This is a genomic window from Streptomyces sp. bgisy100, from assembly GCF_057709105.1.
On record NZ_JBYITE010000020.1, the window covers coordinates 1 to 56,628 of the forward strand.

Genomic DNA, 56,628 nt, shown 5'->3' on the forward strand with positions numbered 1-56,628 from the left:
CGCTGCTGACGCGTTCCGATCAGCCCAGTTCGAGGCTGCGCAGCACCAGTCCCGTGGCCGGCTTGGGGCCGAACGACGTCGACTTCCGGGGCATCGTGACGCCCTGCTGGGCCAGCTCCCGGACGACGTCCTCCTGCACCGGGTGCATGAGCACGGCCGTGCCCCCGTGCCGTTCCGCCTGCTCGACCGCGGCCGACGCGTCGTGGATGTACCCGATGTGCTCCGGACCGTCCGGTATCTGCCAGATCCGCTCCAGCAGGACGGAGTGCAGAACGGTCGCGTCCAGCGTGCGCCACGCCTGCGGGCGGCCGGTCGGGACGGTGGTGTCCAGCAGCTCCGGATCCGGCCGGTCGACCAGGTGGAAACCCGCCCCGCCCGCGAGGAGAAAGGCGTTGCCGCCCGCTTCCGAGGCGGCTGCCAGCTCGTCGAGGGCCTGGGGGAGGGGGCCCGCCACCGTCCGGACCCGGAACGCGTCCCCGAGGGCCGCGACGGCGTCCTGCACCGGCAGCTTGTGCAGCAGCCGGTGGATGGCCCTCACACGCAGCGGATAGCGGGCGGTGTCCACCAGGAGCACCAGGCCGGAATCCCAGGGGCCGGGCACCGTCCGCTCGTCCCGCAGCCGCAGATACGTCGCCCAGCGGTGGTGGCCGTCGGCGATCAGGGCCTGGTGGCGGGCGAGACCCCGGTCGATCTCGGCGAGCTCCGCGGGATCGGTCACCGACCACAGACGATGGCTGAAACCGTCCTCCGTGGTGGTGGCGAGCAGCGGCTCCCGCCGGACCGTGCGCTCGATGACGGCGGCCGCCCCGTCCACGTCGCCGTTGCTGCGGTAGGAGAGGAGCAGCGGCTCCAGATGGGCCGCCGTCTCGCGCATCAGCGCGGCCCGGTCCTCGACGATGTCCGGCATCACGTCCTCGTGCGGCAGGACGACGCCGTCCTCGGGCGGGCTGAGCCGGAGGGTACCGATCAGGCCGCGCTGCAGCAGTCCGGCGTTGTCGCGCTGCTCGTAGACGTACAGCGCCGGTTCCGGGTCCGCCCGCAGGACGCCCTCCGCCAGCCAGCGGTGCAGGGTGTCCGCGGCCTGCCGGTGCCGGGCGGCCGGGGAGTCGGACTGCGGCAGGATCAGCCGGACGATGTTGTGCGGGTCCGCGGTCTCGAGGTGGCGCAGGCCGTCCGGCCGGACCACGACGTCGTACGGCGGTGAGGTCACCGCTGCGAGGCTGCCGACCCGTTCGGGGACATAGCGCAGACCTCGGAAGGGCGACAGCCGCAAGCCGTCGCGTGCGTGCCCAGGTGTGGTCATTGATGCATGTTATGCGTCCGTGCACGATGCGGGATGATCGGGGGATGGCAGCGAGCGAGGAACGAGACACCATGGCACGGCACGCCCCCGTCCGGACCCGGACCGAGGCCTCCGGACGGCCGCTGAGCGAGGCGTACGACACGGCGCTGCTCGATCTGGACGGTGTGGTCTACGCCGGGGGCGCCGCGATCGGTCACGCGGTCGACTCCCTGGCGGCGGCGCGGTCCGGCGGCATGCACCTGGCCTACGTGACCAACAACGCCTCCCGCACGCCGGAGGCCGTCGCCGAGCATCTGACGCGGCTGGGCGTGCCCGCCGGCACCGGTGACGTGATCACCTCGGCCCAGGCCGTGGCACGGCTGATCGCCGATCAGCTGCCCGCGGGCGCCCGGGTGCTGACCATCGGCGGGGAGGGGCTCCGGGTGGCGCTGCGCGAGCGGGGTCTGGAGCCGGTGGACTCGCTGGAGGACGAGCCGCGGGCCGTGGTCCAGGGCTTCGACCCGTCGCTGGGGTGGCAGCAGATCGCCGAGGCCGCGTACGCGGTGGCGCGCGGCCTGCCCTGGTTCGCTTCGAACACCGACCTCACCATCCCCACCGCCCGCGGCACCGCGCCCGGCAACGGTGCCCTGGTGGAGGCGGTACGGATCGCCACCGGCAAGCGGCCGCAGGTCGCGGGCAAGCCGCTGCCGCCGATGCACCGCGAGACGGTGCTGCGGACGGGCGCCGAGCGTCCGCTGGTGGTCGGCGACCGGCTCGACACCGACATCGAGGGCGCGTACGCGGGTGGGGTGGACTCGCTGCTGGTTCTCACCGGGGTGACGGACGCGGCCCACCTGGTGGCCGCGCCCCCGCGGCACCGGCCGACCTATGTGGCCGCCGACCTGCGGGGGCTGCTGACGCCGCAGCCCGAGGTGGCGGCGGGGGCGGACGGCTTCCGGTGCGGCGGCTGGACCGCGTCCGTACGGGACGGCGCCGCCGAGCTCGACGGGGACGGCGAGGGGGTCGACGGTCTGCGGGCGCTGTGCGCCGCGGTGTGGACCGAGGCCGGGGACGGCGAGACCGCCGTGGACACCGAGAAGGCCCTGGCCCGGCTGGGGCTCTGACCCCGGGCGGGGCGGCCGGTACGGTTCGGCGCTTTCCCGTGCCGTGCCGGGCGCGTCAGGTGGGTGACCTGTCCGGCGCGCGGGGGGTGACGGGCACTCCGGTTGCGGCGTCGCCCGTGACCGCTTCGGACGGGGGCCGGCGCGCCCCGTCCGCCGGCGCGCCCGGACGGACTACAGCAGGGAGCGCAGGCGCAGCAGGTCGCGCAGCCCCGCCTCGAACCTGATCCGGCCGCTGCCCCACGCCTTGGCGAAGTTCAGCCGGCCGTCCACCAGGGCCACCAGATCGTCACTCGCCATGGCGAGCCGGATCTGCGCACGCTCCGGCGGCGGGCCCGGCACCGTGGTCACTTCCTGGATGCGGCTCTGCGCGAGCCGCCCCAGAAAGGTGATGTCCAGGTCGGTGATCCGGCAGCTCAGCGAGCGGTCCAGGGCAGCGGCGCTGCGCAGGTCGCCGTCGGCGCGGCCGAGATTCTCCGACAGCCGGTCGAGTGCGCTGCGGCACTCCTCGAGGGTGCTCATCGTGGACGACGGTACCCCAGGGCCTCGTTCTCCGAAGAAGGACCGGTTCGGGGTAGCGTCGGGGTCATGACTGAGCCGATGCCCGGCACGGAGCCGGGACCGGAGGACGAGCCGCTGCCGCTCGGTGTCAGCCGTACCCCCACGGGCCGTGCCGAGGTCGACGCGCAGCTGGAGCGCCTGGCCGATGTCGACCACCTCCCGGCGGACGGCCACATCGCGGTGTACGAGGATGTGCACCGGGAGCTGCGCTCCGCGCTCACCTCGCTCGACACCGGGCCGGGGGAGCCGCGGCCCGCGCAGCAGCCGGGAGACCGTCCGCCCGGCCGCTGAGCCGTGAACCCGGCCGTCGGCCGGTCCGGCCGGCGACCGGGCCCCTCGCTGTGCGCCGGCCCACCCCGGAGGCACGGCGGCCCGGGTGTCCCCGTGGATCCATCGATGTGAATGCAGCCCGTTCCCTGCGGTTCCCCCGCTCGGAACACCGCTCGGAAGGAGCGAACCGGACGTGGCACGACGCCGACTCGACGCGGAGCTGGTGCGCCGCAAGCTGGCCCGCTCGCGGGAGCACGCGAGCCAGCTGATCGCCGCGGGCCGGGTGACCGTCGGCGGGACCACCGCGACCAAGGCGGCCACACAGGTGGAGACCAGCGCGGCCGTCGTCGTGACCGAGGACGACGGCGACCCGGACTACGTGTCGCGCGGCGGGCACAAGCTCGCCGGGGCGCTGGCCGCCTTCACGCCGAACGGGCTGAAGGTCGACGGCCGCCGGGCCCTCGACGCCGGCGCCTCGACCGGTGGCTTCACCGATGTGCTGCTGCGGAGCGGCGCCCGGCAGGTCGTCGCCGTCGACGTCGGCTACGGCCAGCTCGCCTGGTCGTTGCAGAGTGATGAACGGGTGACGGTCAAGGACCGTACGAACGTACGTGAATTGGAACTGGAACACATCGACGGCGAGCCCGTCGACCTGGTCGTCGGCGACCTCTCCTTTATCCCGCTCGGCCTGGTGCTGCCCGCACTCGTCCGCTGCGCCGCACCCGATGCGGACCTCGTGCTGATGGTCAAGCCGCAGTTCGAGGTGGGGAAGGAGCGACTCGGCAGCGGCGGAGTCGTCCGGAGCCCCGAACTGCGTGCCGAAGCCGTGCGCACCGTGGCCGGTCGCGCCGCTGACCTGGGCCTCGGTGTCCTGGGCGTCACCGCGAGCCCGCTGCCGGGACCGTCCGGCAATGTCGAATACTTTCTTTGGCTGCGCGCCGGGGCTCCCGCACTGGATCCGGCCGACGTCGAACGTGCAGTGGCGGAGGGGCCGCATTGACCACGACAGATCGCACCGTCTTCCTGCTCGCCCACACCGGCCGGCCGGCCGCCGTGCGGAGCGCGGAACTGGTGGTTCAGGGCCTGCTGCGCTGCGGCATCGGTGTGCGGGTCCTCGCGGAGGAGGCGGCGGACCTGCCGCTGCCTTCCCAAGTGGAGCTGGTGGAGGCGTCGGAGGACGTCCTGAGGGGCTGTGAGCTCCTGGTGGTGCTGGGCGGCGACGGAACGCTGCTGCGGGGCGCCGAGTTCGCGCGCGCCTCGGGAGTGCCGCTGCTCGGGGTGAACCTCGGCCGGGTCGGCTTCCTCGCGGAGGCCGAGCGGGACGATCTCGACAAGGTGGTGGACCGGGTCGTCACCCGCCACTACGAGGTCGAGGAGCGCATGACCATCGATGTGCTCGTCCGCAACAACGGGCAGATCGTGCACCGTGACTGGGCGCTGAACGAGGCGTCGGTGGAGAAGGCCGCGCGCGAGCGGGTGATCGAGGTCGTCACCGAGGTCGACAACCGTCCGGTGTCGCGCTTCGGCGGTGACGGCGTCGTCTGCGCCACGCCAACCGGCTCCACCGCCTACGCCTTCTCGGCGGGCGGCCCGGTGGTGTGGCCGGAGGTCGAGGCCCTGCTCATGGTCCCGATCAGCGCCCACGCGCTGTTCGCCAAGCCGCTGCTCACCGCGCCCGACTCGGTGCTCGCGGTCGAGGTGCAGCCGCAGACCCCGCACGGGGTGCTGTGGTGCGACGGGCGGCGCACCGTCGAACTCCCCGCGGGAGCCCGGGTGGAGGTGCGGCGCGGCGCGGTGCCCGTACGGCTCGCCCGGCTGCACCACGCGTCGTTCACGGACCGGCTGGTCGCCAAGTTCGCGCTGCCGGTGGCCGGCTGGCGGGGCGCGCCGCAGTGACGGCCGCGGAGCGGCTCCCCGGGTGACGGCCGGGGGCCGGCTCCGGACGGGACGGCCGCGGGTGTCCGGGGTCGCGGGGACCGGGGAGCCGACCGGTCGGCGTTCGAGCGGCGGTTCTCAGCGGCGCTGGTCCGGAGGGGGATTCTTCGGAGGGGCTTCTTCGACGGGGCGGGTACCGGTGACCTTCGGGGCGCTTCGGGCGCTTCCCGGACATCCGGCCCTCCCGCACCATCACCCGGAAGAGGGGCCGGCCGTGCCGGCCTCGGGCCGGCCGCTTTCCCCGGGAGAGGGCCGGCGGGCGCTCCCGGGCACGTCAGAGGGGTGGTGGAGGCGGGCATCCCCGAGGTGACACGGGGGAGCACGTCGCGCGGCCCCGGCGGAACCTCGTAAGGTCGTGTCCGTGTTGGAGGAGATGCGGATACGGTCGCTCGGGGTCATCGACGACGCCGTCGTCGAGCTGTCACCCGGCTTCACGGCGGTGACCGGTGAGACCGGCGCGGGCAAGACCATGGTCGTCACCAGTCTCGGTCTGCTGCTCGGCGGCCGTGCCGACGCCGCCCTCGTGCGGATCGGTGCCAAGTCGGCGGTGGTCGAGGGACGCATCCAGGTGCCCCCCGACGCCCCGGCAGCGGTGCGCGCCGGGGAAGCGGGCGCCGAGCTGGACGACGGCGCGTTGCTCATCAGCCGGACCGTCTCGGCCGAGGGACGCTCCCGGGCGCATCTGGGCGGGCGGTCCGTACCGGTGGGGCTGCTCGGCGAGCTCGCCGACGACCTCGTCGCGGTGCACGGCCAGACCGACCAGCAGGGGCTGCTGCGCCCCGCGCGGCAGCGGCAGGCCCTCGACCGGTACGCCGGTGCCGCGGTCTCCGCGCCCCTGGACAAGTACACCGCTGCCCACCGGCGGCTGCGCGCGGTGGCGGTCCAGCTCGACGAGCTGACCACCCGCGCCCGCGAGCGCGCCCAGGAGGCCGATCTGCTGCGCTTCGGGCTGGAGGAGATCGCCGCCGCGGAACCCCAGCCCGGTGAGGACACCGACCTGGCGGCCGAGGCCGAGCGGCTCGGCCACGCCGAGGCCCTGGCCTCCGCCGCGACCGCGGGCCACCGCGCACTCGCCGGCGACCCGGAGGACCCGGAGGGCGTGGACGCCGCGACCCTGGTCGCGGGCGCGCACCGGGCCCTGGAGGCCGTACGGGCGCACGACCCGGCGCTGGCCGGACTGTCCGACCGGATCGGCGAGATCGGCATCCTGCTCGGCGATGTGGCGGGCGAGCTGGCCGGATACGCCGACGATCTCGACGCCGATCCGCTGCGGCTGGCCGCGGTGGAGGAGCGGCGCGCCGTTCTCACCCAGCTGACCCGGAAGTACGGGGAGGACATCGGGGCCGTGCTGGCCTGGTCCGAGCAGAGCGCCGCCCGGCTCGCGGAGCTGGACGGCGACGACGACCGGATCGGCGAACTGACGGCCGAGCACGACGCGCTGCGGGCCGAACTCGCCGGACTGGCACAGGGCCTGACCGACGCCCGCACGGAGGCGGCGCAGCGATTCGCCGATGCGGTCACCGCGGAGCTGGCCGAACTCGCCATGCCGCACGCCCGGGTGACCATCGACATCCGGCAGACCGAGGACCCGGAGGGGATCGAGGTCGGCGGCCGGACGGTGGCCTTCGGGCCGGCCGGTGCCGACGACGTCGAGCTGCTGCTCGCGCCGCACCCCGGTGCCCAGCCCCGGCCCATCGCCAAGGGCGCCTCGGGCGGTGAGCTGTCCCGGGTGATGCTCGCGGTGGAGGTCGTCTTCGCGGGCTCCGCCCCGGTGCCGACCTATCTCTTCGACGAGGTCGACGCAGGCGTGGGCGGCAAGGCGGCGGTGGAGGTCGGCCGGCGCCTCGCCCGGCTCGCCAAGTCCGCCCAGGTCGTGGTGGTCACTCACCTGCCGCAGGTCGCGGCCTTCGCCGACCGGCACCTGGTGGTGGAGAAGACCAACGACGGCTCGGTGACGCGCAGCGGCGTGCAGGCCATGGAGGGCGAGGACCGGGTGCGCGAGCTGTCCCGGATGCTCGCCGGCCAGGAGGACTCGCAGCTGGCCCGCGCTCACGCGGAGGAGCTCCTGGAGGCGGCGCGAGCCGGGCTGTGAGCCGGTCCTGAACGTGGCCGGGCCGGGCCCCGAGGTGTCCGTGCGCAACGGCGTGCCCGGCCGCCGGGTTGTTCCGCGCGGTCGGCGTGGACGACGGCGGGCGGGGGCCGTCGGTCCTCGCCCGGCGGTGCCCGCCGTTGCGTCCACGCCGACCTTCGGCCGTCGCCCTGTGCCTCTCCCGGTCGACCCTTGCCTTCGGTCCTCGTCCCGCGCCTCTCCTCGTCGGCCCCTCCTGGTCGGCCTCTGCGCAGGGGACCGCCGCGCCGAACCTCGCAGCCCAACGCGTAGGGTGACGGGCGATTCGGCAGCGAGGGGAGCACACGCGATGGCGCAGCGGGGCAGCGGAGAAGGGCGGGTGGCCGCTCTGTTCGCCGCGGTGGGGGCCGCCCGGGTGGCGCAGGCGGGGCTACGGCGCAAGCCGCCGGGCGAGGCCGCGCTCTGGGAGCGGCGCAACCACTCCGGCCGTGTCGTCGACCTCTACGCCGGCCCGGCCGTGACGGTGGGCACCGTGCTGGCCGCGGTGACCGCGTCGGCGCTGCCGGGCCGCGCCCGGGGCGCCGCCGCGCTCGCCGTCCTCGGGGCGGGGGCCTGCGGCCTGTACGACGACATGGTGGGCCGGGGCGACCGCCGCCGTGGTTTCCGGGCCCATCTCACCGCCCTCAAGGAGGGCGAGATCACCACGGGCAGCGTGAAGCTCTTCGGCATCGGGGCGGCCGGGCTGGCCGCCGGTGCGCTGCTCAAGGAGCGCGCCGCCGACAAGCTGCTCGCCGGTGTCGTCATCGCGGGCACCGCCCATCTGGTCAACCTGCTGGACGTGCGGCCCGGCCGGGCCGCGAAGGCCGTGCTGGCCGCGGGGGCGCCGGGGCTGCTGTGCGGGGGCGCGGCCGGAGTGCTGTCGGCGGCACCGCTGGGCGCCGGGGCCGCCGTCCTCGGGGACGATCTCGGCGAGCGGACCATGCTCGGGGACGCGGGCGCGCACGCCCTCGGCGCCGGGCTCGGACTGGCCGTTGCCGCGGGCGCCGGCCGGACCGGACTGGTGGTGCGCGCTGCCGCCGTGGTCGCCGCGGCCGTGGCCGGTGATGTGGTGGGCAGCGGTTCGGCCTGGCGCGAGCACGCCGTGCTGCGCGCCTGGGACGCTCTCGGCCGCCGTCGGGAGACGGCCGCCGCGTTCTCCCGCGGCGCCACCCCGGTACGGCCGACGGGCGCACCCCGCGGATAGACGCACCCCTCGGATAGAGGCACCCCTCGGATAGGACAGGCGTCCGTCACTCGATCGGGTGAGGGTGGCCGGGTGTGGGCAGCCACGGACACCGAAAGTGCCGAACATCGGTGCCTTGCCGTCCCGTCGGACTGGCATCCTGGGGCGCGCAGTTGTCGCCCCACCGTCCCCCGGCCCCTATCCAGGAGCTCCACCCGCGTGAGCAGCACACCGGCCCCACCGCCCGGGAAGTCGCCGTTGCACGCCGTCCAGGTGCTGGGGCGCGGCAGCTCGGGCAACGGCGCGCATGTGCGCTCGCTGACCGCCGGGTTGGTCGCGCGCGGTGTCCGCGTGACGGTGTGCGCCCCGCGCGCCGCCGAGCGGGCCTACGACTTCACCGGCGCCGGTGCCCAGTTCGGGCCCGTGGCGGCCCGCACCGACCCCGCTACGGTCGCCGTGCTGCGGGCCGTCTGCGGGCAGGCCGACGTCGTGCACGCGCACGGGCTGCGGGCCGCGGTGCGCGCCGCCCTGGCGCTCGGCGGCCGCCGCACCCCGCTCGTCGTCACCTGGCACACCCGGGGATCGGCCGAGGGGGCTCGCGCCCAGGTGGTACGGCTGATGGAACGCCGGGCGGTGCGGGCCGCGGCGGTCGTCCTCGGCACCTCGTCGGGCCTGGTCGACCGGGCCCGACGGCGGGGAGCGCGCGACGCCCGGCTCACCCCTGTCTCCGCGCCTCGGTCCCGCGTGCCCGATGCGGGCGGCGCGGACGCCGAGCTGCGGCGCAACAAGGCGCGTGCCGAACTCGGGGCGGTGGACCGTCCGGTGCTGCTCGCCGTCGGCCGGCTCGAACCCCGGCAGGGTCACTCGCTGTTGCTCGACGCCGCTCGCGGCTGGCGCGATCTCGATCCCCAGCCGCTGGTGGTACTGGCGGGGGAGGGGCCCGAACGCCCCTTGCTCCAGCGGCGGATCGACGCCGAGAGCCTGCCGGTACGGCTGCTGGGCCGCCATGACGACGTACCGGAGCTGCTGGCCGCGGCCGATGTCGCGGTGCTGCCGAGCCGCTGGGAGGCGCGCGCCGTGCTCGCGCAGGAAGCGCTGCGCGCCGGAGTGCCGTTGGTGGCGACGGCGGTCGGTGGCATCCCGGAACTGGTGGGGGACGCCGCGGAACTGGTCCCCTACGGCGACGCGGAGACGCTGTCGGCGACCGTCGCCCGGCTGCTCGCCGACCCCGGGCGCCGCGCCCGGCTCTCGGCGGCCGGCCGGGCCCAGGCCGGCACCTGGCCGACCGAGGACGAGACTGTGGCCCAAGTCCTCAGCGTGTACGACGAACTCGCGGGGCGGTGACCGGGGTGCCGTCTCCGGGACGCGCCGGGAGATGAACGGTCGGCATCGCGAACGCGTGGGGAGAGGAACGGTCGGCCCGTCCCGAAGTCGTCGGAGCAAGACGGGTCGGCCTGTCCTGAAGTCGTCGGAGCAAGACCGGTCGGCCCTCCCCAACCGGTCGGCGCAGGAGCAGTGGTGAGTCCGGACGGGCGGAACGCGGCACTCCGGTGCCCGTCGGTCCGCCCGGCTTGCGCCCCGAGGCAGGCATCAGGCCCGGGGCAGGCCCGGGTCGGGGGCAGAGGCTCGGGCCTGCAGTTCGGGCCTGCAGCTCGGGCCTGCAGTCCGGGCCCACAGCTCGGGGCCGAGGATCGGGGCAGGGGCTCACGTCGTATGGCGGCGGGCCTGGAGCGCCAGGTTCAGTGCGAGCACGGCCTGCGGATCGTCCAGGTTCGTGGCCAGCAGCTGGGAGATCCGGGCCAGCCGGTCGTACAGCGTCTGCCGGTTGAGGTGCAGCTCGCGGGCGGTCTCCGCCTTGCGGCCCGCGTGCGCGAGATAGGCCTCCAGCGTCGGCAGCAGCGGGGGCCGGGCCGTACGGTCGTGGACCAGCAGGGGGCCGATGGCCCGGTCCACGAACGCGGCGAGATCGGGGTGCTCCCGCAGCCGCCACAACAGCAGGTCGATGTCCAGCCGGCGAGCGTCGTACCAGGGGCGGGACGGCAGGCCCTGGGCGGCGGTCGCGGCCTCCGCGGCGTGCCGCAGGCCGGGGCCCGCACCCGTCCAGTCCCCGGCGACGCCCACGACCACCGCGGGCGACTGGACTCCGGCCCGCTCCAGTCCGGCCCGTTCGACCCCGGCCCGCAGCGCCGCCGCGACCCGGTCGGCGGCGGCCGACCGCTCCGACTCCGAGCGCAGCCCCAGCAGCAGCGGAACCCGGCCCTCCACCGGTCGCACGCCCATCAGCACCGGCAGCCCGACCGTCGTCAGCTCCTCCTGCACCGCCCGCACCAGGACCGCCCAGTCACCGGGCGGGATCAGCTCGGCGGGCAGCCGCATCACCACGGGGAGCAGCAGTCCGTCGGCCGGGCGGAAACCCAGGACCCGGGCCCGGGCGTGGGCGTCCTCGGCGGCGATCCGCCCCTCGGCGAGGTCGGTCAGGAAGTCGCCCCGGCCGCGGGCCGCCAGCTCCTCCTCCTGCCGGGCCTGCATCAGCACGACCGCCAGCAGCCCGGCGGTGCGCTCCGCGGCGATCCGGTGCACTGGCGCCAACGGGCCCTCCACCGGCAGGATCACCAGCCGGGCCCGTACGGAACCGGGCCCCGCACCGCCGCCCGGGATGTCCACGGTCACGCCGCCCGCGGGCGGCTCCCCGGCCCGGGAGGCACGCTTGGCGCGCAGCCCGTCCCACACCTCCACCGGTTCCGCGGCCCCGCCCTGCCCGGCGGCGTAGAGCAGTTGGCCCTCCGGGGTCTCCAGGAAGACCGGGTTGCCGGTGAAGCCGGCCAGCAGCCGCAGCACCTCCGGTGCCCCGCCGCCGCGCAACAGCAGGTCGGTGCAGCGCCGGTGGACCTCCTCCGCGCTGCGCAGCAGGGCGTAGTGGCCGTTGACGATCTCGGTGTGGATCTCCTCGGTCACCGTCACGAACGGCACCCGGCGGTGCAGCTGCACCAGCGGCAGATCGCAGGACCGGGCCGCCTCCAGCAGTGCTCCGGGCAGCTCCGTGAAGCTGCCGCCCAGCTCCACGACGAGCGCCGCGATGCCCCGGTCGGCGAGGGTGCGGACGAATCCGCGCTGGTCGGCGGGGCGGGTCCCCAGCCCCAGGCCGGTGGTGAGCAGCAGCTCCCCGCCCTTGAGGAGGGAGGCGATGTCGGGCACCTCGCCCGCGTGCACCCACCGGACCGGCCGGTCCAGCTGCTCCTCGGAGGCGACGACCTCGGGGAGCCCGCGCCGGAGGGCGGGCAGCTCGAGAGCGCGCCGCACGGTGATCCCGGCCTGCGCTTCCATGAGGCGGACGCTACCCGGGGCGGGGATGACGTGCACATCCCGGGCCGACGGGCGCCCGTCGGCCCGAGGCGCCGGTGCTCCGGGGCGGCCGGTTCGCCCCCTTGACGGCGATCGTCCCCAACCTGGCGGCTGTCCCGCTCCCGGACGGCAACGGCCCCTGGCTCCCGGACGGCAACTGCTGCCGGCTCCCGGACGGCAACCCCCCCCCGGCTCCCGGGCGGGAAGCAGCACCCCGCCCCCACGGCATCGGCACCCGCCGCGGGAGGCAGCAGCATGCCGCCCACGACGACGGCGGCTCCCCGCGGCCGATGCCGCGAGGAGCCGCCGTCAGCATGCCCGTCAGCCCGGACATGGGCCGTCGGCCCGTGCATTCCCGGGCCGTCAGCCCCCGTACGCACCCGAAGCGGTCAGCCGCAGCGCGGTGTCGATCAGCGGGACATGGCTGAACGCCTGCGGGAAGTTGCCCACCTGCCGCTGCCGGACCGGGTCCCACTCCTCCGCGAGCAGTCCCAGGTCGTTGCGGAGCGACAGCAGCTTCTCGAACAGCTTCCGGGCCTCGTCCACCCGGCCGATCATCGCCAGGTCGTCCGCCAGCCAGAACGAGCAGGCCAGGAAGGCGCCTTCGTCCCCCTCCAGCCCGTCGACGCCCGGAGTCTCCCCCTGCGTCGGGTAGCGCATCACGAAGCCGTCCTCGGTGCCCAGCTCCCGCTGGATCGCCTCGATCGTGCCGATGACCCGCTTGTCGTCCGGCGGCAGGAAGCCCATCTGCGGAATGAGCAGCAGCGAGGCGTCCAGCTCCTTCGACCCGTAGTACTGGGTGAAGGTGTTGCGCTCCTTGTCGTAGCCCTTTTCGCAGACGGTGCGGTGGATCTCGTCGCGCAGCTCGCGCCACCGCTCCAGCGGACCGTCCACATCGCCGGACTCGATCAGCTTCACCGTGCGGTCCACCGCCACCCAGGCCATGACCTTGGAGTGGACGAAGTGCCGGCGCGGCCCGCGGACCTCCCAGATGCCCTCGTCCGGCTCGTTCCAGTGGTCCTCCAGGTACCGGATGAGCTTCAGCTGGAGCAGCGAGGCGTAGTCGTTGCGCGCCAGACCCGTCATGTGCGCCAGGTGCAGCGCCTCGGTGACCTCGCCGTAGACGTCGAGCTGGAGCTGGCCCGCCGCGCCGTTGCCGACCCGGACCGGCTGCGAGTTCTCGTATCCCGGCAGCCAGGACAGCTCCGTCTCGCCCAGCTCCCGCTCGCCCGCGATCCCGTACATGATCTGGAGGTTCTCCGGGTCGCCAGCGACGGCGCGGAGCAGCCACTCACGCCAGGCGCGGGCCTCCTCGCGGTAGCCGGTGCGCAGCAGCGACGACAGGGTGATCGCCGCGTCCCGCAGCCAGGTGAACCGGTAGTCCCAGTTCCGTGAGCCGCCGATGTCCTCCGGCAGCGAGGTGGTCGGCGCCGCCACGATCCCGCCGGTCGGCCCGTAGGTCAGCGCCTTCAGGGTGATCAGTGAGCGGACCACGGCGTCCCGGTACGGGCCGTGGTACGTGCACTGCGCCACCCACTCCTGCCAGAACTCCTCGGTCGCCTCCAGGGACGCCTCCGGCTCGGGCAGCGGCGGCGGCTCCCTGTGCGAGGCCTGCCAGCTGATCGTGAAGGCCATCCGCTCACCCGGCGAGATGGTGAAGTCCGAGTAGGTGGTGAGCTCCTCGCCGTGCGTCTCGGCGGCCGTGTCGTACCAGACCGAGTCCGGTCCGGCGACGGCGACGGTGCGCCCGTCCACCCGGTGCACCCACGGCACCACCCAGCCGTAGGAGAAGCGCATCCGCAGCGCCGACTGCATCGGCACGCGCCCGCTGACCCCCTCCACGATCCGGATCAGCTGAGGGGCGCCCTCCCGGGGCGGCATGAAATCGATCACTCGCACCGTGCCGCGCGGGGTGTCCCACTCCGATTCGAGCACCAGCGAATCACCGCGGTAGCGCCGGCGGTCCGCGGCCGGCGGCTCGGTGCCGTCCGGATACGCGGGGCCCAGCCGCCAGAACCCGTGCTCATCCGTGCCGAGGAGCCCGGCGAAGATGGAATGGGAGTCGAACCGGGGGAGGCACAGCCAGTCGGCCGTGCCGTCCCGGCATACCAGGGCGGCGGTCTGCGTATCGCCGATGAGTGCGTAATCCTCGATGCGCCCGGCCACGTGCATCTCCAGTCGAACGGCCTCGTTCGCCCCTCAGGGCGTCTTGCGGTCAAGGGAACATGTGACGAGCTCTGTTCCGGGAGGCGGGGCGGGGTCGTGCCGTGCCGGTGCTCGCTGATGTGTCCGAGCAGGATACGACGCACCGCACCGATCCGTGTGGCCGTCCGGGCAAGGCGTCCGGGCCGTACGGGTGACCAGCGGCTCCGTGCCCGCCGACGAGCCCGGTGAGCGGCCCGCACGAAAGAGGTCCACGCATGGCCGGAAGCAGCCTCCTGCTGTCGCTGATACCCTGGTAGCCCGTGGACCGGTGGGCCTCACCAGAGGTGACGGCACCCCCGAACCGCAGCGACGGCACCCCCTCCGAAACTCTTCGTACAGGGTAGGGGCCGGCCCGCACCTCACTACGCGACCACGGGAGCCCCCTCTTGGCACTGCCGCCCAAATCCATGACGACCAAGCACCTCTTCGTCACCGGGGGTGTCGCCTCCTCGCTCGGCAAGGGGCTCACGGCCTCCAGCCTGGGTGCGCTGCTGAAGGCGCGGGGCCTGCGGGTCACGATGCAGAAGCTCGACCCGTACCTCAATGTCGATCCTGGCACGATGAACCCGTTCCAGCACGGCGAGGTCTTCGTCACCAACGACGGTGCCGAGACGGACCTCGACATCGGCCACTACGAGCGCTTCCTCGACGTGGACCTCGACGGATCGGCCAACGTCACCACCGGCCAGGTCTACTCCTCCGTCATCGCCAAGGAGCGGCGCGGCGAGTACCTGGGCGACACCGTGCAGGTCATCCCGCACATCACCAACGAGATCAAGCACCGCATCCGCCGGCTGGCCACCGAGGACGTCGACGTCGTCATCACCGAGGTCGGCGGCACGGTCGGCGACATCGAGTCGCTGCCCTTCCTGGAGGCCGTCCGCCAGGTCCGCCACGAGGTCGGCCGGGACAACGTCTTCTTCGTGCACGTCTCGCTGCTCCCGTACATCGGCCCCTCCGGCGAGCTGAAGACCAAGCCCACCCAGCACTCGGTGGCGGCCCTGCGCAACATCGGTATTCAGCCGGATGCGATCGTGCTCCGCGCCGACCGTGAGGTTCCGCAGTCCATCAAGCGCAAGATCTCGCTGATGTGCGACGTCGACGAGGCCGCCGTGGTCGCCGCGATCGACGCCAAGTCGATCTACGACATTCCCAAGGTGCTGCACGCCGAGGGCCTGGACGCCTACGTCGTGCGCCGGATCGACCTCCCGTTCCGCGACGTCGACTGGACCCAGTGGGACGACCTGCTGCGCCGTGTCCACCAGCCCGACCACGAGGTCACCGTCGCCCTGGTCGGCAAGTACATCGACCTCCCCGACGCCTACCTCTCGGTCACCGAGGCGCTGCGCGCGGGCGGCTTCGCCAACAACGCCCGAGTGAAGATCAAGTGGGTCACCTCCGACGACTGCCGGACCCCGGCGGGCGCCCGGGAGCAGCTCGGTGACGTCGACGCGATCTGCATCCCCGGCGGCTTCGGCGAGCGCGGGGTGGACGGCAAGGTGTCGGCCATCACCTACGCCCGGGAGAACAGGATCCCGCTGCTGGGCCTCTGCCTCGGCCTGCAGTGCGTCGTCGTCGAGGCGGCGCGCAACATCGCCGGCATCGAGGACGCCAACTCCACCGAGTTCGACCCGGCCACCGCCCACCCGGTGATCTCCACCATGGCCGAGCAGCTGGACATCGTCGCCGGTGAGGGCGACCTCGGCGGCACCATGCGGCTCGGCATGTACCCGGCGAAGCTGGCCGAGGGCTCCATCGTCCGCGAGGTCTACGGCGACCAGCCGTACGTGGAGGAGCGCCACCGCCACCGGTACGAGGTCAACAATTCCTACCGCGCCGAGCTGGAGAAGACCGGCCTGCTCTTCTCCGGCACCTCCCCGGACAACAAGCTGGTGGAGTACGTCGAGTACCCGCGCGAGACGCACCCCTACCTGGTCGCCACCCAGGCGCACCCGGAGCTCCGCTCCCGCCCGACCCGCCCGCACCCGCTCTTCGCGGGCCTGGCGAAGGCGGCCGTCGAGCGGCAGCAGGGTGCGCTGAAGAAGAGCTCCAAGGGCTGACCGATACGGTGGTGGCCGGGGTCCGGGCGTCGCAGAGACCCGGGCCCCGGCATCATCGTTGCGGAGGTCGATCCACCCATGGGCGAGCACACCGAGCGCCTGCACGACATCGCCGCGGAGTGGCCGGTCACGGAGACCGCCACCCCCTTCACCGGCAACAAGACCAGCGTCCGGACGGACCGTGTGGTCATGCCGGACGGCAGTACGGTCACCCGTGACTACCAGGTCCACCCCGGCTCCGTGGCGGTCCTCGCGCTCGACGAGGACAACCGGGTGGTCGTCCTCCGTCAGTACCGCCACCCGGTGCGCCACAAGCTGTGGGAGATCCCGGCCGGACTGCTGGACGTGCCCGGCGAGAACCCGCTGCACGGCGCCCAGCGCGAGCTGTACGAAGAGGTCCACATCAAGGCCGAGGACTGGCGGGTCCTCACGGACGTCTACACCACGCCCGGCGGCTGCGACGAGGCCGTCCGGATCTTCCTCGCCCGCGGTCTCACCGACGCCGAGGGCGAGCGCTTCGAGGTCTCCGAGGAGGAGGCCGACATGGAGATCGACCGGGTGCCGCTGCCGGAGCTGGTGCGCGGCGTCCTCGCCGGTGAGCTGCACAACAACTGCCTGGTGGTCGGCGTTCTGTCGCTCACCGCGGCGCTCGCGGGGGACGGCGTCGAGGCGCTGCGCCCGGCGGAGGCCCCGTGGCCGGCCCGGCCCTTCGACGCCTCGGCCGGCGCCTGACGCCTCGCGTTCCGGCCCGGACCGGAGCTCCGCGGGACGGCCGGGCCCCGTCGCGCCCCGGCCCGTCCGCGCGGTGCCCCGCGCATTCCTGAACACCACCTGCTGCCGGCCCCGCATCCCGCGGGGCCGGCCGTCGTCGGGGGAGCCGCAGCCGTTGGGGCAGCGGCCCCGGACGTGAGGTGCACCACATCGTGCGGATGATCCGATGCGGTGATTTTCGGCCAGTGGGCCTGTCGCGCTCCGTGCGGACGTCCGTGCCGGGTGAACTACGCTCGGGGAGTTCCCGCCCGCACCCGGGGCGGGCTGCGCAGGCCGGGGTCTCCCCGCCGACGGCAGGGGAAGGGAGCACGCCCGTGACGGATCAGGCGGTGGACACCGGCGGGCGCGCGAGAACGGCCGCCCCGGCCCGCACCACCACCGCGAACACCACCGGCACCGGCTTCCTCGGACGCGCCCGCGAACTGAAGTCCCTGCGCGACGACATCGCCCGGACCGGGCTGGACACCCTCTCCGGACGCAAGGGCGCGCGGGCCCGGGTGCTGCTCGTCGCGGGCCGCCCCGGTTCCGGACGGACCGCGCTCGCCGAGGAGTTCGCCCGGCGCGCGGCTCCGGAGTACCCCGACGGCGTGCTGCGCGCCCGGTTCACCACGCCGGACGGGCGGCCGGTGCCCCTCGGCCGCGTCGCCCGCGACCTGCTCGGGGCGCTGGACGTGAGCGCCGCCCCCGGAGCGCCGGACGACGAGCTGACCGAGGCGCTGCGCAGCGCCCTCGCCGGCCGCGCGGCGCTGCTCCTCCTCGACGACGTCCGACAGCCGGAGGAACTCCTCGAACTGATCCCGGACGCTCCGGACTGCCTGGTGCTGGCCACCTCGGAGGGGCCGCTCACCGGAGTCCCCGACGTCCGGCCCTGCACCCTGGGCGGACTCGACCCGCACAGCGGGGTCGCACTCCTCGGCCGGTACACCGGCCCGGTGCGGATCACCGTCGATCCGCGCTCCGCCGACGCCCTGGTCGAGGAGTGCGCGGGGCAGCCGGCGGCGCTGATGCTCGTGGGCGGCTGGCTCGCCGCCCGGCCCCGCACCTCGGTCGCCGACGCGATCCAGCGGCTGCGCGACCTCCCGCCGGCATCCGCCGTGCCGGCCGGCCCCGGGACCTGGCCGCTGGCGCGGGCCTTCCAGCTGGTCCACGCCTCCCTGCCGCCGTCCGCCGCCCGGCTGCTGCGCCTGCTGGCGCTCGCCCCCGCCGGCGTCGTCGACGCGCACATCGCCTCGGCCCTGGCCGGGAGTTCACCGTCCGCCGCGCAGGCCGCGCTGGAGGGCTTCGCCGCCCACGGGCTCCTGCGGCCGCCCGAGGACAGCGGCCCCCTGCCGCCGCGGTACCGGGTGCCGGGCGCTCTCGCCCCGCTGCTGCGGGCCGCGCTCGGTACGGAGGAGAAGCCGGCCGAGATCCAGCTGGCGCGGGCCCGGATGCTGGAGCGGACCGTACGCCAGCTGCAGTCCTGCCGGGCGGTGACCGAACCGGCCGGCTCACCCGCCCGGAAGCGGCTGGCGGCGCTGCCGCGGGAGCTGCGCTTCCCGTCGCCCGCCGTGGCCGGGGAATGGCTCGACTCCCGGTTCCCGGCCCTGCTGGCCGCCGCCGAGTCGGCCGCGGCGGACGGCGAATTCCTCACCCAGGCGCGGCGGTTGGTCTCCGCCCTGTCCCGGGCCCTGATCGCCCACCGGGGCGAGCGGGGCGCCGCTCCCGACCTCTATCCCCTGCACCGGCTCGTGCTGGCCGTGGCCGAGCGGCGGGAGTCGCGGCCGGAACAGGCGGCGGCGCTGCTCAACCTGGCCGACCTCGACACGGCCGCGGGCCGGTCCCGGGACGCCCTGGACCGCTACCGCGGCGCTCTGGAGGCGGCCCGCGCGGCGGGTGACCCGCTGCTCACCGTCCGCGCCCTGGAGTCGCTGGCCGGGACGTACGAGGCGCTGGGGGACTGGACGCGGGCCGCGGACTGGTACGGGCGGGCGCTCGCGCTGTGGCTCTCCCGCGGCGACCTGGCCGAGGAGGCGCGGCTCTACGGGCGGCTCGCAGCCGTGCACGGCCACGCCGGCCGCTGGGGCGAGGCGCTGCGCCAGTGGCGGGCCGCCGCGGCGGTGCACCGCAGGCTGCACGACGCGCGGGGCCATGCCCGGGCCCTCGGCGAGATGGCCCGGGTGCAGGAGTGCGCGGGGCGGCCGGAGGAGGCCCTGCGCACCTGCGAGGAGGCGCTGACCTGGGCGCGGCGCGCCGGGGACGAGCGGCTCCAGGCGGCCCTGCTGCTGCGGGCGGCCGGCACCCTCGAAGGGCTCGGTGACCCGGCCGCCGCCCGGCTGCAACGGGACGCGGCCGATCGGTTGCTAAGCGATACCGCCGGTACCGCCTACGAAATCCGTGGCGGTTCCACGCGAGATTGATGCTTTGAAAGGCTAGACAGCGAGACATCCTTCAATAGACTGGTTGCGCCGCCACAGGAGCGGTGCCATCCGGTATGCAGTCGCATGCTGGGGTTTGTACCTGATCCCCTCATTCAAGGACCGTGATCGACGTGAAGGTCGGCATCCCCCGCGAGGTCAAGAACAACGAGTTCCGCGTGGCCATCACCCCGGCCGGCGTGCTCGAGCTCGTCCGTAACGGCCACCAGGTCTTCGTGGAGCAGGGCGCCGGCCTTGGCTCCTCCATCCCGGACGAGGAGTACGTCGCCGCAGGCGCGGGCATCCTGCCCACCGCCGACGAGGTCTGGGCCACGGCCGACCTGCTGCTGAAGGTCAAGGAGCCGATCGCCGAGGAGTACCACCGGCTCCGCAAGGACCAGACGCTCTTCACCTACCTGCACCTCGCCGCCTCCCGCGAGTGCACCGACGCGCTGCTCGAGTCCGGCACCACCGCGATCGCCTACGAGACGGTCGAGACCGCCACCCGCGCGCTGCCGCTGCTCGCCCCGATGTCCGAGGTCGCGGGCCGCATCGCCCCGCAGGTCGGCGCCTACCACCTGATGCGCTTCGCCGGCGGCCGCGGTGTCCTGCCGGGCGGTGTCCCCGGCGTGCACTCCGGCCGTGCCGTCGTCATCGGCGGCGGTGTCTCCGGCTGGAACGCAGCGCAGATCGCCATCGGCATGGGCTTCCACGTCACGCTGCTCGACAAGGACATCAACAAGCTGCGTGAGGCCGACAAGATCTTCGGCACGAAGATCCAGACCATCGTCTCCAACGCCTACGAGCTGGAGCGGGCGGTCGTCGACGCCGACCTCGTCATCGGCGCGGTGCTCATCCCGGGCGCCAAGGCCCCGAAGCTGGTCACCAACGAGCTCGTGTCGCGGATGAAGCCCGGAAGTGTTCTTGTCGACATTGCGATCGACCAGGGCGGCTGCTTCGAGGACTCGCGTCCCACCACGCACGCCGAGCCGACCTTCCAGGTCCACAACTCGGTCTTCTACTGCGTCGCCAACATGCCGGGCGCGGTGCCGAACACCTCCACCCACGCGCTGACCAACGCCACGCTGCCGTACATCGTCGAGCTGGCGAACCGCGGCTGGCAGGAGGCGCTGCGCCGGGACGCCGCGCTGGCCAAGGGCCTCAACACCCATGACGGACAGGTCGTTTACGGCCCCGTCGCCGAGGCGCACGCGCTGCCGTCCGTCGAGCTGAGCACGCTGCTCGGCTGAGTCGCCACCCGGCGGCGTCAAGGGACGCCGTCAACATCGCCAATACCGCGTGTCGGGCCGGACCTTGTCGCTCAAGGTCCGGCCGGACGCGTTCGGCATGCCCGAAAACGTCTGTCAACTCGCCTCGAACGTAACCCTTTAACCGATTCGCACAGTCGGAAAAGTTCGGGGAGAGGTCCATACGCCCTTGACATCGGGGGGTTCGGATGCCGACACATGACGCCGGGTCCGGTGGATTGTGTTGCTGTGAACCATCGACACGCCATAGAGTCGCCAACCGTCGGCATGGTGTCACGCTGACCTATCGATAAATTTTCCTGGTCACATCCAAGGAGGTAAGACGACTTGTGAATGAGTCGACATTTACTCCCGGGGGTGGTCAGCCAGGAATGGCTGCGCGTGGCCAGGGTCCCTCGGGGCTCGAGGCTGTCGGCTCCGTCGCTGTCCACACCTTCGCAGCCCGCCAGAGCACGACAGCCCACCAGAGCATGGACGGCCATCACGTGAACGCCATGGCCGGCGACCAGGGCGGAACAGACCCCGCCACACGTCTCGCCGACTACGACGACCTGCCCGAGGGGCACTTCTACGACCCCGACGCGGAGTACGAGCCCGACCCGGAGTACGCGGCGACGCTCGCCCCGGACGCTGCCCGGCAGCGCCGGGAGCGCATCGGCCCGACGGGCCGCCCCCTGCCGTACTTCCCGATCCCGGGCCCGCTGAACGACCACGGCCCTGCCAAGATCATCGCGATGTGCAACCAGAAGGGCGGGGTCGGCAAGACGACCTCGACCATCAATCTGGGCGCCGCGCTCGCGGAGTACGGCCGCCGGGTGCTGCTCGTCGACTTCGACCCCCAGGGTGCACTCTCCGTGGGGCTCGGAGTCAACCCGATGGAGCTGGACCTGACGGTCTACAACCTGCTCATGGAGCGGGGCATGTCGGCCGACGACGTCCTCCTCAAGACGGCCGTCCCCAACATGGACCTGCTGCCCAGCAATATCGATTTGTCAGCGGCCGAGGTGCAGTTGGTCAGCGAGGTGGCCCGCGAGTCCACCCTCCAGCGGGCGTTGAAGCCGCTGCTGGCCGACTACGACTTCATCGTGATCGACTGTCAGCCCTCGCTGGGTCTGCTCACCGTCAACGCGCTCACCGCGGCGCACAAGGTGATCGTGCCCCTGGAGTGCGAGTTCTTCGCGCTCCGCGGTGTGGCGCTGCTGACCGAGACGATCGAGAAGGTCCAGGAGCGGCTCAACCCCGAGCTGGAGCTCGACGGCATCCTCGCCACCATGTACGACTCCCGTACGGTGCACAGCCGTGAGGTCCTGGCGCGGGTGGTCGAGGCGTTCGACGACCACGTCTACCACACGGTGATCGGCCGGACCGTCCGCTTCCCCGAGACCACGGTCGCGGGCGAGCCCATCACCACGTACGCCTCCAACTCCGTGGGCGCCGCCGCATATCGCCAGCTCGCCAGGGAGGTGCTCGCCCGGTGCCACGCCGAGTGAGTCTTCCGGGGGCCGACGAACTGTTCCGCACCACCGGGGGGATGGCACTGCAGCCTTCCTCCCCCCGCCAGCACAGCCACGGGGAGTCCTCCGGGACCCCCCGTGTACCGGCTCCGGCCGGAGAGCCGGACCCGACGGCGCAGGCGCCGTCGGGCGAGGGGCGAGCGGCATCCGGCGCGGGCGCCGACGCGCCCGGGGGCCCGGACACCGCGGAGCACTCCGGACGCGAGCAGGACGAGGACCCCCGGAAGGCCGACGGGCGGAGTGCGGCGCAGACCGCCCGTCCGGCCGGCCGCCCCGGGCAGGAGGCTCCGGCCCCCGCCCGCCGGGCGGCCTCCGCGGCTCCGGCCGACCGGACCGCCCCCGCTCCGGGAGGCGCCGCCGGCGGCCAGCCCCGGCGGCGCGCCCGTACGGCGAACCGCCGCCCCAGTGGCCGGGAGCGCCACGACGAGAAGATCACCGTCTATGTCTCCGCCGAGGAGCTCATGGATCTGGAACACGCCCGGCTGGTGCTGCGCGGCGAACACGGGCTGGCCGTGGACCGCGGCCGGATCGTCCGCGAGGCGGTGGCGGTCGTCCTCGCCGACCTGGAGTCGCGCGGCGACGCGAGCATCCTGGTCCGCCGGCTGCGCGGGCGCTGAGCAGGTTGCGGTCCACCACCCGGTAGGGCGGGGAGGATAGCCTGCGGTGTCGCGGGCCGAGCCCTGGCACCGGGGACCCGCGCCCGGCTTCCGGCCGGGGACCTCCAGCACCGTGGACCGCAATGCCGACGAACGACGAACCCGCGCCGAAGCCGCGTGCTTCCCGCCGCGCCCTGGGCCGAGGCCCCGGTACGGCACCGTCCGCCACGGAGCCGTCCACCGCGGAGCCGTCCGCCACGGAGCCGTCCACCGCGGAGCCGGCCGCCACCGCTTACGCCGTCGTGCCTGCTCCGGCGCCTGCCCCGGATGCCGAGACCGCTCCCGCGCCGGATGCCGAAGCCGCGCCCGCGCCGGTCCTGTCCCCCGCGGAGCCCGCTTCCCCGGGAGCGGAGGGCGGCTGCGTGCCCGACGGCAGGCCGGGGGACGCGGCCGATACGCCCCGGGGTGCTGCCGACGGGCCCGGTGGCGCAGGCGGCGCTCCGGATGCGGCCGATGTGCCCGACGGCGCAGGCGGCGCTCCGCATGCGCCCGATGTGCTCGACGGTTCCGATGGTGCTCCGGATCCGGCCGATGTGTCCGACGGTGCCGACGGCGCTCCGGATCCGGCCGATGCTCCGGCGGACGCGGCCGGTGAGGGCCCCGGCGCGGCGGCCGGTGGCGCTTCGGAAGGGGAGGCCCGGGGCTCCGAAGGGGAGGACCGGGGCGAGGAGGCCACGGGCCGGTTCACCGTCCGGCTCGCCAACTTCGAGGGGCCCTTCGACCTCCTGCTGCAACTGATCTCCAAGCACAAGCTCGATGTCACCGAGGTCGCGCTCTCCAAGGTCACGGACGAGTTCATGGCCCACATCCGGGCCATGGGACCGGACTGGGACCTCGACCAGACCACCGAGTTCCTGGTCGTCGCCGCCACCCTGCTCGACCTCAAGGCCGCTCGGCTGCTGCCCGCCGCGGAGGTGGAGGACGAAGCGGACCTGGCCCTGCTGGAGGCCCGCGACCTGCTGTTCGCCCGGCTGCTGCAGTACCGCGCGTACAAGGAGATCGCGGAGATCTTCCAGGAGCGCATGACCGCCGAGGCCCGGCGGTACCCGCGGACCGTCGGTCTCGAACCGCACCACGCGGAGCTGCTGCCCGAGGTCGTCATCAGCATCGGCGCCGAGGGCTTCGCGCAGCTCGCGGTGAAGGCGATGCAGCCCAGGGCCAAGCCGCAGGTGTATGTCGACCACATCCACGCGCCCCTGGTCAGCGTCCGGGAGCAGGGCCAGGTGATGATCGCCCGGCTGCGCGAGCTCGGCGAGGCGAGCTTCCGCGCGCTCACCGCGGACGCCCCCGACACCCTCACCGTCGTGGCCCGCTTCCTGGCGCTCCTGGAGCTCTACCGGGAACGGGCGGTCGTCCTGGACCAGGAGGAGGCGCTCGGCTCGCTCATGGTCCGCTGGACCGGCGGCGACGGGGAGCAGCCGATCGTCACCGACGAGTTCGACCAGCCCCCGGTGGACCCGTCCGGCGGGCCGGACAGCCGGCAGAAGGAGCAGGCATGACCGAGGACAGGGCCCGCGAGGTGTCGCTGCCCGAACCGCAGGAGTCCGAATCGCAGAAGCCCGGGGCGCAGGCGTCCGGGGCGCAGGAGTCCATGGCGCAGCAGCCCGTCGCGGAGCAGCCCGCGGGGCAGCAGGCCGGGCCGGCGCGGGACGCGGGCGTGGCGGGTGCGGGGCAGGCGCCGGGGGCGGTGCGGCAGGAGCCGCAGCCTGAGCCTCGTCACCCCGATGTGCCGCACCAGGACGTTCCCCACCAGGACGTTCCCCATCAGGACGTGCGTCACCACGACGTCCCCCACGGGGACGTGCCTCACCAAGAGGCCCCCCACCGGGACGGGCCCCACCAGGACGCCCAGTCCCGCCCCGGGGCGTCGCTGCCCGAGGTGTCCCTGCCCGAACCGCGGCACTCCGGGTCGTCCGGGTCGCCGCGGGCGGTGGAGCGGCCCGCCGGGGCGCGGCAGCCGGGGGAGGAGCGCCCCCGGCCGGCACCGCCGGAAAGGGAGCAGCCGGAGCAGCCGGAGCGGCCTGCGGAAGCGGAGCGGCCGGCGGTATCGGACGGGCCTGCGGAACCGGACGGGCAGGATGAGGGGCCTGCGGAGGCGGAGCAGCCCGCCGGGGCCTCGGCCGTCGCCGGGCTCGACCTCAAGCCCGCGCTGGAGGCCGTCCTCATGGTCGTCGACGAGCCCGCGACCGAGGAGCACCTGGCCAAGGTCCTGGAGCGGCCGCGCCGGGCCGTCGCCGACGCGCTGCGCGAGCTGTCCGACGACTACGCGACCCAGGGCCGGGGCTTCGACCTGCGGCTGGTCGCGGGAGGCTGGCGGTTCTACACCCGGCCCGAGTACGCGGCGGCCGTCGAGAGCTTCGTCCTCGACGGCCAGCAGGCCCGGCTGACCCAGGCCGCGTTGGAGACCCTGGCCGTGGTCGCGTACCGTCAACCGGTCAGCCGGTCCCGGGTCTCCGCGGTGCGGGGAGTGAACTGCGACGGCGTGATGCGCACCCTGCTCCAGCGAGGTCTGGTGGAGGAGGCGGGGACGGAACCCGAAACAGGTGCGATCCTGTACAGGACGACGAACTACTTCATGGAGCGGATGGGTCTGCGCGGCCTGGACGAGTTGCCCGAGCTCGCCCCGTTCCTTCCGGAGGTGGACGCCGTCGAGGCGGACTCCCTCGAGGGGGTTCCGTCGTTCGACCCGGATGCACCGGACGATGCAGACAGTACTCACTCGACAACGGAAACTTGATGCGAAGCAGCGACAGGAACAGCGGCAACCGGAACCCTCGCGGTGCGGGCGGCGGCAAGCGCGGTGACAAGAAGCGCACCGGCACCCCCCGGCCGGAGGAGCGCCGCTACGACGTCGGCAACACCGGCCAGTCCGGTGCGAACAAGCCCGGCGGCGTCCCGCGGTCCAAGCCGAGCAACAAGCCGACCGGCAACCGCGGCCGCAAGCCCGTACCGGCCCGCCCGCGGGAGCTCGACGCCCAGATCGAGGAGCGCAACCGGGCCCGTCACAGCAAGCCGCAGCTCAAGCTGCCCAAGACCTTCGGCGAGCAGGAGGGCGAGCGGCTGCAGAAGGTCCTCGCCCGCGCCGGCATGGGATCGCGCCGCGCCTGCGAGGAGCTGATCGAGCAGCACCGCGTCGAGGTCAACGGGAAGATCGTCACCGAGCAGGGCCTCCGGGTCGACCCGGAGAAGGACGAGGTCAAGGTCGACGGGCTGACCGTGGCCACCCAGTCGTACCTGTTCTTCGCGCTCAACAAGCCGGCCGGCGTCGTCTCCACCATGGAGGACCCGGACGGCCGCCAGTGCCTCGGGGACTACGTCACCAACCGGGAGACCCGGCTCTTCCACGTGGGGCGTCTCGACACCGAGACCGAGGGCATCATCCTGCTCACCAACCACGGTGAGCTGTCCCACCGCCTCACCCACCCCCGGTACGGCGTGAAGAAGACCTATCTCGCCGCGATCCAGGGCCCCCTGCCGCGCGACCTCGGCAAGCAGCTGAAGAACGGCATCGAGCTCGAGGACGGCTACGCCCGCGCCGACCACTTCCGGGTCGTGGAGAACACCGGGAAGAACTACCTCGTCGAGGTCACGCTGCACGAGGGCCGCAAGCACATCGTCCGCCGGATGCTCGCCGAGGCCGGCTTCCCGGTGGACCGGCTCGTCCGCACCAACTTCGGCCCGATCCCGCTGGGCGACCAGAAGTCCGGCTGGCTGCGCCGGCTGACCAACACCGAGGTCGGCATGCTGATGCGCGAGGTCGACCTCTAGAGGGTCCCGACCGCCGCGATGCCCGGCCGGAACGCCCGCCCCTGGAGCAGGGGCGGGCGTTCGGCGTCGGCCGGGCATCGCGGGCGGCCTTCCGGAAACCGGCCGCGGGAGCTGCCGGACGCCCCGGCTTTCCGGAAACCGGCCGTTGGAGCCGCCGGTCACCCCGGATTTCCGGGAACCGGGAGGCAGCGCCGGTGATCAACTCACTACGCTCGTCTTTCCGATGCCACCGGAAGGACTCCCACTCGTGCCACTCACCGCCACCGGCTCCCTGATCGGCCTGGCCCTCGGGGACGCCCTGGGCTTCCCGACCGAATTCAGCAACGTCCCCTCGATCCTCGCCAAGTGCGGCCCCTGGCTGGAGATGCGGCTGCCGACGCCCGCCGTCGTCACCGACGACACCCAGATGACGATCGCCCTCGGCCGGGGCATACGCACCGCCATGGAGCACGGGCCCCTGGCCCCCGGCACCCTCGAACCGCCGGTGCGCGAGGAGTTCATCCGCTGGAACCGCTCGCCCGACAACAACCGAGCCCCGGGCAACACCTGTCTGAGCGCCTGCGCCCTGCTCGAGGACCGTGCCCTGCCGTGGCAGCGGGCCAGCCGGACCGGATCCAAGGGCTGCGGCGCGAACATGCGGGTGGCCCCGGTCGGCCTGGCCCCGGGGCTGAGCGACGAACAGCGCGCCGGCGCCGCCCAGTTGCAGGCCGCCCTCACTCATGGCCACCCCACCGCGCTCGCCGCGAGCGACCTCACCGCGCACGCGGTACGGCTCCTCGCCGAGGGCACCGCGCCCGCCCGGCTGCCGGCCGCGCTGCGCGCATACGCCCGGGACAACCGGGCCGCCTACCACGAGCGCTGGCTCGGCGACCTCTGGCAGCACGCCCAGGCGCCGTCGGCCGTGGCTTTCATCTCTCGGGGCTGGGACGAGTGCCTCGCCGTCCTCGACCGGCTGGACGAGGCGCTGCGGCACCCCGACCCCGAGGCCGACCCCTGCGACGCCACCGGAGCGGGCTGGATCGCCGAGGAGGCCCTCGCCACCGGCCTGCTGTGCTTCCTGCTCTTCCCCGACGAGCCGCTCACCGCGCTGCGCCGGGCCGCCTGCACCGCGGGTGACTCCGACTCGATCGCCTGCCTGGCGGGCGCCTTCGCCGGGGCGCACCTGGGGGCGGACGCCTGGCCCCGGGAGTGGGCCGAGCGCATCGAGTACCGCGGTGACCTGCTGGCCCTCGGCGCGGCCTGGGAGGCGTGACCATGCCCGGCGGAGCGGTGCCCGGCGGCCCGGCGGGCCCGCCGCCGGACGGCACCGCCCGGCTTGCGGCGGCCGGAGTCCCCACCGCGGTGCTCGGCCCGCTCCTCGCCGAGCAGGGCCACCACCTGGTCTTCGCGACGGTCTCGGGCGCCCATCTCTACGGCTTCCCCTCCCGGGACTCCGACATCGACCTGCGCGGCGCGCACCTCCTGCCGGTCCGTGACCTGATCGGGCTGGAGGAGGCCGAGGAGACCCGGTCGCGGATGGCCGTGCGGGACGGCACCGAGCTGGATCTGGTCACCCACGACCTGCGGAAGTTCGCCCGGCTGATGCTGCGCCGCAACGGCTATGTGCTGGAGCAGCTGTTGTCGCCGCTGGTGGTGCGCACCTCCCCGGTGCACACCGAACTCGCCGCCCTCGCGCCCGGGGCCGTGACCCGCCATCACGCCCACCACTACCGGGGGTTCGCGGCCACGCAGTGGCGGCTCTTCGGGAAGACCGGCGAGCTCAAGCCGCTGCTCTACACCTTCCGGGCGCTGCTCACCGGCATCCATCTGATGCGCAGCGGGGAGGTCGTGGCCCATCTGCCGACACTCGCGGACCGGGTGCCGGAGGCGCCCGCCCGGCTCGGTGAGCTCATCGCGGCGAAGGCGGAGGCCGAGCACGGCGCCGCCGGTGACGCGGCCCGCGGCGCCGAGGCGGACGTCGAGGCGCTCCACGCCGTGCTGGACGAGGCGCAGGCCGCCTCCCGGCTAGCCGACGCGCCCACCGTCCACCCGGCCGTCCACGACCTGGTGGTGCGCGCCCGGCTCGACCGGGGCTGACTCGACCAGGGCTGAATCGACCAGGGCTGAGGGGGCCGGAACGGGAGCCGCGGCGGCGCCGGTGACCGCTGCGGACGGGGCGGCCGGAGCGGGCGGAGGGGCCGGGGCGGGGACCGCCGGAAGGGCGGCGGCGGCCGAAGCGCGGCGCACCCGGATCAGGAAGTCCTCCACCCGGCCCCGGTCGGGCTCGGGCGGCAGCGGGGTCCGTACCGCCGCGGCGTCGGCCTCCTCGCTCAGCCGCCGCATCCGCCGCTCGACCTCCGCCCACGGCACCTCGCCCCGCTTGACCGCCAGCAGCCGCTCCCGTTCGTCGCCGACGTCCAGGACCAGCTCCCCCGTGGTGAGCAGATCGCGGCAGCTCGCCAGCAGCCGCAGCAGATGCATGGCGTGCTTCCAGCGGGGCGTCCCGTGCCGCCGGAGGTCCGCCTCCAGCTTCCGGCGCTGGCCGACGGCGTAGCGGACGAACGTCCGGTGGACCTGGGCCGACAGAAAGGCCCCGCGCAGGGCGACGAGCTCGCGCCCGGTGGCGTCGATGTGCTCGACCAGGGGCGAGTGCAGACACTCCAGGATCCCCGGGTTCGCCCGCAGGGCCAGCGTGCAGAACCGCTCCAGCTCCCAGGAGAACTGCTCCTCGGCCGGGCCGTCCACGTGCTCCGGAGGCTTCTCGAACCCCCAGAACAGGGGCGTCGGCGCGACGAACACCCCGCGCCGGTCGGTGTCGCTCCCCTCGGTGGCGAGCCCGAAGGCGCGCGACCCCATCACACAGGAGTAGACGGTGTGGTCGCGGACCAGGGCCTCCGGGGCCGGGGGAGAGTGCGGCATCCCCCGATTGTGGCAGGGCGTGATCATCTGGGTCAGGGCATGGTCATGACCAGAGGGCGAGGCCGGTCGCCCGGCCCTCCGCGTCCCGCCGGACCTCCAGCATCCCGGCCACCGCGGTCCGGTTGATGTGGCCGTACACATGCGGGAAGAGCACGCCCGGCCCGCTGCCGGGCGGCGGCGGGAAGGTGGCGGGCTCCCAGCGGACCGGGGCGTCCAGCAGCTGCTCGTCGATCAGCAGCACCATCAGCGGGCCGACGGCCTCACGGAAGAAGGCGTCCGCGACGGCGAGCGAGGTGGCCTCGTCGGGGGAGCAGTGGATGAACCCCTCATCGCCGAGCGTCGGAGGGGCGTACGGGCGGTCCGGCACGGCGAGCCAGTCGTCCAGCGGCACCACATGGAAGATCATGCGCAACGTTCTACCCGACCGGATGCCGTCTCCCGCTCTCGCCTGCCCGGAATGTCCATCGGGCCGCGCCCCGGAGCAGGAGACCGGCCCGGCGTCTCGCGGGGCGGTCACCGCCGCGGCACCCGGCCCGGCTGGCTAGGCTTGGTCATCCGAGCAACCGGCAGGCGCGAGCGCGGAGGAGCAGGGGACGTGGCGGTACGAGCGGTCCGGGGGGCGGTCCAGCTGGAGCGGGACGAGTCCGCCCACATGCACGAGCAGGTCGGTGAGCTCCTCACAGCCGTCCTGGGGCGCAACGGCCTGACCTCCGAGGACCTGATCAGCATCTGGTTCACCGCCACCCCCGACCTGCACAGCGACTTCCCGGCCGCCGCAGCCCGCGGGATCGGTATCGTCGACGTGCCGCTGATCTGCGCCCGGGAGCTGGACGTCGAGGGCGCCATGCCCCGGGTCGTCCGCCTCCTGGCGCACGTCGAGACCGGCCTCGCCAAAGCGCAGATCTCCCACGTCTACCTCGGCGCCGCAGCCGCCCTCCGCAAGGACATCGCCCAGTGAGAACCGCCGTCGTCATCGGCACCGGCCTGATCGGCACCTCCGCCGCCCTGGCCCTGTCCGGCCGGGGCGTCCACGTCCACCTGGTGGACCACGACCCGTCCCAGGCCCGTACCGCCGCCGCCCTCGGCGCCGGCACCGACACGGAGCCCGACGGCCCCGTCGACCTGGCGATCGTCGCCGTGCCCCCGGCGCACATCGCCGCGACCATCGCCGACGCGCAGCGCCGCGGGGTCGCCCGGGGCTATCTGGACGTCGCCAGTGTCAAGGGCGGGCCGCGCCGCGAGCTGGAGTCCCTCGGTGTCGACCTGCGCCAGTACCTGGGCACCCATCCCATGGCCGGCCGGGAGCGCTCCGGGCCGCTCGCCGCCACCGCCGACCTCTTCGAGGGCCGGCCCTGGGTGCTCACCCCCACCCGGGACACCGACACCGAGGTGCTCAATCTCGCCCTGGAACTGGTCGCCCTCTGCCGGGCCGTTCCCGTGGTCATGGACGCCGACGCGCACGACCGCGCCGTCGCCCTCGTCTCCCACACCCCGCAGCTGCTCTCCAGCCTGGTCGCCGCCCGCCTCCAGGGCGCCGACGAGACCGCGGTGCGGCTGTGCGGCCAGGGCATCCGGGACGTGACCCGGATCGCGGCCTCCGACCCGGCGATGTGGATCGACATCCTGTCCGCCAACCCCGGCCCGGTCGCCGACGTGCTCGCCGCGGTCGCCGCGGACCTGGACGAGACGGTGCAGGCGCTGCGGGCCCTCCAGGCGGCCGACGAGAGCAAGCGGCGCGACGGCGCCGCCGGCATCGAGGACGTGCTGCGCCGCGGCAACGCCGGCCGCGAGCGGGTGCCGGGCAAGCACGGCGCCGCCCCGGCCGTGTACGAGGTCGTCACGGTGCTCATCGGCGACCAGCCGGGCGAGCTGGCCCGGATCTTCGCCGACGCCGGCCGGGCCGGGGTCAACATCGAGGACGTCCGGATCGAGCACGCCACCGGCCAGCAGGCCGGTCTGATCCAGCTGATGGTCGAGCCCTCCGCGGTGCCGGCGCTCGCCGCCGCCCTCCGCGAGCAGGGGTGGTCGCTCCGGCAGTAGGCTCCGCCGCCGGGCCCGCCGTGAGCGGGCCCGGCGCCCGCGGACGCGCCCGGCGGGCTCCCGGCCGCCGGTACCACGCCGGGTACGGGCCGCTGCCGCCAGCCAGTAACCTTGTCCGAAGGCCACCTGCCTCCGGCGACCGCCGGCAGGTGCTTCCCAGCTGATCCAGCCCCGTGCACGAGGAAGGTGTTCGTCACCGTGGAAACCGCCGCCCGGACCGCACCGGCAACAGTGATTGTCGCCATCGACGGCCCCTCCGGCACGGGCAAGTCGAGCACGTCGAAGGCCGTCGCGGCCAAGCTCGGCCTGAGCTACCTCGACACCGGCGCCCAGTACCGGGCGATCACCTGGTGGATGCTGAGCAACGGCGTCGACATCCACGACGCCGCCGCCGTCGCGACCGCGTCCGAGAAGCCCGTGATCGTCTCCGGCACCGACCCGGCCGCCCCCACCATCGCGGTGGACGGCGCGGACGCCGCCGGCCCGATCCGCACCCAGGAGGTCACCGGGGCGGTCAGCGCCGTCAGCGCCGTGCCCGAGGTCCGCGCCCGCCTCACCGAGCTGCAGCGCAGCACCGCGGCCGCCGCGGAGCGGGGCATCGTCGTCGAGGGCCGGGACATCGGTACCACCGTCCTCCCCGACGCCGACCTCAAGATCTTCCTCACCGCCTCGCCCGAGGCCCGTGCCGCGCGCCGCAGCGGCGAGCTCAAGGGCAAGGAGGCCACGGACCTGGCGAGCACCCGTGACGCCCTGGTCAAGCGGGACGCGGCCGACTCCGGCCGGAAGACCTCGCCGCTGGCCAAGGCCGGCGACGCGGTCGAGGTTGACACCACCGAGCTCACGCTCGAGCAGGTCATCGAGTGCGTCGTGACGCTCATCGAGGAGAAGCGGACCGCGTGACCCGCAAGGACACCGTTTCCCCGTCCGCCGGGGCGGGAGCCCCCGGCGCCGGGGGCGCGGCGGTCGGCCGCCGCATCGGCATCGGCCTGATGTACGGGCTGTGGAAGCCGCGGGTTTTCGGCGCCTGGCGGGTCCCCGCCACGGGCCCCGTGATCCTCGCGGTCAACCACGCCCACAACATCGACGGCCCGATGCTGATGGGCACCGCCCCGCGGCCGGTGCACTTCCTGATCAAGAAGGAGGCGTTCACCGGCCCGCTCGATCCGTTCCTGCGCGGCATCGGGCAGATCGAGGTGGACCGGACCACCGCCGACCGCACCGCCATCACCCACGCGCTGGGTGTGCTGGAGCGGGGCGGGGTGCTGGGCATCTTCCCGGAGGGCACCCGGGGCGAGGGCGACTTCGCGTCGCTGCGCGCCGGGCTCGCCTACTTCGCGGTGCGCTCCGGCGCACCCATCGTGCCGGTGGCCGTGCTCGGCAGCACCGACCGGCGCGGCCGGCTCATACCGGGGCTGCCGCCGCTGCGCAGCCGGGTGGACGTGGTCTTCGGCGACGCGTTCCAGGCCGGGGACGGCACCGGCAGGCGGACGCGCAAGGCCCTCGACGAGGCGACCGTGCGCATTCAGGAGCGGCTGACCGCCCACCTGAAAAACGCCAGGCTTTCCACCGGGCGTTAGACGAGACTTGTGGGCGGACCGAACCGGTCCGCCCGGACGATGGACGAGGAAACAGACTTCATGAACGACCAGACCCCCGCCGGCGACGAGCACGGTGAGCTTGGCGACGCCGAGTACGCGGAGTTCATGGAGCTCGCCGCGCAGGAGGGCTTCGACCCGGACGAGGTCGAGAGCGAGCTCGCCGCCGCGGGCCACGGCCCGCTGCCCGTCCTGGCCGTCGTCGGCCGCCCCAATGTCGGCAAGTCGACCCTGGTGAACCGGATCATCGGCCGCCGTGAGGCGGTCGTCGAGGACCGCCCCGGCGTCACCCGCGACCGGGTCACCTACGAGGCCGAGTGGGCGGGCCGCCGCTTCAAGGTCGTCGACACCGGCGGCTGGGAGCAGGACGTGCTCGGCATCGACGCGTCCGTCGCCGCCCAGGCCGAGTTCGCCATCGAGGCCGCCGACGCGGTGGTCTTCGTGGTGGACTCCACGGTCGGCGCCACCGACACCGACGAGGCCGTCGTCAAGCTGCTGCGCCGGGCGGGCAAGCCCGTGGTGCTCTGCGCCAACAAGGTCGACGGCCCCAACGCCGAGGCCGACGCCGCGATGCTCTGGTCGCTCGGACTCGGCGAGCCCTACCCGGTCTCCGCGCTGCACGGCCGCGGCACCGGCGACATGCTCGACGCCGCCCTCGACGCGCTCCCCGAGGCGCCCGCCCAGACCTTCGGCGCGGGCCTCGGTGGCCCCCGCCGGATCGCCCTCATCGGCCGCCCCAACGTCGGCAAGTCCTCGCTGCTCAACAAGGTCGCGCGGGAGGACCGCGTGGTCGTCGACGAGCTGGCCGGCACCACCCGCGACCCGGTCGACGAGCTGATCGAACTCGGCGGCGTGACCTGGAAGTTCGTGGACACCGCCGGTATCCGCCGCCGTGTCCACCTCCAGGAGGGCGCCGACTACTACGCCTCGCTGCGCACCGCCGCCGCGGTCGAGAAGGCCGAGGTCGCGGTCGTCCTCATCGACGCGAGCGAGACCATCAGCGTCCAGGACCAGCGGATCATCACCATGGCCGTCGAGGCGGGCCGTGCGCTGGTCATCGCGTACAACAAGTGGGACACCCTCGACGAGGAGCGCCGCTACTACCTCGAGCGCGAGATCGAGACCGAGTTCGTCCAGATCCAGTGGGCGCCGCGGGTCAACGTCTCGGCGCGCACCGGGCGGCACATGGAGAAGCTCGTCCCGGCGATCGAGACCGCACTGGCCGGCTGGGAGACCCGGATCCCCACCGGCCGGCTCAACGCCTTCCTCGGCGAGATCGTCGCCTCCCACCCGCACCCGATCCGCGGCGGCAAGCAGCCCCGCATCCTCTTCGGCACTCAGGCCGGGACCAAGCCGCCCCGGTTCGTCCTCTTCGCCTCCGGCTTCCTGGAGCACGGCTACCGGCGCTTCATCGAGCGGCGGCTGCGCGAGGAGTTCGGCTTCGAGGGCACCCCGATCCACATCTCGGTGCGGGTCCGCGAGAAGCGCGGCCGGAAGAAGTAGGCCGCGGAGCGCACGCCCCGGGCGTGCCGGCCGCACCCCGTGCCGTCGGGACGGCCGGCACCGCGCGGGGAGCGGTCCGGGCCGTGATGCCCGACGGCCGGGGCCGGGCCCGCTACAGCCCGTGCCTCCGGTTGTCGCGCTGTCCCGGCGGCAGCGCCGGGGGGAACCCCGGGCGGTTCTGCCGCTGCGGATCCCAGGTCCGGACCCGGTCCCACGAACCGCGCTGCTCCGGCGCACGGTGTTCCGGCGCACGGTGCTGGGGCGGGCGCCGGCCCCCGGTGTTGAACGGTGCGAACCCCAGGTCCTCCTCGCCCGTGCGGTCACCGGGCAGTGCGCGGAACTGCCGGCGGTACTCCGCGTACAGCGCGTCGTAGATCGGCGTCGGCGACTGCTGCGCCGGCGTCTCGTGCGGCGGGCGCATACCGGGGATGTGGTGCTGGTACGGGGGTCGTGGGGCGGGGTCGTATGAGTGCACGTAGCTGCCAACGACCTCGGGCCCGGACGGATGCGGGGCAGCGGCGAAACCGCCTGTTCGCGGCACCGGGTGCGCGCCGGTGCCCCAGCCGGTCCGCCGGACGGCGGCCTGCGGAGCGGACTCCGCGTCACTCCCCGGACCGCCCGAGGGGGGCCGGGTCATGTGCCCGCCAGCGGCATGACCGCGGAGACGAGCGCGCCGCCCGCGGCGGCCCGGTCCAGGGCGTCGCGCATCAGGTCCTCGCGCGGCTGCTGGCCGATGGAGCCCACCGGCGCGGCGAAGAGCAGGACCCGCGACAGCCGGTTGACCGCCGTCCGCCAGCCGTCGGTCACGGTCAGCGGCTGGTGGGCCTGCCACCACGCCGTCGGCCGTCCGCCGGTGGCCGACGGCTGCAGGATCGCGTGCAGCTGCCCCATCGCGAACAGCACGGACCAGCCGGGCAGCACCTCGGGGAGCTGCTCGACGTCCGTGACCGGCATGAAGCCCTGCTCGATGAGGAGCGGCAGGAAGTCGTCGCCGGGGCCGTCGCTGCCGGGGCGGGCGATCGGCGTGGTCGGCTCCACCACCAGCGCCGGGTACAGGCTGTCGTCGATCAGGATCAGCCCGCTGGTCACCCCGATCACCGCCTGGCGCGGGGCCGCCTGCAGGTCCTCCGGGACGGCGTACGCCGGAGCCGGGGCCGGTGCGGCGTGGGCCGGAGCGGCATGGGCGGGCGCCTCGTGGGACGGCGCGGGGTACGCATGGGCCGCGGGGGCCTGGGCGGCATGGGACGGCGCGGCGTGCGCCGGGTACCCGTACGGGTGGTGGTCGGCGGGCTCCCCCTCGCCGGTGATGCTGCGCACCGCGCCCTGCAACTGGTCCTCCGAGACCGGGACGACCTGCGAGGGAATGCAGCCGGCGTGGGCGAAGGCGAGCACCGCCGTCTCGTCACCGACGAACAGCACCGTGCTGGTGCGCTCCTGCTCGGTGTCGCCGGGAGTCCGGCAGGAGGTGCAGTCGTAGCTGCCCGGGGCGTTCTCGCCCGCGATCAGCCGATCGGCTTCTTCGTCACCGATCTCGGCACGTACGTCATCGCTGACGTCGAGCATGCGCGGCACGGGGGGCTCCTCGATGTTCGGTGGTGGTCGCCGGGAGGAGCTCCCGGCTCATAAGAGGACAACGGGCGATCTGCCGCCCGGGTCACGCACGCGGGGACGCCGAATCCGCGCGGATCCGGCCCACCCGACGCCACGGAGTCCGCCTTCCGGGCGGACGACGGGAGCTTGACGACAGGACCTGGGGAACGCCCCGCCGCCGATGGTCCGACCGGGTCGCTCCCGCACCGCCGGCCCGGCGCGGTTCCACGGGCCCGGCGTCCGGGCGTGCGTAGCGTGTGGCATGTCGCACATCCGTGGTGTCACACCGATGGTCCTCACGCTCGCCGCGCTTCTGGGGCCGCTGCCGCAGGCCGCCTGGGCCGAGTCCGCCCCGCCCCGCAGCCGCACCGGTCCGCCCGCGGCGGCCTGGGACCGGCTGGCGCAGTGCGAGAGCAGCGGACGCTGGGACGCCAACACCGGTAACGGCTACTACGGCGGGCTCCAGTTCGGCCAGCAGACCTGGGAGGCGCACGGCGGCCGCGCGTACGCCCCGCGCGCCGACCTCGCCACCCGGTCCGAGCAGATCAAGGTCGCCGAGTCCGTGGTGCGGGCCCGGGGCTGGAGCGCCTGGCCGGGCTGTTCCCGGCGGGCCGGGCTCGGTTAGGGGCCTTGCACGGTGAGCGCCCGATGAGGTCGTGTGGTCCGGCGCCGGACATCGCAAGGCGCCGGACCGCGCGACCCGGGCGGGCATGGTGCACCCCCTGAGGGCACCCGTCAGCCGGTGGCGCTCCGCGCTTCCGGCCACTCCGCGGGCTCACCCGCGAAGACCACCGCGCCGCGGCGCAGTTCGTACACCACCCCGGTCACGGCGCGCAGCGCGGGCGGGAGGGACTGCTCGGCCACCACGACGGTCCGCCCGGCGGCCGTCGCCTCCCCGAGGAGCGCGCAGGTCCGGGCCGCGGACGCGGGGGACATGCCCTGGGTGGGCTCGTCCAGGAGCAGCAGCCGGGCCGGGGAGTGCAGCGCGCGGGCGACGGCGAGCATCCGCTGCTCCCCGCCGGACAGCGTGCCCGCCCGGCGACCGAGGAGCGGCGCCAGCGCCGGATACGTCTCCCGGGCGCGGCCCGGGTCCGCGCCCGGCGGCAGGACGAGCGCCAGATTCTCCGCCACGGTGAGGGAGCCGAACACGGCGCGCCGGTCGGGCACCAGCAGCAGGCCGCGCCGGGCGCGTTCGTGCGCCGACAGCCGGGTGACGTCGGCGCCGCGCCACTCCACCCGGCCCGCGGCGAGCGCGACGGTACCGGCGAGGGCCCGCAGGACCGTGGTGCGCCCGGCGCCGTTGCGGCCGAGGAGCACGGTCAGCCGGGCCGCGGGAACCGCCAGGTCGACACCGTGCAGGGCCTCCAGCGGGCCGTAGCGCACCCGCGCGCCGTACAGCGCGATGTCGACACTCATGGCGCGGCTCCGCTCCTGGTGCGCCCGTCGTCGGGGCGTGGCCGTCCGGGCGCGGGTGCCGGGGCCGGAGGCGACGCGGTTCCGTTCATGGTGCGGCGTCTTTCATGGTGCGGCCCCCTTCATGGTGCGGCTTCGTCACAATGCGGCGCCGTTCGTGGTTGCTGCTCCGTCACAGTGCGGCGCCGTTCGTGGGCGCTGCTCCGTTCACGGCGCGGCCTCCGCGAGGACCCGGGCCGCCGGGCCGGTGGCGACGATGCGGCCGGCCGCCATGGCGTACACCGTGTCGGCGAGACCCTCCACCAGGTCGAGATCGTGCTCGACGATCAGCAGCGCCGTCCCGTCGGCGGCCAGTGCCCGCAGCACCCGGGCCAGCGCGGCGACTTCGGCGGTGTCGAGACCTGCCGCGGGCTCGTCGAGGAGGAGGGTGCGCGGGCCGCCGGCGAGGGCGCGGGCCAGTTCGACCCGGCGCAGGGTGCCGGTGGACAGCCCGGCCGCCGGACGGTCGCGCACCGGACCGTCCAGGCCGAGCAGCCGCAGCGCCGGTTCGACGGCCGCTGGGTCGCGCACCCGGCCCTGCTCCGCGCCGATCCGGACGTTCTCCAGGACGGTGAGGGCGGGGAAGACGGCGAGTTGCTGGAACGTCCGGGCGACCCCGAGCCGGGTGCGGGTGTGACCGGGGCGCCGGGTGATGTCCCGCCCGTCGAGCAGCACCACCCCCGACCGGGGACGCAGAGTGCCGCAGAGGCAGTGGAACAGGGTGCTCTTCCCGGCGCCGTTGGGCCCGATGAGCGCTGTCACCCGGCCCGGGGCGACGGTGAGGTCGACGCCGTCGAGCGCGGTGAATCCGCCGTACGTCACGCGGATGCCGCGGGCCGTGAGCCGCCCCGGGCGGGGCGGCGGGCCCGAGGGGGCGACGCTCCGGGACCGCCGCGGGGTGGTGCCCGGTCCGGCGCCGGGGGGAGAGGTGGCCCCGGGCGGCGGACCGGCGGGCGCGCCGGGCCGCGGAGCGGGTTCCTCCGGTCCGGGCCGGTGGGGGAGGAGTGAGCCGTCGGACCACGGGCGGGTACCGCGGGGCCGCGGGCGGCCGGCGCCGGCCCCCGCTGCCGGCGTCGCCGGCACCGGGGCGGCTGCCCGCAGCCGCGCCGCGACGCGTTCGCCCAGCGGGGTCAGGACCGCCGGGCCCCGGCCGTGGACCAGCCGCGCGGCGGTGGAGCGGACCGCGCCCGGCAGCCCGTCCGGGAAGCGGATCAGCAGGACCGCGAGCAGCCCGACGGCCGCGGCCGCGACCCCGCCCCGCGCGCCGGCGTCGAGCCCCACCAGGAGCACCGCCGCGGCCATCGCGCCCAGCAGACTGTCCGCGCCGAGCACCACCACGGCCGCGAACCAGAGCAGGCTGCGCACCGGGTCGTACGCGGCCGGGTCGAACGCCTCCGCTCCCATGCCCAGCATCCCGCCGCCGAGGGCGGCCAGCGCCGCACCGGCGACGAACGCCGCCAGCTTCAGCTCGGGAACCGGGACGCCGGCGGCCGCCGCCCCGGGCTCGTGGTCGCGCATCGCGGCCAGCGCCCGCCCCGCCCGGCCCCGGCGCAGCGCCGCGACGGCGGCCAGGGACCCGCCGAGCAGCACCAGTTCCAGCAGGTAGTACGCGCGGTCGCTGCTGAAGCCGGCCGGTCTGCCCGGGCTCAGTCCGGCCGTCGCGTACGGCTGCGCGAAGACGAAGCGGCTGACCGCCACGCCGATGGCGAGGGTGACCAGGGCGAGGGCCAGCCCGCGCCGGCGGATGGCGGGCCACCCGGTGAGCAGTCCCAGCGGGGCCACCAGCAGGACGGCCACCGCCAGGGCGGGCAGTTCGGGCAGCAGCGGCAGCCCGGGGAAGCGCCCCGCGGCGAGCAGCGCGGTGAACAGCGCGCCCAGACCGGCGTAGGCGGCCTGCCCGAGGGAGATCTGCCCGCCCGTCCCGGTGACGACGACCAGCGACAGCAGCACGACGGCCAGCCCCGGCACCTGCAGTGCCGTCTGCAGGTCCCGGCCCGCGAAGCCCAGCGGCAGCAGCAGGAGCACCCCGCAGACCAGCCAGGCGGTGGTGGCGTGCCGCCCCGCGAGCCGGGCCACCGGAGCCCGGCGGAACGGCCCGCCGCCTCCGGCGTCCTCCGGACCGCCCTGCCCCACGGCCCCGCCGATCCCGGGCACCGCGAGCGCCGCGATCAGCAGCGCGACGACGAACAGATTGGCCCCCACCGCCTGGAGCAACGGCGCCGTCCAGCCCTCCGGGTGCACCTGGGTCAACTGGCTCTGCGCCACCCCGATGGCGAGCGCCACCCCCACGGCCACCGGCAGGCTCCGCATCCCCGCGGCGACGGCCACCGCCATCACCTCCATGACCAGGAGCGGCAGCCCGTACGGGTCGAGCCGGACGTACGGGGCGAGCAGCACCCCGGTCAGCCCCGCGGTGAACGCGCCGAAGGCCCAGCCCGCGGAGGCCACCCGGTCCGCGTCGACTCCGCCGAGGACCGCGAGCCGCCGGTTGTCGACGACGGCCCGCAGCTCCCTGCCGAACCGGGTCCAGCGGGTCACCGCGCCGACCGCCGCGGCCAGCAGGACCGCGGTGCCGAGCTGCACCCACGGGTCGGCGGGCAGCAGGTCCGGGGCGTCCGCCCGGGCGCCGGTGCCCCACAGCAGGGTGGCGCCGCCGACCAGCAGCACGAAGACCCCGAGTGAGGCGACGAGCGTCGGGGCGGGGCCGGCGGTGCCGAGGTCGCGGGAGCGGGCGAGCGGACGGAAGACGGCGAGGTCGGTCAGCAGCCCCAGCACGGGCGCGACGACCAGCAGGCTCACGGCGGCGGCCACGGCGAGCGGCCAGTGCCACCCGACGGCGAACTGCCGCATCGCGTACGCGGTGACCATGGCGACCGCGCCCTGCGCGAGGTTGAGCACCCCGGTGGCCCGGTAGGTGACGATGAGCCCGATACCGGTCAGGGCGGCGGCGCTGCCGACGGCGATCCCGGCGAGGGTGAGCTCGTAGCTGAGCGACCCCACGGTCAGGCCTCGCCCGGCGGGCGGGGCGGGGGACCGGAGCCGGTGTCACGGCGGGGCTCACCGGGGGCCGGTCCCGGATCCGTTCCCGGTTCCCTCTCCGATTCCTCTTTCGATTCCGGTTCTGATTCCGGTTCCGGTCCCGTTTCCGGGGCGGCTCCGGACTCTCGTGCCGTTCCTGGAGAACCCGGCTCCCGGACGGCGAGCTCCGGTTCGCACACCGGACAGGGAGCCATCCCGGTGCCCTGCCCCGCCGCGCCGGCGGTCATGGGGACCGTCTGCGGTTTGCCGGCGACCAGGGGACAGTCCGGCCGGTGCAGCAGGGTGCCGCCCGGTACCGCCACCAGCTCCACCGCCCCGGCACCGGATGTCTCCCGTACGGACGCCGACGGCTGCGCGGCCGGTGAGCGCGCGGCGGGCCCGCGCCCCGGAGCCGGTGGCCCGCCCGGACCGCGTCCGGGCGGACGGCCGTGCCCTGCCGCCGGTCCGCTCACCCGGCCGCCGGCCGTGGGCCCGTTCCCGCTCCCGGTGTCCTCACCCGCCGCGTCCGCACTCCCGGCGTCCTCCGACGCGACGAGCAGCCGGTACAGCTCCTCCACCCGCTCCGCCGCGAGGCCCTGTTCGCCCCGGGCCAGCAGGACCGCGCCCGCCACGATCAGCGCCGCGCCGGGCACCGTGCACGAGGCCAGATACGGAATCTGCCGCTCGGCGAACCGCTCCCCGGACACCCCGTACCAGCCCACCGCGCACAGCACCGCCCCGCCGGCCAGCACCGGCCAGCCGGCCCAGTGCAGCACGGTCCTCGCCCGGCCCCGCTGTCGTGAGGTCCGCATCCGGCCCCCTTGAGGTCCCCGGTGGCTGAACATCGCTCGGGCATCAGCTCCGGCACGAGCACGAGCACGAGCACGAGCACGAGCACGAGCACGAGGCGCCGGGCGACGCCCCGGCCCAGCGCCCGGTCCCAGCCCCGGAGCCCGGAGCCCGGAGCCCGAACCCGGACCCGGTCCCAGCGCCCGAGCCCAGGGCTCGCGGCCCGGCGCCCGATGACCGGGTCCGGACCCGGAGCTCAGCGCACCGGCGGTGCGAATTGCCCGATGTGTTGCACTATGACCGGTTGGGTCACACTCTGAAAGCATCGGACAGACAGGGGTCGACGACACCTGGTGGTGAGCCGGATGGTCCTCGACGGACATGCGCGGGCAGCGGCGTGGACGGCGGCAGGGGTGCTCTTCCTGGGCGGCGTGGCGGTCGGCTGCGGGAACGGCGGCGGAGGTGACGGCGAGCCCTCCCCGACGACGAGTTCGGCTCCGAGGACCACCGGGCCGAGCGATCCCCAGGGAGCCGAGAAGCAGATCAGGCAGAACTGGGAGAAGTTCTTCGACCCGGCCACCTCGGTCGACGAGAAGGCGAAGCTGCTCCAGAACGGCGAGGACCTGCGGCCGCTGCTCCAGGCGTTCAGCGGCGATCAGCGCGGCCGGCAGGTCGCGGCACAGGTCACGAAGGTCACCTTCACCTCGCCCACCGCGGCGGACGTCACCTACAGCCTCACCCTGCAGGGTCGGACCGCGCTGCCGAACGCCTCCGGCAGCTCCGTCGAGCAGGGGCAGGTGTGGAAGGTCTCGGTGAAGACGCTCTGCGCCCTGGTGTCGATGAGCGGCAATGACGTCAAGGCGCCCGGCTGCTGACCGGAGCCGGTGGGCGGTGCTTCTCACGGTGCTGCCGGCGGGTCTGCTGGCGGTGCTGCTGGCCTTCACGGCGGCCTGCGGCAGCCGGCTGCCGGAGAGCGACTTCCACGATCGCGGGACGCCGGGGGAGTCGCGCTCCCGGGAGCCCGCCGGCCGGGCGCCGGTCAAGGTCGGCATCATCACCAGCGCCACCAGCCCGGTCGGCGGCGCCGCCTTCACCGGCCCCCGGGACGGCGCGCGGGCCTACTTCCGCTCGCTCAACGCGCACGGGGGGCTCGACGGCCGTCCCGTCCGGGTCGTCACCTGCGACGACGGCGGCAGCGGCGTCGGAAACAACGAATGTGTGCACCGGCTGATCGACGAGGACAAGGTCTTCGCCCTGGTGGCCACCACCGCGCTGGACTACGCCGGCGCCCCCCGGGTCAGCCGCGCCGGCGTCCCCGACATCGGCGGCCAGCCCATCGGCGCCGCCTACGACACCTACCCGCACCTCTACGGCATCTACGGCAGCCAGGCGCCCCGCAAGGGCGGCGAGCCGGGGTGGGGCGGCACCCTCTACGGCGGCACCGAGGTCTACCGCTACTTCAAGCGGGAACAGGGCGCCCGCACCGCCGCCGTCGTGTTCTACAACCAGGCGGCGTCGGCCGCGTACGCCCGCCTCGTCATGCGCGGGCTGAAGGCCGAGGGCTACCGGGTGGTCCCCGAGGAGGTCGACTTCGCACTCCCCAACTTCCAGGCGGTCGCGGCCGACCTGCGCGCCGCCGGTGCCGATCTGGTCTTCGACGCCATGGACACCCACGGCAACTCCCGGCTCTGCCAGGCGATGGACCGGGCCGGCGTCGAGGTCACCGCCAAGGTGACCAACGTGCAGAACTGGTCCGACGCCGTGCCGGAGGACTACCGGGACGCGCCGGCCTGCCGCAACGCCCTCTGGGCGACAGGATCCAGCCGCAACTACGACGACACCGGCCAATCGGCTGTTCACGCGTTTCGTGACGGAATGCGCGGACAACCCGGCGGGGACACCCTGTCGCAATGGCAACTGGAGGGATGGGCCGCCGCCATGTGGTTCACCGACGCCGCCCGGTCCTGCGGGGACCGGCTCACCCGCGCCTGCGTCGAGCGCTTCATGACGCGCGACGCGCCGTACACGGCACGCGGGCTGCTGCTGCCGGTGTCGTTCACGCCGTCGCCCGAGCCCCCGAAGACCCGGCGGGCCTGTCTGTCCGTCGCTCGTTGGAGTGATGACGCCCGGGGTGGCGCCGGTGGCTGGACCACTCAGGGTGGTGAAATGACCGACAACTGCTTCACCGTTCCACAGCTTCCGTACAAGCCCTGATGTGGGGGGAATCGAATAGGTTCCCGACCTTCGCTACCGATATCGCATCACTTCTGGAACGAGACGGTGATAGAGACCAACCCGTAGCCGGAAAGGGCGGTCTTACCAATCGGTAGGCGGACGAGACGGGCTGTCCGCAGGGAAGCGTGGGATACGGGGACGGATGCACATCTCATTCCTGATTCATAATGCGTACGGCATCGGCGGAACCATCCGTACAACGTTCAACCTGGCACAGACGCTCTCGGAACAGCACGACGTGGAGATCGTCTCGGTCTTCCGGCACCGCGACGAGCCGGTGTTCGACCCGGGGGCGAAGGTACGGCTCAGCCATCTCGTCGACATCCGCAAGGACACGGACGGCTACGAGGGCGGCCGCCCCGAGCACCGGCGACCGGCGAGGGTCTTCCCGCAGGCGGAAGGCCGCTACCAGCAGTACAGCGAGCTCACCGACCAGCGCATCGCCCGCCATCTGCGGACGGTCGACGCCGATGTGCTCGTCGGCACCCGGCCCGGCATCAATGTGCACATCGCCCGGCAGGCCCGCCGCGGCCCGGTCCGCGTCGGCCAGGAGCACCTGACGCTCGACAGCCACTCGGAGGCCCTGCGCAAGGAGTTGCGCGGCCTGTACCCGCGGCTCGACGCCGTCACCACCGTCACCGAGGCCGACGCCACCGCCTACCGCGGGCGGATGCGGCTGCCCGGGGTACGGATCGAGGCGGTGCCCAACAGCGTGCCCGCCCCGGCCGTCGAACCGGCCGACGGCACCCACAAATGGGTCGTCGCCGCCGGGCGCCTCGCCAAGGTCAAGCGCTACGACCTGCTCATCCGCGCCTTCGCCACCGTGGCCGCCGAACGCCCCGACTGGCGGCTGCGGATCTACGGCGGCGGGGCCGAGAAGGACAAGCTGCGCGCCCTGATCGACCGGCTCGGCCTCTACAACCACGTGTTCCTCATGGGCCCGGCCAACCCCATCGAGCCCGAGTGGGCCAAGGGGTCGATCGCTGCGGTCACCTCCAGCCTCGAATCCTTCGGGATGACCATCGTGGAGGCGATGCGCTGCGGGCTGCCGGTGGTCTCCACCGACTGCCCGCACGGGCCGGGCGAGATCATCGACAACGGGGTCGACGGGCTGCTGGTGCCGCCGCGGAACGCCGACGCCGTCGCCGCGGCGCTGCTCGAGCTCATCAACGACGACGAGCAGCGGCAGCGTATGGGCCACGCCGCCCTGCGCGGCTCGGCGCGCTTCGACCCCTCCCGGGTCGCCGGCCGCTACGAGTCGCTCTTCACCGACCTGGTCGCCAAGTGCGGCCGCGGCAGCGCCCGGACCCGGCTGCGCGGCTCCCTGCACCGCACCCAGGGTGCGCTGCTCGGCGGCGCGTACGCCGTCCGGGACGCGAGCCGGGGCGCCCTGCGGAGAGGCAGCCCCGCATGACCGCCGCCTCCGGACCGCCCGCCCCCACCGCTGCCGACCGGTCGGCAGAGACCCAGCCCCGCACCGAGAAGGAGCCCATCGCCGTGACCGTCCTTCCCGTGACCCTCGGCACGGGTACCCCCGACGCCGACTGCATCGCGGACTCCGCGGGCGGTCTCACCTTCGACATCGCCGCGCCCCCGGGCCCGCCGGCCCCGGACGGCTGGGACGCCGCGCTGGTCCTGCGGCGACGCGGCGGCGACGGCGCCGCCGACGAGGTGCGGCTGCCCCTGGTCCACGCCAACGAGCGCCGGCTGCGGGCCGTGCTGCCCAGCACCGTTCCGCTGCCCGAGGGGCGCTGGGACGCGTCCGTGGCCCTCGGCGGCGGCGAACCGGCGCGGCTGGCTCCCGGCATCCTGGACCTGCGCTCCCTCGTCGACCGGCGCCCCGACCCGGACCGGCCCTCGGTGGCCGTCCGCGTCCCGTACGCGACCAAGCACGGCAACCTCTCCGTCCGCAGCTGGCACCGGACCCCGCACGCCGAGGCCGGGGAGATCCTGCTCGCGGACGGGGCGTTGACCGTCCAGGTGCGGCTGTACGGCGTGACCGCGGGCCGGGACGCCACGGCCGAGGCCCGCTGCCGCCGGGACCCCTCCCTGGTGCGGACGGCGGACGCGTGCGCGGAGAGCGCCGTCCGCGGCGGGGGCTGCGACCGGCACCTCGCCTTCACCCTCCCCTACAAGGAGCTGTCGGAGGTCTGGGAGGGCGGCGCCGACCGCTGGGACCTGTGGCTGCGCCCCACCGCTGACGCCGAGCCGGTGCGGATCGCCCGGATCCTCGACGACGTGCCGGACAAGAAGCACATCTTCACCTACCCGGCGCAGCCGGTGCCCGCCCCGCACGGCCCGGCCGAAGTGGGCCCGTACTACACGGCGGACAACAACCTGTCCGTACGGATCGGCCCCGTGGACGGCTCCGCCGCCGCGTGATCCGCCGTCCGGGGCGGCACGCACCGCTGCCCCGGGCCGGCTCAGGCCGATTCCGGGACCGGGACCGTAGCCGTAGCCGGAGCCGGAGACGGAGACGGAGACGGAGACCCACTGTGCTCGGAGCAGTGGCCCCGGACCCCACCGGGGCCGGTCCGTGTTCCGTGGCCCGCCGGTCTCAATCCTCCCACTCGGCCACCGCGCGCTCCCGGCCCGGCGGGGACTCCTCCAGTTCGGCCACCTCGGGGTGGTGCAGATCGAACGCGGGCGACTCCGAGCGGATCCGCGGCAGGGTCACGAAGTTGTGGCGCGGCGGCGGACAGGCGGTCGCCCACTCCAGTGACCTGCCGTAACCCCATGGATCGTCGACCGTCACCTTCCGGCCCTCGCGTGAGGTCTGCCAGACGTTGAGGAGGAACGGCAGGGTGGACAGGCCGAGCAGGAACGCCCCGATCGTCGAGACGGTGTTGAGGGCCGTGAAGCCGTCGGCGGCCAGGTAGTCGGAGTAGCGCCGCGGCATCCCCTCGGCGCCCAGCCAGTGCTGCACCAGGAAGGTCGTCTGGAAGCCGATGAACAGCGTCCAGAAGTGCATCTTCCCGAGCCGTTCGTCGAGCATCCGGCCGGTGAACTTCGGCCACCAGAAGTAGAAGCCGGCGAACGTCGCGAAGGCCACCGTGCCGAAGACCGTGTAGTGGAAGTGCGCCACCACGAAGTAGCTGTCGGTGACGTGGAAGTCCAGCGGCGGGGAGGCCAGGAGGACGCCGGTGAGCCCGCCGAACAGGAAGGTCACCAGGAAGCCGACCGCCCACAGCATCGGCGTCTCGAACGACAGCGAGCCGCGGATCATCGTGCCGGACCAGTTGAAGAACTTGACGCCGGTCGGGACCGCGATGAGGAAGGACAGCAGCGAGAAGAAGGGCAGCAGCACCGCGCCCGTCGCGAACATGTGATGCGCCCACACCACCACCGACAGACCGGTGATCGCCATGGTGGCGGCCACGAGCGTCACGTACCCGAAGATCGGCTTGCGGGAGAACACCGGGAGGATCTCGGTGATGATGCCGAAGAAGGGCAGCGCGATGATGTAGACCTCCGGGTGGCCGAAGAACCAGAAGAGGTGCTGCCACAGCAGCGCGCCGCCGTTCTCCGGCTGGAAGATCACCGCCCCGAAGCGGCGGTCCGCCTCCAGGCAGAGCAGCGCGGCCGCCAGCACCGGGAAGGCCATCAGCACCAGGATCGAGGTGAAGAGGGTGTTCCAGGTGAAGATCGGCATCCGGAACATCGTCAGGCCGGGGGCGCGCATGCAGATGATGGTGGTGATGAAGTTGACCGACCCCAGGATCGTGCCGAACCCGGCCAGCGCCAGTCCCATGATCCAGAGGTCGGCTCCGATGCCGGGCGACCGGGCGGAGCCGTTCAGCGGGGCATAGGCCGTCCAGCCGAAGTCGGCGGCGCCGTCCGGCGTCAGCAGGCTGCCCAGCACCATCAGTCCGCCGAACAGGAACAGCCAGTACGACAGCATGTTCAGCCGGGGGAAGGCCACATCGGGGGAGCCGATCTGCAGCGGCATGATCTCGTTGGCGAAACCGGCGAACGTCGGGGTGGCGAAGAGCAGCAGCATGATCGTGCCGTGCAGGGTGAACGCCTGGTTGAACTGCTCGCTGGAGACGATCTGCAGGCCCGGACGGGCCAGCTCGGCGCGCATCAGCAGCGCCAGCACGCCGCCCGCCAGGAAGAAGGCGAACGACGTGATCAGGTAGAGGTGGCCGATCTTCTTGTGGTCGGTGGTGGTCAGCCAGTCGACGGCGATCTGCCCGGGTGTCCGCACCGGTGCGGGGCCGACGCTCGCCTCCTCGGTCCGGCTGCTCATCAACGTCCCTTCACCCGTCGTGGCGCGAGCCGTCCGGCCGCTGCTCCACGGGAACGTTATGCCCCCTTCGCCGGGTTCGCCCGGCAGCACGCCGCAGCGGAACGCCGGTCCACCGGGCGGGAGCCACCGCGCAGGCCCGGGCCTCCGCCCGGCACCCGGGGCCTCGGTACGGGCCGGTGCACCGGTTCCCGGCCCGCACCGGTCAGTCGCGGGGGAGCAGCGGGCCCAAGGGGCCGAGGTCGATGTTGAGGTCCTCCGGTTCCAGCCCGAACTGGTCCCGCAGCTCCTCCATCTTCTCGGCGAGCAGCATCAGGGTCAGCCCGATCCGCTCCTCCTGGTCCTCCGTCAGGTCCCCCTGGTCGACCCGGCGCAGCGCCTGACGTTCCATGAGCTGGCGCAGCAGCTCGATCAGGGTCAGCACCAGGCGCATCAGATCGCGCTCGACGGTGTCCCGGTCCAGTTCCAGCCGGTTGTGCGGACGTTCCACGCCGCCGTCACCCCTCTCCGGTGTCCCACGGCGACGGCACGTTCTCGTTCACCGAGCTGATGAGCGCGTGCAGATCGATCCGGACCAGATCGACGTCGGCGATCCGCAGCGTCAGGTCGCCGGCGAGGACGACTCCGCCCGCGAGCAGCCGGTCCAGCAGGTCCACCAGCGCGATCTGCCGCTCCGCCATCGGCTCCGGGAACGGGGGCGGCGACGGGGACGGGGACGGTTCGATGGTCATCGGGCCGTCCCCTCCGCCCCGGAGGCCCGCCCGCCCACGGTGCCGTTCGTCGGGCCCGCGCCGGTGCCGGCGTACGCGTCGGAGTCGGCCGAGGTGAACGAGTACGGCGCCCAGGGCCCGGTCAGCTCGATCCGCAGCCCGGCGGCCCGGTCGGCCAGTTCGCTCACCAGCGAACGGAACGCCACCGCCTCCTCCCGGTCCACGAGATAGGCGCCGTTGAGCACGTTCTGCCCGCTCGCCCCGGAGAGCCGGGAGTCCTGCGGGCGGTGCAGCCGGGAGCGTTCGGCGAGTCCGGTGAGCGCCTCATGGGCCTCCCGTGCGCGGTCGTCGGCCTGCTGCCGGGTGCTCTCCTGCGTCTTGCGCTGCTGCTGCCGTTGCCGCAGGTAGTCGCGCCCCGAGGCGGGGCGCGCACGGCCGGCGGCCGGGGCGGCGGAAGCGTCCGCGGGGGCGGACGGGCCGCTCTCCGTGTAGATCTTCACGCCCCACTCGTCCCGGCCTTCCAGCAGGGCGAACGCCGGCCCGAACCGCTCCCGGCCCAAGGCGAGCATCTGCCGTACGCCCTGCTCGTCGCGGTAGACCGTGGCCAGCCGCAACGGCAGGGCGCAGCCGGTCGCGGCGACCGCGTCCACCACGTGCTGATGCGCGCGGGCGGTCCGTTCCAGCCAGTCGAGGTCCTCCAGGTGCGCGCGCAGCGGCGCCTCCTCGAAGTCGGCGGCGGGCACCGCGGTCACCGCGGCCGCGAGCCCGTCCTCCGCGACCACGGCCACCGGCGCCCCGCCGATGCCGCGCAGGTCCTCGGGCAGCCGGCAGTCCGCGGAGCGGGTCACCGCATAGACGTAGCTCAGCAGCGCGGTCATGACCTCTCCTCCCGCCGGTCCGGCTTCTTCCGTTGCTCGGAGCCGTCCGGCAGTTCGGGCTTCCGCCGCTCCGGATCCCGCTGTTCGAGGGCGGCGATCCGGTCGCGGAGCTCCTGGTTCTCCGCGGCGAGTTCCCGGCTGCGGCTGCCCGAGGACAGCGCCGGGTCGTGCTCCCACCAGTCGATTCCCATCTCCTTGGCCTTGTCGACCGAGGCCACGATGAGCCGCAGTTTGATGGTGAGCAGCTCGATGTCGAGCAGGTTGATCTTGATGTCTCCGGCGATCACGACGCCCTTGTCGAGCACCCGTTCCAGGATGTCCGCCAGGTTGGCGCTGCTGCCGGAGGAGCCGTACGGCTCGGGCAGGGTTCCCGTCATTCCGGCGGTCCTCTTCTCGTCGGCCGCGGCGGGGAGGTCAGCGGGAGGCGCGGACGCGCTCCGGCTCCTCCTCGGCCACCTCGTCCTCGTACGCGTCGTCGTAGTCGCCGTCGTCCTCGTGGGCGTCCTCGGTCTCGTACGCGCCGTCGCTGTCCTCCTCGTCCTCCGCCTCGTACTCGTCCTCGGGCTCCTCGTCCTCCGGCGCCTCGTCGTCGGCGTCGTGCCCGTCCTCGTCGTACGGTTCGCCGTCGTCGTCCTCGCCGTCCGGCTCGTCCCCCTCGGCGTCGGCCTCCTCGGAGTCCTCGTGGCCCTCGGCTCCGTCGTCGAACTCCTCGTCCCCGAGGTCGTCGTCGCCGGCCGCGCGGTCCTCGGCGCCGTCGCCGTGCTCGTCGTCCGCGTGCTCCTCGGCGTGTTCCTCCTCGGCCAGGGCGTCGTCATGGCTGAGCACGACCTCGCCGTCCCGGATCTCGCCGCGCCACTCGCCGGTGGCCTCGCCGCGCATCATCAGGAAGCGGCGGAAGTGCTTGAGGTCGAGCCGGGCGCGACGGCCCTGGGCGCGCCAGATGTTCCCGGTCTTCTCGAACAGCCCCTTGGGGTAGTACTCGATGACCAGCAGCACCGTGGTGAGGTTCTCGCCCAGCGGGTGGAAGGTGACGACGCCCTTGGTGCTGCCCTTGGCGCCCTCCGAGGTCCAGGCGATGCGCCGGTCCCGGATCTGCTCGGTGGTGTTCGCCTTCCAACTGCGGCTGGACCAGAAGATCTTGGCGCGCCAGTTGGACGTCGTGTCGTCGGCGGACTCCACCCCCTGCACGCCCTTGGCGAAGGTGCTGAACTCCTGGAACTGCGTCCACTGGTTGTACGCCTCGCGGACGGGCACGCCGACGTCGATGTCCTCGACGATGGTGACGAACTTGCCCTTGCCCCCGCCGCCCTTGCGCTTGCCGCCGCCCAGGCCCTGGAAGGCGCCCTTGACCTTGTCCTTGAGGTTGTCCTTGAGGTTCGTCGCGCCGATCTCCACGGCCGACCGCACCGGGCCCTTGCCCTCGGCGAACTTCTTGCTGCCCTCCTTCGCCAGGTGGAACAGCCCGGGGCTGTTGCCCTCGGCGATGTCGTTGAGCTTCGTGGTCGCCCCGCCCAGCTTCCGGCCGGCGGATATCAACAGCCGCTGGGCCTGGGCGGCCGCGAACGCCGCGGCCTCCTCCTTGAGCCGGTCGGTGGCGGGGTTGCCCACCACACTGTCCTTGAGGGTGGAGACGGGGTTGCCCGTGCCCTTCGGTCCGTCAGTCACGGTCGCCACCTCCGGTGCGCCGGCCGGTCGCCCGCCGGGCGGTGCCCGCGGTCTTCTTCGCCGCCGACCCCGCGTTCCTCGCGGCCGACCCCTCGGTCTTCTTCGCGGCCGGCCTCTTCGCCGGGGCCTTCCCGGAAGACCGCGGCCCGGAGGAGGCCTTCTTCGCCGCGGTCTTCCGGGAACCGCTCCCGTCCGACTCGCTCTTCCCGCCGGTCCCCTCGGTCTTCTTCGCGGGACGCCGGCGCCGCGGCGCCTCCGAGTCCCCCGAGCCCCCGGAGGCGTCCTTCCCGGCGCGGTCGCTGCCGCGTGCCTCGTACGCGTCGTCGGCGGGCTTGTCGTCCGCCGCGTCCTCGTCGTCGCCCACCAGGCCGCCGGTGAGCTTGCCCGTGTCGATCCGGTCCCGGACGTCGAGGGTCCTGCCGTGCAGGTTGTCCGCGAGCGAGTTGAGCTGCCGGGTGACCAGGGCGCTCGTCGCGGCCTTCCCCACCCCCTGCAGATCCGTGCGCAGCTGGTCGCGGACCTCGGCCAGCTGCGGGTTCGTCCTGAGCTGTTCGGTGAGCGTCCCCACGAGCTGCTGCGGGGAGAGGTTGAGCCGCTTGCCCAGGACCATGCTGCCGACGCCGATGGCCAGTTTGGCCTTCTTCGTACGTCCGAGCACATAGCCCGCGGTCACGGCCAGCGCCACTGCCAGTCGGTTCGTCATGAGGTCCTTCCCTCGTTCGCCGGGGGCGCGAATCCGCTTCCCGGAGCCGCCGCGCGGCGCTGCTGTGCGACCTCGAGACGGTCCAGCAGCTCGTCCTCGCGCCGGTCGAACTCGGCTTCGTCGATCAGCCCTTGATCGAGCTGCTCGGCCAGGCTGCTCAGCTCCCGCTGAACGGCCGCCGGGTCGTAGTACTGCCGTTCCGCTTCCGCCACCACCTGCCGCAGCACCCAGCCCGCACCGCGGACGGGTGCCGCGGGCAGCAGGAGGATCTCGCCGAGGAGGCCCATTACGCGGTCGCCCGCTCCGTGGAGACGAAGCTGTACGGCGGGAGCGGGCCGGTCGCCTGCACATCGAGCTGCGGATTGGCCTGCCGGAACTCCTCCACGGCATTGAGGAACGCCGCCGACTCGGCGCGGTCCAGCAGGAAGGAGAGGTTCACCAGCCAGCCGGAGGTCTCCGGACCGTGGCTGTGCTGCTCGGCGTGCGGCGCCAGCGCCGCCTCCACGGCCTTGGCGTCGTGCACCTCCCGCGTCTTGACGCCGTTGGCCACCAGCTCGCCGAGCCGCAGCTTGTCCTGGTACGAACCGCCGCCCGCGGCCCGGTTGGCCTCGGTGAGCGTGCGCACCTCGCTGTTCTCGTTCACCACCAGCCGGAGCACGGCGTCCTCGTGGTGCACGGCCTTCACGTTGTACTCGACCCGGCCGTCGAGCCGGCCGAGCTGCTCCCGGTAGTGCTCCGCCTGACCGGCGAGCGCGGCCCGCACGGCGTCGTCGTCGTCCGACAGGCTGCCGAACCGCAGGGGGAGCACGGCGCCCGAGGCGCCCGCCTCGGTCAGGACGTGCTGGTGGGCCAGCAGGTCACGGCGCTTGGGCCGCAGCTCGGTGGGAGCGTCGCTGACCACCGCGGCCAGGTCCCCCTCCCGCACGGTGCGGACCGGGTTCGGCGGGTCGCCGATGCCGGCCAGCTCCTCGGGCAGGCCCGGGTGCGCGGCGAGGACGATGCCGTAGACGTAGGTGCTCACTCCGACTCCTCCTTCCGGCGGGACGTCGTGCGGCGGGGCCGTCGCGCCGGCTCCCTGTCACCGCTGTCCGCCTCCGACTGGCCCTGCTTGAACGCCTCGGAGAGCGTCTCGGCGGCGCCGGAGAGCGCGCCCTTGGACTTGCCCTTCGCCCCGGACTCGGTGATCTCACCGACCAGGTCCGGCAGTCCGGGGTCCTTCTTCGGGCCCGACTCCAGGTCGAGCCGGTTGCAGGCCTCGGCGAACCGCAGGTAGGTGTCGACGCTCGCGACCACGATGCGTATGTCGATCTTGAGTATCTCGATGCCGACCAGTGAGACCCGCACGAACGCGTCGATCACCAACCCGCGGTCGAGGACCAGTTCCAGGACGTCGTACAGGCCGCTGGTGCCGCCTGCACCCCCGGTCTGCTGCGCCGGGACAACGGACATGTCGAACCTTCCTCTCTCGCTTCTGCATGGGTGTGCGGCGGAGCCGGCTCCGGCCGCCCGGAGTCATCTCCGGTCGGAACGGCCGCGTTCGTAACGGCTCAGTCGGCGGTAGCCGGTGAGGGTGCCGTCCGGGTCGGTCGTGATCTCGTAGGACGCCATCAGGCTCATCGTGTCCGGCACCCGGGCCAGCTCGAGGATCTCCACTTCCACGATCCAGCCCTTCTCGGTGCGTTCGAGCCGGGTCACCGCCTCTGCCCGGAGGCCGGTCAGCTCGGCGAGCTGCGCTCCGGCTCTCCGGAGGACGTCCAACGCCGGAGGACGGTCGTCCGCCGCGCTCTTCTCTGAGTTTTTCGAAGTGTCAGCCATCGTTGCCTCGCTGCATCGGGTACCACGTTTGCCTTGCGGCAAACATTGAGTTCCAGACGGGTTCGAAGAGCCTTTTCCGGGAACCGTGTTAACTATTTCCCCGGGTTTTTCGAGGGCTATTGGACAAGGCGTCAGAAACGTAATTCGGCGGTGAATGGCCGGAGTTCCGGAGCCCTCAGGAGGGCACGTACGGGTGACGCTGAGGTGATGAAGTCGACGCGACAGCTTGTGACACAAGCGTGACGACCCGCGGATCCGCCGGTCGCCCGGACGTGCCTTCCGTCACGTCTTCGGGGGCGCCTACGGTGGCCACCATGAGCGACGCATCGACCCCACCCGAGCCGACGGACGACGACTTCGAGGCCTATGTCGGACTTGACGCCTCCGCTGCCGAGGAGCGTGCCCGGCAGCGCGGCTGGACCACGGTCCGCACCCTCCCGCCGGACGCGATCATCACCATGGAGTACCTGACGGGCCGCCTCAATCTGGCGGTCCGGGACGGCGTCGTCGTCCGCTGCTGGAAGGGCTGACCGGTCAGTGGGCGGACCGGCCCGGTACTGCCGGACCCGGTGCCGCCCCTACGGAGGCGGAACCGGCGCCGGGTGGCGCTGAGAGCGGCCCGCGCGTGACGGGCCGGCTCGCCCGTTGGTCCGGCCGGTGCGGTCCGCTGAGGCCAGGGCCGGGGAAGGGCGCAGCCGGGCCGCCCGCGGAACCGTCGGCCCGGCCCGTCACGACGACGCCCCGGACATCACGGCGAGCCCTCCCGACGTACGACGACGGCCCCGGCGCTGAGCAGAGCGCCGGGGCCGTGTGGTGCGGGGAACCGGGGTGCGTACCGTCCCCGCAGCTCGGAGGTGCGTGGGGTCAGCCGCCCGCCCGTCCGCGCCCGGTCGCCGGGCCCAGGGGGGCGGTCCGCGGCGTCCGGTCGGAGTGCGGTGGCCTGCGGCTGCCGGTCGGGCTGACCGGGCTGCGCTCGGAGCGGCTGGTGTGCGGGCGGGCGGGGTGGTGCGGCCGGTTCTCCGCGCTCCGGGCGCTCTGGCCGCCGGAGCCGTGCCCGCTGCTGACGATGACCGGCTCCAGGCCGTGCGGCGCCTTCTCCGGTGCCGGGGCGCGCGTCGTGACCAGCGGGGAGGTGCGGGCGCCCACCGGCGGCAGCGGCCGCGGGGCCAGGCTGCCGGTCGCGCGGTACCGGGTGCGGAGCGCGAAGATCCACGCCTCGACGGTGGCGATGGCCGGCTCGAACCAGGGCAGGGCCAGCAGCACGACCAGGCCCGCGGCCCAGCCCAGGAGCACATCGCTGACCCAGTGCGTGCCGAGGTACACGGTGGTGGCGCCCACGCCGAGCGCGAAGACGGCGGCGACGACCGACAGCACCCGCCGGGCGCGGGGGGTGGTCGCCAGGTAGGCCAGGATGCCCCAGGTCACCACGGCGTTCGCGGTGTGCCCGGAGGGGAATATGTCGCCGCCGGACCACATCTCGGCCGAGCCGACGGTCGTGGCGTAGTGCGGGCCGAGACGCCCGAGGCCGTACTTCACCGCGCCGACGGTGATGTTGAGCAGGAGCAGGGCGACGCCGAGCGCGAGCAGCGGGCGCAGCGTGCGTTGTCTCCAGGATCTCCAGCCCAGCCACGCGGCGACCAGCACGGCGGTCGGGCCGCGCTGGCCCAGCACCACGAAGTAGTCGAGGAAGGCGTGCAGCTCCGGCCACTGCTTGTAGGGCCGGAAGAGCATGACCTGCCAGTCCAGCCGGACGAGGTGGTCGCTCACGAAAACGGCCGCGACGATGGCCACGTAGAACCACACGGCCGAGCCGAACAGCACCGTGCGTGTCCGGCTCATCCGCGGCACATCGCGGTTGCTGGGTCGCTCCGGCTCCTGCTCCAGTCGGGCGAAGATTTGGTTGGTACGCACCCAATCGACGTTACAGGGGGTGAGCGGTGCCCTCGGCTCGAACCAGGGGGTTCGTGATGACGATGTGATGTGGCCCGGACCTCACCGAGACACGAATTCAGCGCTTCCCCGCAAAGCCCGAGCACAGGCCGGATGAATTTCGTGAGGCCATTTTTCCGGCCCTCCGGCAGGTAAGGCGAGTGTGTTTACCCCGATGTGGCCGTGAATTGTCCGCACCGTTGCGGAACGGCCGGAACCGGAAGTTCCGGAAGGTTCGGGAATGATCGTTGATCAAGGTTATGACCTGGCGGTTCCCGGTCCGGGGAAAGGTGTGCGGGGGCGGGGCGGGCGTCCGCGCTCCGGAGTCGGCCGTTCCCGTCACGCTTTGTCGGGCACCGGTCATCCCTGGGTCACCGGCGACTCGGGAGGGCCGTGACGGATACCACGCACCCCCGGTGGCCGAGGTGGGCCGGGGCCCCGTCCCGGCGCCCCGACTCGCGTACCCTGACGATTCACTCGCGTTCGAAGCCGGGCCCGCCGGGCCGCAGTCCCGTCCGGGGCCCGCCGACCGAGCGGAACACTGGGAGGTGCGTACATGTCCGGAACGACCACGGCCCGCGACAAACGGGCGGCGGACGTTCCTCGGCATCGGCGCGGTACGAGCGACCACGGGGCCAACCGCTGGGCCGTGCTCGTCGTCCTCTGCGTCAGCCTGCTGCTCGTCGCCCTCGACGCGACCGTGCTGCACGTCGCGGTCCCCGCGCTCAGCGAGGACCTGCGGCCCGGCTCCATCGAACTCCTCTGGATCGTCGACGCCTATCCGCTGGTCGCCGCCTCCCTGCTCATCCTGTTCGGCACCCTCGGCGACCGGGTCGGCCGCAGACGGGTCCTCCTCCTCGGCTACGCCCTCTTCGGCGTCGCCTCCGCCGTGGCCGCCGCCGCGGACAGCGCGCAGGTACTGATCGCCGCCCGCGCGCTGCTGGGCATCGGCGGCGCGATGATCATGCCGGCGACGCTGTCGATCCTCCGGCAGGTCTTCCCCGAACGGCGCGAACGCGCCCTGGCCATCGGCATCTGGAGCGCCGTCGCCGCGGTGGGCGCCGCGATCGGACCGCTGCTCGGAGGCTTCCTGCTGGAGCACTACTGGTGGGGCTCGGTGTTCCTC

The 56,628-nt window shown here is 73.8% G+C and carries 51 protein-coding genes and 2 pseudogenes (1 of these 53 only partly in view); 30 read left to right on the plus strand and 23 right to left on the minus strand.

The window, feature by feature from the left end:
- Positions 1-19 precede the first annotated feature (19 nt).
- Complete coding sequence (locus AC3EQ1_RS15735; protein WP_432094931.1) at positions 20-1,303, minus strand: DUF1015 domain-containing protein; 1,284 nt, start codon at positions 1,301-1,303, stop codon at positions 20-22.
- Positions 1,304-1,374: 71 nt separating this feature from the next.
- On the opposite strand from AC3EQ1_RS15735, the gene AC3EQ1_RS15740 reads away from it, so the two are divergent.
- Positions 1,375-2,406 (plus strand): HAD-IIA family hydrolase, encoded by a 1,032-nt coding sequence (locus tag AC3EQ1_RS15740; RefSeq protein WP_432095004.1) that lies wholly within the window; start codon positions 1,375-1,377, stop codon positions 2,404-2,406.
- A 171-nt stretch (positions 2,407-2,577) separates the two neighbouring features.
- On the opposite strand, the gene AC3EQ1_RS15745 is transcribed toward AC3EQ1_RS15740, so the two are convergent.
- Complete coding sequence (locus AC3EQ1_RS15745) at positions 2,578-2,925, minus strand: sterol-binding protein (RefSeq protein ID WP_432094932.1); 348 nt, start codon at positions 2,923-2,925, stop codon at positions 2,578-2,580.
- 66 nt (positions 2,926-2,991) lie between these two features.
- Between AC3EQ1_RS15745 and AC3EQ1_RS15750 the strand changes: the two genes are divergently transcribed.
- The 6 genes from AC3EQ1_RS15750 to AC3EQ1_RS15775 all read left to right on the plus strand — a co-directional run bounded on the left by AC3EQ1_RS15750 (position 2,992) and on the right by AC3EQ1_RS15775 (position 9,803).
- Positions 2,992-3,255, plus strand: a complete 264-nt coding sequence (locus AC3EQ1_RS15750) for a hypothetical protein (RefSeq protein ID WP_432094933.1) — start codon at positions 2,992-2,994, stop codon at positions 3,253-3,255.
- A 172-nt stretch (positions 3,256-3,427) separates the two neighbouring features.
- Complete coding sequence (locus AC3EQ1_RS15755; RefSeq protein ID WP_432094934.1) at positions 3,428-4,234, plus strand: TlyA family RNA methyltransferase; 807 nt, start codon at positions 3,428-3,430, stop codon at positions 4,232-4,234.
- A complete protein-coding gene (locus AC3EQ1_RS15760) occupies positions 4,231-5,130 on the plus strand; it encodes an NAD kinase (protein ID WP_432094935.1) in 900 nt (299 codons plus the stop codon). Before AC3EQ1_RS15755 ends, AC3EQ1_RS15760 begins: the two co-directional genes overlap by 4 nt.
- Positions 5,131-5,542: 412 nt before the next feature.
- Entirely contained in the window at positions 5,543-7,261 is a 1,719-nt protein-coding gene (gene recN / locus AC3EQ1_RS15765; protein ID WP_432095005.1) for a DNA repair protein RecN, read from the plus strand.
- A gap of 325 nt (positions 7,262-7,586) precedes the next feature.
- Complete coding sequence (locus AC3EQ1_RS15770; RefSeq protein ID WP_432094936.1) at positions 7,587-8,480, plus strand: hypothetical protein; 894 nt, start codon at positions 7,587-7,589, stop codon at positions 8,478-8,480.
- A 198-nt stretch (positions 8,481-8,678) separates the two neighbouring features.
- Positions 8,679-9,803: a glycosyltransferase family 4 protein gene (locus AC3EQ1_RS15775; RefSeq protein ID WP_432094937.1), complete on the plus strand. Its 1,125-nt coding sequence runs from the start codon at positions 8,679-8,681 to the stop codon at positions 9,801-9,803.
- Positions 9,804-10,163: 360 nt separating this feature from the next.
- Here the strand turns inward: AC3EQ1_RS15775 and AC3EQ1_RS15780 are convergent, their stop codons facing one another.
- Both AC3EQ1_RS15780 and AC3EQ1_RS15785 read right to left on the minus strand, forming a co-directional pair.
- Positions 10,164-11,783, minus strand: coding sequence for a PucR family transcriptional regulator (locus tag AC3EQ1_RS15780; protein WP_432094938.1), 1,620 nt, complete (start codon positions 11,781-11,783; stop codon positions 10,164-10,166).
- 381 nt (positions 11,784-12,164) lie between these two features.
- Entirely contained in the window at positions 12,165-13,973 is a 1,809-nt protein-coding gene (locus tag AC3EQ1_RS15785) for a glycoside hydrolase family 15 protein (RefSeq protein ID WP_388849202.1), read from the minus strand.
- 425 nt (positions 13,974-14,398) lie between these two features.
- On the opposite strand from AC3EQ1_RS15785, the gene pyrG reads away from it, so the two are divergent.
- From pyrG to AC3EQ1_RS15840, 11 genes are all read left to right on the plus strand, one after another.
- Complete coding sequence (gene pyrG, locus AC3EQ1_RS15790) at positions 14,399-16,066, plus strand: CTP synthase (protein ID WP_432095006.1); 1,668 nt, start codon at positions 14,399-14,401, stop codon at positions 16,064-16,066.
- A 78-nt stretch (positions 16,067-16,144) separates the two neighbouring features.
- Positions 16,145-16,798: an NUDIX domain-containing protein gene (locus AC3EQ1_RS15795; RefSeq protein ID WP_432094939.1), complete on the plus strand. Its 654-nt coding sequence runs from the start codon at positions 16,145-16,147 to the stop codon at positions 16,796-16,798.
- Between the two features lie 353 nt (positions 16,799-17,151).
- On the plus strand, positions 17,152-19,233 hold the full coding sequence (locus AC3EQ1_RS15800; RefSeq protein WP_432094940.1) for a tetratricopeptide repeat protein: 2,082 nt from the start codon (positions 17,152-17,154) through the stop codon (positions 19,231-19,233).
- Positions 19,234-19,364: 131 nt separating this feature from the next.
- The gene (gene ald / locus AC3EQ1_RS15805) at positions 19,365-20,480 is read left to right on the plus strand and encodes an alanine dehydrogenase (protein WP_432095007.1); all 1,116 of its coding nucleotides are present in this window, start codon (positions 19,365-19,367) and stop codon (positions 20,478-20,480) included.
- A gap of 389 nt (positions 20,481-20,869) precedes the next feature.
- The gene (locus AC3EQ1_RS15810; RefSeq protein ID WP_432094941.1) at positions 20,870-21,988 is read left to right on the plus strand and encodes a ParA family protein; all 1,119 of its coding nucleotides are present in this window, start codon (positions 20,870-20,872) and stop codon (positions 21,986-21,988) included.
- Between the two features lie 41 nt (positions 21,989-22,029).
- The gene (locus AC3EQ1_RS15815; RefSeq protein WP_432094942.1) at positions 22,030-22,629 is read left to right on the plus strand and encodes a hypothetical protein; all 600 of its coding nucleotides are present in this window, start codon (positions 22,030-22,032) and stop codon (positions 22,627-22,629) included.
- Between the two features lie 122 nt (positions 22,630-22,751).
- Positions 22,752-24,167, plus strand: a complete 1,416-nt coding sequence (locus tag AC3EQ1_RS15820; RefSeq protein WP_432094943.1) for a segregation and condensation protein A — start codon at positions 22,752-22,754, stop codon at positions 24,165-24,167.
- A 650-nt stretch (positions 24,168-24,817) separates the two neighbouring features.
- The gene (scpB, locus tag AC3EQ1_RS15825; protein WP_432095008.1) at positions 24,818-25,405 is read left to right on the plus strand and encodes an SMC-Scp complex subunit ScpB; all 588 of its coding nucleotides are present in this window, start codon (positions 24,818-24,820) and stop codon (positions 25,403-25,405) included.
- The gene (locus AC3EQ1_RS15830; protein ID WP_432094944.1) at positions 25,405-26,436 is read left to right on the plus strand and encodes a pseudouridine synthase; all 1,032 of its coding nucleotides are present in this window, start codon (positions 25,405-25,407) and stop codon (positions 26,434-26,436) included. The genes scpB and AC3EQ1_RS15830 overlap by 1 nt, the downstream gene beginning before the upstream one ends.
- A 223-nt stretch (positions 26,437-26,659) precedes the next feature.
- On the plus strand, positions 26,660-27,688 hold the full coding sequence (locus tag AC3EQ1_RS15835; RefSeq protein ID WP_432094945.1) for an ADP-ribosylglycohydrolase family protein: 1,029 nt from the start codon (positions 26,660-26,662) through the stop codon (positions 27,686-27,688).
- 2 nt (positions 27,689-27,690) lie between these two features.
- Entirely contained in the window at positions 27,691-28,512 is an 822-nt protein-coding gene (locus AC3EQ1_RS15840) for a nucleotidyltransferase domain-containing protein (protein ID WP_432094946.1), read from the plus strand.
- Between the two features lie 123 nt (positions 28,513-28,635).
- Here the strand turns inward: AC3EQ1_RS15840 and AC3EQ1_RS15845 are convergent.
- Positions 28,636-29,334, minus strand: a pseudogene (locus AC3EQ1_RS15845) (nucleotidyltransferase domain-containing protein); the annotation flags it as partial.
- Between the two features lie 43 nt (positions 29,335-29,377).
- A complete protein-coding gene (locus AC3EQ1_RS15850; protein ID WP_432094947.1) occupies positions 29,378-29,740 on the minus strand; it encodes a DUF952 domain-containing protein in 363 nt (120 codons plus the stop codon).
- Positions 29,741-29,929: 189 nt separating this feature from the next.
- Here AC3EQ1_RS15850 and aroH point away from each other — a divergent pair, with 189 nt between their 5' ends.
- The 5 genes from aroH (at position 29,930) to der (ending at position 34,472) form a co-directional block, all read left to right on the plus strand.
- On the plus strand, positions 29,930-30,292 hold the full coding sequence (aroH, locus tag AC3EQ1_RS15855; protein ID WP_432094948.1) for a chorismate mutase: 363 nt from the start codon (positions 29,930-29,932) through the stop codon (positions 30,290-30,292).
- Positions 30,289-31,374, plus strand: a complete 1,086-nt coding sequence (locus AC3EQ1_RS15860) for a prephenate dehydrogenase (RefSeq protein WP_432094949.1) — start codon at positions 30,289-30,291, stop codon at positions 31,372-31,374. Before aroH ends, AC3EQ1_RS15860 begins: the two co-directional genes overlap by 4 nt.
- Before the next feature lie 186 nt (positions 31,375-31,560).
- Entirely contained in the window at positions 31,561-32,274 is a 714-nt protein-coding gene (gene cmk / locus AC3EQ1_RS15865; RefSeq protein ID WP_432094950.1) for a (d)CMP kinase, read from the plus strand.
- Positions 32,235-32,951, plus strand: coding sequence for a lysophospholipid acyltransferase family protein (locus AC3EQ1_RS15870; RefSeq protein ID WP_432094951.1), 717 nt, complete (start codon positions 32,235-32,237; stop codon positions 32,949-32,951). Before cmk ends, AC3EQ1_RS15870 begins: the two co-directional genes overlap by 40 nt.
- 60 nt (positions 32,952-33,011) lie before the next feature.
- Positions 33,012-34,472: a ribosome biogenesis GTPase Der gene (gene der / locus AC3EQ1_RS15875; RefSeq protein ID WP_432094952.1), complete on the plus strand. Its 1,461-nt coding sequence runs from the start codon at positions 33,012-33,014 to the stop codon at positions 34,470-34,472.
- Positions 34,473-34,584: 112 nt separating this feature from the next.
- Here der and AC3EQ1_RS15880 read toward each other — a convergent pair whose 3' ends face one another.
- The gene (locus AC3EQ1_RS15880; RefSeq protein WP_432094953.1) at positions 34,585-34,893 is read right to left on the minus strand and encodes a hypothetical protein; all 309 of its coding nucleotides are present in this window, start codon (positions 34,891-34,893) and stop codon (positions 34,585-34,587) included.
- A 212-nt stretch (positions 34,894-35,105) separates the two neighbouring features.
- On the minus strand, positions 35,106-36,044 hold the full coding sequence (locus tag AC3EQ1_RS15885) for a hypothetical protein (protein ID WP_432094954.1): 939 nt from the start codon (positions 36,042-36,044) through the stop codon (positions 35,106-35,108).
- Positions 36,045-36,324: 280 nt separating this feature from the next.
- On the opposite strand from AC3EQ1_RS15885, the gene AC3EQ1_RS15890 reads away from it, so the two are divergent.
- Positions 36,325-36,687, plus strand: coding sequence for a transglycosylase family protein (locus AC3EQ1_RS15890; protein WP_432094955.1), 363 nt, complete (start codon positions 36,325-36,327; stop codon positions 36,685-36,687).
- Between the two features lie 110 nt (positions 36,688-36,797).
- On the opposite strand, the gene AC3EQ1_RS15895 is transcribed toward AC3EQ1_RS15890, so the two are convergent.
- The 3 genes and pseudogenes from AC3EQ1_RS15895 to AC3EQ1_RS15905 form a co-directional block, all read right to left on the minus strand.
- Positions 36,798-37,478 (minus strand): ABC transporter ATP-binding protein, encoded by a 681-nt coding sequence (locus AC3EQ1_RS15895; protein ID WP_432094956.1) that lies wholly within the window; start codon positions 37,476-37,478, stop codon positions 36,798-36,800.
- A gap of 204 nt (positions 37,479-37,682) precedes the next feature.
- Positions 37,683-40,514 (minus strand): branched-chain amino acid ABC transporter permease/ATP-binding protein, encoded by a 2,832-nt coding sequence (locus AC3EQ1_RS15900; protein WP_432094957.1) that lies wholly within the window; start codon positions 40,512-40,514, stop codon positions 37,683-37,685.
- Between the two features lie 530 nt (positions 40,515-41,044).
- A pseudogene (locus AC3EQ1_RS15905) lies at positions 41,045-41,344 on the minus strand (hypothetical protein); the annotation flags it as partial.
- Positions 41,345-41,686: 342 nt separating this feature from the next.
- On the opposite strand from AC3EQ1_RS15905, the gene AC3EQ1_RS15910 reads away from it, so the two are divergent.
- The 4 genes from AC3EQ1_RS15910 to AC3EQ1_RS15925 all read left to right on the plus strand — a co-directional run bounded on the left by AC3EQ1_RS15910 (position 41,687) and on the right by AC3EQ1_RS15925 (position 45,938).
- Positions 41,687-42,196, plus strand: a complete 510-nt coding sequence (locus AC3EQ1_RS15910) for an MTB12 C-terminal domain-containing protein (RefSeq protein WP_432094958.1) — start codon at positions 41,687-41,689, stop codon at positions 42,194-42,196.
- A 16-nt stretch (positions 42,197-42,212) separates the two neighbouring features.
- On the plus strand, positions 42,213-43,535 hold the full coding sequence (locus AC3EQ1_RS15915; RefSeq protein ID WP_432094959.1) for an ABC transporter substrate-binding protein: 1,323 nt from the start codon (positions 42,213-42,215) through the stop codon (positions 43,533-43,535).
- Positions 43,536-43,698: 163 nt separating this feature from the next.
- Positions 43,699-44,970, plus strand: coding sequence for a glycosyltransferase family 4 protein (locus AC3EQ1_RS15920; RefSeq protein ID WP_432094960.1), 1,272 nt, complete (start codon positions 43,699-43,701; stop codon positions 44,968-44,970).
- Positions 44,967-45,938, plus strand: coding sequence for a hypothetical protein (locus tag AC3EQ1_RS15925; protein ID WP_432094961.1), 972 nt, complete (start codon positions 44,967-44,969; stop codon positions 45,936-45,938). The genes AC3EQ1_RS15920 and AC3EQ1_RS15925 overlap by 4 nt, the downstream gene beginning before the upstream one ends.
- 175 nt (positions 45,939-46,113) lie before the next feature.
- On the opposite strand, the gene ctaD is transcribed toward AC3EQ1_RS15925, so the two are convergent.
- The 11 genes from ctaD to AC3EQ1_RS15980 all read right to left on the minus strand — a co-directional run bounded on the left by ctaD (position 46,114) and on the right by AC3EQ1_RS15980 (position 53,573).
- Positions 46,114-47,805, minus strand: coding sequence for an aa3-type cytochrome oxidase subunit I (gene ctaD / locus AC3EQ1_RS15930; RefSeq protein WP_432094962.1), 1,692 nt, complete (start codon positions 47,803-47,805; stop codon positions 46,114-46,116).
- A 202-nt stretch (positions 47,806-48,007) separates the two neighbouring features.
- A complete protein-coding gene (locus AC3EQ1_RS15935; RefSeq protein WP_351507438.1) occupies positions 48,008-48,292 on the minus strand; it encodes a gas vesicle protein K in 285 nt (94 codons plus the stop codon).
- A gap of 7 nt (positions 48,293-48,299) precedes the next feature.
- Positions 48,300-48,482, minus strand: coding sequence for a gas vesicle protein (locus tag AC3EQ1_RS15940; protein WP_351507617.1), 183 nt, complete (start codon positions 48,480-48,482; stop codon positions 48,300-48,302).
- Positions 48,483-48,529: 47 nt separating this feature from the next.
- Complete coding sequence (locus AC3EQ1_RS15945; protein ID WP_432094963.1) at positions 48,530-49,390, minus strand: GvpL/GvpF family gas vesicle protein; 861 nt, start codon at positions 49,388-49,390, stop codon at positions 48,530-48,532.
- Positions 49,387-49,767 (minus strand): gas vesicle protein, encoded by a 381-nt coding sequence (locus tag AC3EQ1_RS15950; protein WP_432094964.1) that lies wholly within the window; start codon positions 49,765-49,767, stop codon positions 49,387-49,389. Before AC3EQ1_RS15950 ends, AC3EQ1_RS15945 begins: the two co-directional genes overlap by 4 nt.
- A 37-nt stretch (positions 49,768-49,804) precedes the next feature.
- Positions 49,805-51,055 carry an SRPBCC family protein gene (locus AC3EQ1_RS15955; RefSeq protein WP_432094965.1) on the minus strand — a complete coding sequence of 417 codons (1,251 nt, stop codon included), beginning with the start codon at positions 51,053-51,055 and terminating at the stop codon, positions 49,805-49,807.
- A complete protein-coding gene (locus tag AC3EQ1_RS15960; RefSeq protein WP_432094966.1) occupies positions 51,048-51,758 on the minus strand; it encodes a DNA primase in 711 nt (236 codons plus the stop codon). Before AC3EQ1_RS15960 ends, AC3EQ1_RS15955 begins: the two co-directional genes overlap by 8 nt.
- A complete protein-coding gene (locus AC3EQ1_RS15965; RefSeq protein WP_432094967.1) occupies positions 51,755-52,045 on the minus strand; it encodes a gas vesicle protein GvpG in 291 nt (96 codons plus the stop codon). Before AC3EQ1_RS15965 ends, AC3EQ1_RS15960 begins: the two co-directional genes overlap by 4 nt.
- A complete protein-coding gene (locus AC3EQ1_RS15970; protein WP_432094968.1) occupies positions 52,045-52,779 on the minus strand; it encodes a GvpL/GvpF family gas vesicle protein in 735 nt (244 codons plus the stop codon). The genes AC3EQ1_RS15965 and AC3EQ1_RS15970 overlap by 1 nt, the downstream gene beginning before the upstream one ends.
- The gene (locus tag AC3EQ1_RS15975; RefSeq protein WP_432094969.1) at positions 52,776-53,207 is read right to left on the minus strand and encodes a gas vesicle structural protein GvpA; all 432 of its coding nucleotides are present in this window, start codon (positions 53,205-53,207) and stop codon (positions 52,776-52,778) included. The genes AC3EQ1_RS15970 and AC3EQ1_RS15975 overlap by 4 nt, the downstream gene beginning before the upstream one ends.
- Before the next feature lie 63 nt (positions 53,208-53,270).
- On the minus strand, positions 53,271-53,573 hold the full coding sequence (locus AC3EQ1_RS15980) for a gas vesicle protein GvpO (RefSeq protein ID WP_351507450.1): 303 nt from the start codon (positions 53,571-53,573) through the stop codon (positions 53,271-53,273).
- A 314-nt stretch (positions 53,574-53,887) separates the two neighbouring features.
- On the opposite strand from AC3EQ1_RS15980, the gene AC3EQ1_RS15985 reads away from it, so the two are divergent.
- Positions 53,888-54,103, plus strand: coding sequence for a proteinase inhibitor I78 (locus tag AC3EQ1_RS15985; protein ID WP_432094970.1), 216 nt, complete (start codon positions 53,888-53,890; stop codon positions 54,101-54,103).
- 334 nt (positions 54,104-54,437) lie between these two features.
- On the opposite strand, the gene AC3EQ1_RS15990 is transcribed toward AC3EQ1_RS15985, so the two are convergent.
- Complete coding sequence (locus tag AC3EQ1_RS15990) at positions 54,438-55,484, minus strand: phosphatase PAP2 family protein (protein WP_432094971.1); 1,047 nt, start codon at positions 55,482-55,484, stop codon at positions 54,438-54,440.
- Positions 55,485-56,058: 574 nt separating this feature from the next.
- Here AC3EQ1_RS15990 and AC3EQ1_RS15995 point away from each other — a divergent pair.
- On the plus strand, positions 56,059-56,628 hold the 5' portion of the coding sequence (locus tag AC3EQ1_RS15995; RefSeq protein ID WP_432094972.1) for an MFS transporter. Its footprint extends 1,128 nt past the window's final position; only the first 570 of its 1,698 coding nucleotides appear in the window; the start codon lies at positions 56,059-56,061; the stop codon falls past the right edge of the window.

Excerpts from the sequence above, each read along its gene's own strand:
- AC3EQ1_RS15985 (WP_432094970.1), top strand. The coding sequence starts at position 53,888 with ATGAGCGACGCATCGACCCCACCCGAGCCGACGGACGACGACTTCGAG.
- AC3EQ1_RS15945 (WP_432094963.1), bottom strand. The coding sequence starts at position 49,390 with ATGACCGCGCTGCTGAGCTACGTCTATGCGGTGACCCGCTCCGCGGAC.
- AC3EQ1_RS15895 (WP_432094956.1), bottom strand. The coding sequence starts at position 37,478 with ATGAGTGTCGACATCGCGCTGTACGGCGCGCGGGTGCGCTACGGCCCG.
- ctaD (WP_432094962.1), bottom strand. The coding sequence starts at position 47,805 with ATGAGCAGCCGGACCGAGGAGGCGAGCGTCGGCCCCGCACCGGTGCGG.
- AC3EQ1_RS15810 (WP_432094941.1), top strand. The coding sequence starts at position 20,870 with ATGGCTGCGCGTGGCCAGGGTCCCTCGGGGCTCGAGGCTGTCGGCTCC.
- AC3EQ1_RS15735 (WP_432094931.1), bottom strand. The coding sequence starts at position 1,303 with ATGACCACACCTGGGCACGCACGCGACGGCTTGCGGCTGTCGCCCTTC.
- AC3EQ1_RS15880 (WP_432094953.1), bottom strand. The coding sequence starts at position 34,893 with ATGCGCCCGCCGCACGAGACGCCGGCGCAGCAGTCGCCGACGCCGATC.
- AC3EQ1_RS15830 (WP_432094944.1), top strand. The coding sequence starts at position 25,405 with ATGCGAAGCAGCGACAGGAACAGCGGCAACCGGAACCCTCGCGGTGCG.
- AC3EQ1_RS15815 (WP_432094942.1), top strand. The coding sequence starts at position 22,030 with ATGGCACTGCAGCCTTCCTCCCCCCGCCAGCACAGCCACGGGGAGTCC.
- AC3EQ1_RS15740 (WP_432095004.1), top strand. The coding sequence starts at position 1,375 with ATGGCACGGCACGCCCCCGTCCGGACCCGGACCGAGGCCTCCGGACGG.
- AC3EQ1_RS15835 (WP_432094945.1), top strand. The coding sequence starts at position 26,660 with ATGCCACCGGAAGGACTCCCACTCGTGCCACTCACCGCCACCGGCTCC.
- AC3EQ1_RS15925 (WP_432094961.1), top strand. The coding sequence starts at position 44,967 with ATGACCGCCGCCTCCGGACCGCCCGCCCCCACCGCTGCCGACCGGTCG.
- AC3EQ1_RS15840 (WP_432094946.1), top strand. The coding sequence starts at position 27,691 with ATGCCCGGCGGAGCGGTGCCCGGCGGCCCGGCGGGCCCGCCGCCGGAC.
- recN (WP_432095005.1), top strand. The coding sequence starts at position 5,543 with ATGCGGATACGGTCGCTCGGGGTCATCGACGACGCCGTCGTCGAGCTG.
- AC3EQ1_RS15975 (WP_432094969.1), bottom strand. The coding sequence starts at position 53,207 with ATGTCCGTTGTCCCGGCGCAGCAGACCGGGGGTGCAGGCGGCACCAGC.
- AC3EQ1_RS15940 (WP_351507617.1), bottom strand. The coding sequence starts at position 48,482 with ATGGCGGAGCGGCAGATCGCGCTGGTGGACCTGCTGGACCGGCTGCTC.
- AC3EQ1_RS15820 (WP_432094943.1), top strand. The coding sequence starts at position 22,752 with ATGCCGACGAACGACGAACCCGCGCCGAAGCCGCGTGCTTCCCGCCGC.
- AC3EQ1_RS15950 (WP_432094964.1), bottom strand. The coding sequence starts at position 49,767 with ATGACGGGAACCCTGCCCGAGCCGTACGGCTCCTCCGGCAGCAGCGCC.
- AC3EQ1_RS15890 (WP_432094955.1), top strand. The coding sequence starts at position 36,325 with ATGTCGCACATCCGTGGTGTCACACCGATGGTCCTCACGCTCGCCGCG.
- AC3EQ1_RS15960 (WP_432094966.1), bottom strand. The coding sequence starts at position 51,758 with ATGACGAACCGACTGGCAGTGGCGCTGGCCGTGACCGCGGGCTATGTG.
- AC3EQ1_RS15795 (WP_432094939.1), top strand. The coding sequence starts at position 16,145 with ATGGGCGAGCACACCGAGCGCCTGCACGACATCGCCGCGGAGTGGCCG.
- AC3EQ1_RS15910 (WP_432094958.1), top strand. The coding sequence starts at position 41,687 with ATGGTCCTCGACGGACATGCGCGGGCAGCGGCGTGGACGGCGGCAGGG.
- AC3EQ1_RS15780 (WP_432094938.1), bottom strand. The coding sequence starts at position 11,783 with ATGGAAGCGCAGGCCGGGATCACCGTGCGGCGCGCTCTCGAGCTGCCC.
- der (WP_432094952.1), top strand. The coding sequence starts at position 33,012 with ATGAACGACCAGACCCCCGCCGGCGACGAGCACGGTGAGCTTGGCGAC.
- AC3EQ1_RS15850 (WP_432094947.1), bottom strand. The coding sequence starts at position 29,740 with ATGATCTTCCATGTGGTGCCGCTGGACGACTGGCTCGCCGTGCCGGAC.
- AC3EQ1_RS15745 (WP_432094932.1), bottom strand. The coding sequence starts at position 2,925 with ATGAGCACCCTCGAGGAGTGCCGCAGCGCACTCGACCGGCTGTCGGAG.
- AC3EQ1_RS15785 (WP_388849202.1), bottom strand. The coding sequence starts at position 13,973 with ATGCACGTGGCCGGGCGCATCGAGGATTACGCACTCATCGGCGATACG.
- AC3EQ1_RS15920 (WP_432094960.1), top strand. The coding sequence starts at position 43,699 with ATGCACATCTCATTCCTGATTCATAATGCGTACGGCATCGGCGGAACC.
- AC3EQ1_RS15750 (WP_432094933.1), top strand. The coding sequence starts at position 2,992 with ATGACTGAGCCGATGCCCGGCACGGAGCCGGGACCGGAGGACGAGCCG.
- AC3EQ1_RS15965 (WP_432094967.1), bottom strand. The coding sequence starts at position 52,045 with ATGGGCCTCCTCGGCGAGATCCTCCTGCTGCCCGCGGCACCCGTCCGC.
- AC3EQ1_RS15980 (WP_351507450.1), bottom strand. The coding sequence starts at position 53,573 with ATGGCTGACACTTCGAAAAACTCAGAGAAGAGCGCGGCGGACGACCGT.
- AC3EQ1_RS15770 (WP_432094936.1), top strand. The coding sequence starts at position 7,587 with ATGGCGCAGCGGGGCAGCGGAGAAGGGCGGGTGGCCGCTCTGTTCGCC.